This is a genomic window from Nocardia sp. CDC519 (assembly GCF_059509835.1).
On record NZ_CM183377.1, the window covers coordinates 2918198 to 2975868 of the forward strand.

A 57671-nucleotide genomic window follows, 5' to 3' on the forward strand; every position below is an offset into this window, starting at 1 on the left:
CCAGCCGTTTCGGTGCGGTGCCGCGCTGCCAGCGGTTGGCCAGATCGATCTTGATCAGTTCGATCAGCGAGACCCGCCGGATCGCGGGCGCGTCGGGGAGATAGTTGCGCAGCTCCGGCGGGCTGTCGCCTTCTTGCCACGCCTGGGCGAATCGTTCGACGACCTCGGCGACCTGGTTGCCACGCGATGCCTCCGGCGACCGGTCGGACTGGACGGTCACCCCGGAGGCAGGCGGGGCGGAGTGCGCCATGTGCGCATCGTAACGCCGTCAGCGGTGGCGCGTCGGCTTCTTTCCTGGTCGCGTCGGCGTGGTCGTGACCGGTGCGGTCCTCAGCCGAAGAGCTCGACCAGCTCGGTCTTGCCGAACATGGTCGCGGCCTCGCGCGCCGATGGGGTGCCCGCGTCCGGATCGGCGCCGGCCGCCAGCAGATCGCGCACGATCTCGTTCTCGCCCTTGAACACCACCCCGGCCAGCGGGGTCTGGCCGCGGTCGTTGGCGCGGTCGGGGTCGGCCCCGCGCGCCAACAGCACCCCGACCGCCGCGCGGTGACCGTGGTAGGCGGCGAGCATGAGCAAGGTGTCGCCGCGCTCGTTGGTGAGGTTCACCGGCACACCCGCATCGAGGTAGGCGGCCAGCTGATCGGCGGCGCCGGTGCGCGCAAGAGCGAAGACCGCGGTGGCCAGTTCGACCAGTTCGGGGTCGATCCCGGGATCGCCGGAATCGGGGGCAGAGCCGTTGTCGGCAGTCATCGTTCCATTACTACCAGCCGGGCGGCCACCGCCGGGCGTCACTGGATGATCGCGCAGCCCTCTCCGGCGGATATCGAGCAGACCAGCCAGGACAGCGCCATCAGGAGGGCTTCGACCGGGTTGGACGGGACGACGGTCGGATGAACCATGGCAGAACCTCTCAGGTGTCGGCACGAATCGCAGCGGCCCCCCACTGGTTACAGCGGCCGGGTCCCGGCACCCGTTACACCAGTGGCAGGGGTGTTGACGGCAGCCCGGCCCCCCGCGACCGCGCACGGGTCGTTACCGGGTTCGGCGGGTGTGCAGCGGCCATACTGAGGCGCAAAGCCCTGTCGGGTAGATGGGAGTGGCCATGAACACCTCCGAGAAGCGCTCGATCCTGCAGCGGATATCACCCACCCAGTGGCTGGCGCTGGTGCTGACGATCCTCGCCGTCATCTTCATCTTGCAGAACCGCGGCAAGGTGTCGATCGACATTCTGGCCATCACCATCACCTCACCCATGTGGGTGGCGCTACTGGCCATCTTCCTGGTCGGCTGGGCCGCCGGAGTGCTGACCATGCGCCGACGTCGCTGAGGCGGCGGCGATGTGGTCGACGATGGCGGCCAGCACCGCGTCGGGGGCCTCGATATGCGGCCAGTGCGCGATGGCGTCGGGCAGCATCACCACATCGGGATCCGGGATCACCTCGCGGTAGCGCTCGGCCATATGCCTGCCCGAATTCGGGTCGGCGGGACCGTTGATCAACCGCATCGGCACCGAGGTCGCGCGCATGGCGCGCACCCAGCGGTTGCGGTAGGTGAGCCGATCGCGCACGAACCGGCCGACCAGATGGGTGACGCGGGCGCCGTCGTTGTAGTTCATGATCTGGTCGAACTGCTCGAGCAGCCGCGGGCTCGGTTTGGTGGCCGGGCCGAACATCTCATCGATCGACCGGGCCAGCATCGGCTTGGACAGCAGCAGCTTGTGGAATCGGCCCGCCACGTCACCGAGCGGTGTCGAGAGCAGCTGCTGGACCAGGCGCGGACGGTAGGACTCGATGAAGAGCCCGCCGTTGAGCCAGGTCAGTGAGCGCAGCCGATAGGGCGTCATCGACTGCGTGGAACTTTCGTGCCGGGCCAGCATTTCCTGGGCCACCGACACCCCGAGATCGTGTGCGACGACATGGCACTCGGTGACGCCCACGTGCGCGAGCAGCGCTTCGTGCATATCGGCATGCGCCGGGACCGAGTAATCGGCGGCCACCGGCTTGGCGGAAAATCCCATACCGAGCATGTCGGGGGCGATCACGGTGTATCGCTCGGTGAGGCGATCCCACAGCGGGGCCCAGTCCCAGGAGTTGAACGGGTAGCCGTGGACAAGGAGCAGAAATGGTCCGCTGCCCGCGACCCGGTAGAACACGTCGAAGCCGAGGAAGTCGAAATACTGTCCGCCGTCTTTCCATTCGCGCAGTTCCGCGTCCATGACTCCACCCTCGTCGCCGGATGACGCGGCCGCCGCGCCGTGCACCTGCGATGCCGACCTGACGGCGGCGAGCGCCGATGTGCGCACCTTGCGCGCCGAGCTGAACCATACTGTGGTCGAACTGTCGGCGGGTGTCGACTCTGGGTGAACGAGGTGCGCAGTGGCGACGACAACGACCCCGGCGACGCAGGACACGGCGGACTCCGAGCAGCCGCAAGGGCCGGAGAAACGGCGTGGGTGGCTACGGCTCGAGTTCGGTGGCCTGGTGGGTGCGCTGGTTCTGATCTGGCTGTCGCTGACACCCTCGCTGCTGCCGCGCGACGCGCTGTTCCAGGGTGTGGTCACCGGGGCAGGCGCCGCTGTCGGCTACGGGCTCGGCGTGCTGGTGGCGGCGATCATTCGCTGGATGGTGCATCGTGAGCAACCGCGTCCCACCCGGGCGGTGACCTGGTGGATGCTGGCGGGCATCGCCGTGGTGGGCACGGTGCTCATGCTGATCTGGTTCGCGGGCTGGCAGCACGAATTGCGTAGCCTCATGGGCGTTTCCGGGCTGTCGTTCTGGTCGTATCCGATCATCCTGGTGGTCGCGGTGGTGGTGTTCGCTCTCCTGGTGGCGGTGGTGCGCGGGCTGATCGCGGTGACGACATGGGTGGCGCGACTGCTGACCACGGTGCTGCCCGCCCGCGTCGCGGTCGTGGCAGGCGGCGTGCTGGTGGCCCTCGCCCTGGTGGCCGTACTCGACGGCGTGGTCGCCAACGGCGCGATGTCGGTGCTCAACAACACCTTCGCCGCCGTCAACCAGGAGACCGACGCCGACAACCCGGCGACCACCGTGCCAGAGCGCTCCGGCGGCCCGGGCTCGCTGGTGACCTGGGATTCCCTGGGCAGGCAGGGCCGCATCTTCGTCGGGAACGGGCCGACGGTCGGGCAGCTCTCGGAGTTCAACGGCCGTCCGGCGATGATGCCCATCCGGGCCTACACCGGGCTCGCCTCGGCCGACACCGTGCGGGCCGAGGCGGAATTGGCCGTGGCCGAACTCGATCGCGCCGGCGGCTTCGACCGCGCCGTCATCGGTGTCGCCACCACCACCGGCACCGGCTGGCTCAATCCGTCCACCGCCTCGGCGCTCGAATATCTGTACAACGGCGACACCGCGCTGGTGAGCATGCAGTACTCGTATCTGCCGAGCTGGCTGTCGTTCCTGGTGGATCAGGAGCGGGCGCGGCAGGCCGGGCAGGCGCTGTTCGAGGCGGTCTACGCCCGGTGGTCGGCCATGCCGGAGGACGATCGACCGAAGCTGGTGGTGTTCGGCGAGAGCCTCGGCTCCTTCGGCGGTGAAGCGGCGTTCTCCGGCATCCAGGATCTGACCTCGCGCACCGACGGCGCGCTGTTCGTCGGTCCGACGTTCGACAACGTCATCTGGGCAGACCTGACCGCGCGCCGCGATCCCGGCACGCCGCAGGTGCTGCCGATCTTCCAGGACGGCCGCGCGGTGCGGTTCGTAGCCGGGCCCGATGACCTGGAACGACCCACCCCGGACTGGCCGGGGCCGCGAGTGGTGTACCTGCAGCACGGCTCCGACCCCATCACCTGGTGGACGCCGGGGCTTGCCCTGCACGAACCGGACTGGCTCCGTGAACCCCGGGCCGACGACGTCCTCGACAGCACCCGCTGGATCCCGATCCTCACCTTCCTCCAGGTGTCGGCCGATATGGCGGTCTCCACCAACGTGCCCGACGGGTACGGCCACACCTTCCACGCCGCCATCGCCGACTCGTGGGCCGCGATCCTGCCACCGCCGGGCTGGACACCGGCCGACACCGAACGCCTGCGCGCGGTGCTGACCGGCGCCAACTGACGACCGCTCCGATATCGATGCTCGCCGGCGAACGCCTCGACGACGAATGTTCGCCCGATGTCATCGCCGGCTTCACCGCACGGGTGAGTGGCTGTCGATCTGGCGCCCCCACCATGAACCATGGGCCTGTCGCGTCGGCAGCTGTTGCGGTTCGGTGGCGTGGCCTCGGCCGCCGCGCTGGCGGGAAGTTGCGCGGTCTCCGGCGCCCGGTTCCGGGCCCCACGCTGGACCGGTGACCCCTTCACTCTCGGCGTCGCCTCCGGCGAGCCGACCTCGGACGGGGTGGTGCTGTGGACTCGGCTGGCACCGGATCCATTCGCCGCCGACGGGCTCGGCGGCATGCCGGCGCATCCGGTGACCGTCGACTACGAAATCGCCGACGACGAGCACTTCCGGAAGGTGGTGCGGCGCGGCTCGGTGGTGGCCGATCGCGCGCTCGGGCACAGTGTGCACCCCGAGATCGGCGGTCTGGAACCGCAGCGCGGGTACTACTACCGCTTCCGCGCGGGGTCGGCGCTGTCACCGGTGGGCCGCACCCGCACCGCGCCCCGCCCGGGGACGGGGTCGCGGCTGCGTTTCGCCTACGCCTCCTGTCAGGCCTGGAACGACGGCCACTACACCGCTTACCGGCATCTGGCCGATGAGGACCTCGATCTGGTGGTGCATCTGGGCGATTACATCTACGAATATCCGCTGACGGGCCGCCGGCGCGGCATCCGGGTGCCCTCACCGCTGCGGCACGAGGCCCGCGATCTGGCCGGCTACCGCTTGCATTACGCATGGTTCAAATCCGATGAGCCGCTGCGCCGCGCCCATGCGGCCTTCCCGTGGCTGGTCACCATGGACGATCATGAGGTCGACGACGATTGGGCCGCCGACGCCGCCGCGTCGACGATCGACCTCGACGCACTGCGGACGGTATTCCTGCGCCGTCGCGCGGCGGCTTTCCAGGCGATGTACGAACATCAGCCGCTACGGTTGGCGCAGCTACCGTCGGGTCCGAATATGCGCCTGCACCGGCGCTACCGCTTCGGCGACCTCGCCGAGATCACGCTGCTCGACACACGCCAATACCGCACCCGGCAGGCCTGCGGCGGCGAGATCGTCAGCGAATGCGCCTCGGCCACCGGTGTCGACCGCACCATTCTCGGTGGCGCACAACGACAGTGGCTGCTCAACGGCTTCGCGCACTCGCCCGCACGCTGGCAGATTCTCGGCAATCAGGTGGTGATGGGCCGTACCGACCACGATCCCGGCCCGCGGACGGCGATCTCCACCGACGCATGGGACGGCTACGCGAGCGAACGCGCGGCGATACTCGGTGCCGCCGCCGACCGCTCGGTGCGCAACCTGGTGGTGCTCACCGGCGACCGGCACGAGAACTACGCCGCCGAGCTGCGCCGCGATCCCGGCGATGCCGAATCCGCGGTGGTGGCCGCCGAATTCACCGGAACCTCGATCTCCAGCGGTGGCGACGGTGTCGACCTGCCCGGCCGCGGCCGCGAGCTGCTGGCGGCCAATCCCGACCTGAAGTTCTACAACAGCCAACGCGGCTATGTCCGGGTGGAGGTGGATGAGCGGCTGTGGCGCACCGACTTCCGCGTGGTGCCCTATGTCGAACGGCCCGGCGCACCCATCCACACCAGGGCGAGTTTCGTGGTCGAGGATGGTATGCCCGGCGTACTGGAGGCGTCGCGGTGGGAACGGCCCGACACCGTCGTGCGGGCGGATCGGATCGAGCATGCCGCCGCACCACCGGTCGACTCGGATGACAACCGATGAACCCGGCGGTGTCGATAGCCCAGCAGGGCGGTCGGCCGCTGTCGGCCGGTGCCGGGCGCCGGCGCGGCACATGCTCGGCGAGGGATCGCGCTCAGAGCCGAAGGGTTTCCACCGCCGCCTCATGCAATGCCTGTCCATAACCGGGCCCGTACCCGGCCGCATGGACGGCCAGCGGATGCAATTGATGCAGCGGCACCCGTGCCTGCCATCCATCGGCCAACCGATGCCGCGACTGGTATCCCTCGATGAGCTGCTCCAGGTAGGGGCAACCGAACAGCGCCAGCATCGCCAGATCGGTTTCCCGGTGCCCGCCGTGCGCGGCCGGATCGATCAGCACGGCCCGCTCGCCGGTCCACACGACATTGCCGTTCCACAGATCGCCGTGGATCCGCGCGGGGGAGTCGCCGTCGTCGAAGCGTCCATCGGCCACCACGGCGCAGGCCCGCTAGATGACGGTGCGCTGGGTGCGGTCCACATGGCCCGCGTCATAGGCGATGGCCAGGAACGGCACTACCCGTTCGGTGGCGTAGAACTCGCCCCACCGGTCGTGTTCGACGCTGCTCATCGGCCGCTTGCCGATGAAGATCTGCCCGGTGAAACCAGCGGGCGGACAACCGAATCCAGCACCGTCGGTGCCCGCGTCATGCATCCGCGCCAGTGCCTCGCCGAGGCGGTGGGCACAGTCCGCCGATGCCCGCCCGTGCGGCAGCCGCGCCATCTCGATATGCCCGCTGTCCACCGAGAGCACCTGGACCACCGGCGCTCCCGCGGCCTCGAGCCAGCGCAGCCCCGCCGCCTCGGCCGGATAGAAGTCCGGATGCTTCCCGGTATCGGCCTTTCGAAAGGTGGTCACGCCGCCACCGTACGACCGCATACCGCGAGCCCGGAAACGCCCTCCTGACAACCAAGCGCTTGCTAGACTCGGCCGATGATCTCCACAGCGGTGTGGGGCACCGGAAACGTCGGCCGCGCGGCCATCCGCGCCGTCGCGGCGCATCCCGGGCTGGAACTCGCCGACGTCATCGTGCACAACCCGGCCAAGGCCGGCCGGGACGCGGGGGACCTGGCCGGTCTCGACCAGGAACTCGGCGTCGCCGCCACCACCGATGTCGCCGCCGTGCTGGCCTCGAAACCACGCGCGGTGGTGTACGCCGCCTCCGGTGACATCCGCCCCGACGACGCCCTGGCCGATATCGTTGCCGCCGTCGCCGCGGGCGCGGTGGTCGTCACTCCGGCCCTCTATGCCTTCTACGACGCCCGCAACGCACCCGCCGAGCAGCGTGCGAAGGTCCTCGCCGCGATCGAATCCGGCGGCGGTTCGCTCTTCGTCTCCGGGGTCGATCCCGGGTGGGGCAACGATGTGCTGCCGCTGCTGATGAGCGGGCTCGGCACCGTCGTCGACGGCATCCGCTGCCAGGAGATCTTCGACTACTCCAGCTACGACCAGCCCGATTCGGTGCGCTACCTGGTCGGCATGGGCCAGCCGATGGATTACGCACCGCCCATGGTGGCTCCCGGCGTGCCGACGATGGTGTGGGGCGGTCAGATTCGGCTCATGGCGCGCGCGCTCGGTGTCGAACTCGACGAGATCCGCGAAACCCTCGACCGCCGCGAACTCGAGACCACGATCGGCACGGCCTCGATGGGGGAGTTCGCGGCAGGCACCCAGGGCGCGCTGCGGTTCGAGGTGCAGGGCATCGTCGCGGGGGAGCCGGCGATCGTCATCGAACACATCACCCGCATCCACCCCGGCTGCGCACCCGACTGGCCGGTCCCGCCGAACGGGTCCGGCGCGCACCGGGTCATCGTGGAAGGCCGCCCGCGTCTCGAAGTCACCATCGAGGCCACCGATGAGGACGGCAACTACGCCGCAGGCGGCAATGCCACCGCGGTCGGGCGGCTCGTCGGCGCGATCGACTGGCTCACCGAGACGAGCCCCGGACTCTACGACGCGCTCGATGTCCCGCTGCGACCGGCGGTGGGCAGGCTGGGAAGGAACCGGACATGAGGATCGACATTCCGGAGGGCAAGGACCCGATCGGCTACGTCTGGGGCGAGATGGTGCCGGGAATCGGGGTCGCCGCATCGAATTTCTCGCTCGCGGTGTATTCCCACTCCACGCTCGGGCTGGCCGAATTCGAGGCCGCGCGATTGCGCATCGCGCAGCTCAACGGCTGTCTGTTCTGCCTGGACTGGCGCACCGAACGCGACGGCCAGAAGGTCGATCCCGGTTTCCTCGACGCCGTCGCCGATTGGCGTAACACCGACGCCTTCGACGAGCGCACCCGGCTGGCCGCCGAGTACGCCGAACGCTACGCCCTCGACCACCACAACCTCGACGACGAGTTCTGGGCCCGAATGTCGGCCTGCTACAGCCAGGCCGAGATCGTCGAGCTGAGTATGAGCATCGGGTCCTGGCTGGCCTTCGGCCGGCTCAATCACGTCCTCGGACTCGACGCGGTCTGCGTGCTGCCCGGCCATTCCGCAAGCGCGACACCATGACGCGCTGAGGTTTGCTCCCGGTACGCGCGGGGTACCGAATACTCGCCCCTCGCGACGGACCGGCTCGGCCGCCGCGGCGGGTCGCAACGTGCCGGATGAGCTGCGCAGACCGCGCCGACGCAGGTGTTGTGCGTCCTGGCGCCGCGTGCACGCTGTACGGTTGCTGCGGGAAGAGAACAACCGCCTACCAGCGGTCGTTCGCGATCTGAAAGGACTCCGATTCAATGTCGATCGGCGCCGACAGGAATTCCCGGGACACCGAAGCGACGGTGCACCGGGTTGCTGGCAGATCACCGGCGAAACCAGGACTCGACCGTCTCGTCTTCGGCGTCACGGCGATCGGGTCCTTGGCGTTCGTGGCATGGGGCATCATCGACCGGACCAGCTTGGCCACCGCGGCGGGAAACGCGCAGACCTGGGTGATCAGCAATACCGGCTGGCTGTTCGTGCTCATCGCGACGGTCTTCGTGGTCTATGTGATCTGGCTGGCCGCAAGCAGATACGGCAAGATCCCGCTCGGGGCCGACGGCGAGAAACCCGAATTCCGCACCGTCTCCTGGATCGCGATGATGTTCAGCGCCGGGATGGGCATCGGCTTGATGTTCTGGGGCGTGGCCGAACCGCTGTCGCATTTCGTGAGCCCGCCGCCGGGCACGGCCGAACCGGGTAGCCCGGAGGCCGCCGAGATCGCCATGGCCACCACCCTGTTCCACTGGACCCTGCATCCCTGGGCGATCTACGCCGTCGCCGGACTGGCCATCGCCTACAGCACCTTCCGCCGCGGTCGCTCGCAGTTGATCTCCTCGGTGTTCCGCCCGATTCTCGGCCGCAGAGCCGACGGCATCGGCGGCCAGGCGATCAACATGATGGCCATTTTCGCGACCCTGTTCGGATCGGCGGCGTCGCTGGGTCTCGGTGCGCTGCAGATCGGGGCCGGGATGGAGTTCAACGGCTGGATCGACGCCATCGGCAAGGTCGGTCTCGTCGCCATCATCTGCGGTCTGACCATCGCCTTCATCTTCTCGGCCGTGTCGGGCATCGATCGTGGCATCCAATGGCTGTCCAACATCAATATGGTGCTGGCGCTTGCGGTCGCGGCATTCGTGTTCATCGCCGGACCCACGCTGGTCATGCTCAACTTCCTGCCCGCCGCCATCGGCGACTACATCGCCATGCTGCCGACCATGGCCTCGCGGACCGGTGTCGCCGGCGGCGAAGCGATGGAGACCTGGTTATCGAGCTGGACCATCTTCTACTGGGCGTGGTGGATTTCCTGGACCCCCTTCGTCGGTATGTTCATCGCGCGAATCAGTCGTGGCCGCACCATCCGTCAGTTCGTCACCGGTGTGCTGCTGGTGCCGAGCGTGGTCAGCCTGATCTGGTTCGTCATCTTCGGCGGCGCGGGCATCCAGCAGCAGAGCCAGACCAACGATCTGACCGAGGCCGACGGTTCGGTGAACGAGAACTTCGCGCTGTTCCATCTGCTCGATCACTATCCGCTGGCGTCGTTCACCGCCGGACTGGTGATGGTGCTGGTGGCGATCTTCTTCGTCTCCGGCGCCGACGCGGCCTCCATCGTGATGGGCACGCTGTCGGAGAAGGGCAGCATCGAACCCTCGCGGCCCACGGTCATCTTCTGGGGTTCGGCGACCGGCGCGGTGGCGGCCATCATGCTCGTCATCGCCGATCCCGCGAATCTGGGCGGCGCGCTGACCGGGCTGCAAGCGCTCACCACGGTGGTCTCGCTGCCGTTCATGGTGGTGATGGGCTTCATGTGCGTCTCGCTGTATCGCGATCTGCGTGCCGACCCGATCATCCAGCGCGAGGATCTCGGCGTGCAGCTGGTGGTCGACGCGGTCGTGCAGGGCACCGAGCGCCACGACGGCGAATTCGAATTGGTCACCGAGGCCGTGGTGGCGGAGGAACCCGACGATTCACCGGAAGACCGCACGGCCAGCTGACTCTCGCGTTCTTCCGGCCCGGCGGCGTCTCACGCGTTGCCGGGCCGGAGCGCGTCACGCCAGGCGCGGTCGGCCAGCAACCGCATCCCGTTCAATCCGACGATCACCGTCGACCCCTCGTGGCCTGCGACGCCGAGCGGCAAAGGCAGGGTGCCGACCAGATCCCAGGTCACCAGCGCCACGATGAAGGTGGCGGCGATGGTCAGGTTCGCGATCACGATGCGCCGGGCCCGCCGCGACAGCGTGACGATGGCGGCGACGGTGCCGAGGTCGTCGCGGACGACGACGGCATCGGCGGCCTCGACCGCCAGATCGGATCCGGTGCGGCCCATGGCGATCCCGACGTGCGCGGAAGCGAGCGCGGGCGCGTCGTTGACGCCGTCGCCGACGACCGCGACGCGGCGACCGGCCCCGACGAGCTCGCGCACCGCCGCGACCTTCTCCTCGGGTAGCACACCGGCCCGGACATCGTCGATCCCGAGGGTTGCGGCCAGCGCGGCCGCGGCACGCGGGTTGTCGCCGGTGAGAAGCACCGGCGGGTGACCGCTCAGGGCGGTCAGATCGGCGACGGCCCTGGCCGCGGCCGGTCGCGGCCGGTCGGTTACCCCGAGCACGCCGGCCGGGTGGCCGTCGACCGTGACGACCACGGCGGTCGCACCGGCGGATTCCCATTCCTCGACAAGGGCTTTCGCGGTAGCCAGCGCAGTGCCGGATCCGGTGGACGCCGGCAGCATGTCGCCGGGGCGGCCCACCTCGATGACCCGGCCGTCGACGGTGGCGCGTACGCCACGGCCGGGGCGCGAATCGAATGCCGTGACGTCGGCGAGCGGCAGTGCGCGGTCTCTTGCGGCGGTGACGATGGCGGTGGCCAGGGGATGTTCGCTGTCGCGTTCGGCGGCGGCGGCCAGGGCGAGCATCGCGTCGGGGTCGAGTTCGCTGGTGACGGACTGGATCGCGGTGACCTCTGGGCGGCCCTCGGTCAGGGTGCCGGTCTTGTCGAAGGCGACGGTGTCCACCGTGCCGAGCCGTTCCATGACCACCGCCGATTTCACCAGCACGCCGTGGCGGCTCGCGTTCGCCATGGCGGCCAGCAGCGGCGGCATGGTCGCCAGCACGATCGCGCACGGTGACGCGACGATCATGAACGTCATCGCCCGCAGCAGGGCGGGCTGGAGCGCCGAGCCCGCGGCCAGCGGAATGAACAGCACGGCGAGCGTGGCGATCACGACGCCGGTAGAGTACCACTGCTCGACCCGCTCGATGAACAGTTGGGTGCCCGCCTTGGTTTCGGACGCCTCGCGCACCATGGCCGCGATGCGCGCGATCACCGTGTCGGCCGCCGCGCGCCGCACCCGCACCCGCAACGTGCCGGTGCCGTTGATGGCGCCGGCGAAGACCTCGTCTCCCGGCCCGGCCGGCACCGGAAGCGGTTCGCCGGTGATCGAGGCCTGATCGACCTCGCTGCGCCCGGATTCGACCACGCCGTCGCCGCCGATCCGTTCACCGGGCCGCACCAGGATCAGCTGCCCTGGTACGAGGGTGTGCGCGTCGACGATCCGTTCGTCGTCGCCGTCGACGAGAGTGGCGCGGTCGGGTGCGAGATCGAGCAGCCCGCGCACCGCCTCGGCCGTGCGGTGGGTCAGCACCGCCTCCAGTGCGCCGGAGGTCGCGAAGATCACGATCAGCAGTCCGCCGTCGACGATCTGCCCGATCGCCGCGGCACCGAGCGCGGCGACGATCATGAGCAGATCCACGTCGAGGGTTCGCTCACGCAGTGCACGTAACCCTTCCAGCGCAGGCTCCCAGCCACCGGTTACGTAGCAACCCGCCAGCAGCGACCATACGAGCCAATCCGGTGCACCGGCCCATTGCGCGCAGACGCCCGCGACGAACAGCGCGGTGGCCGCCAGGGCCCGGCGCACCTCGGGCAGCGTCCAGGCCGTCCGGCGATCAGCGCGCCGCGGGGAAGACGTGGCGGCGTTGCGCCGATCCAGTAGGGCGGGGGAAACCATCGGGGAGTGCTCCGTTCGAGATCGGCGCGGCGTAGGACTACAGGAATACATGTACATGTCTTCATGTAATCCCGCAAGGTACAGTGATCTCGTGGGACACGGAGTCGAGGGCAGAACAACGCCGCCCGCCCAGCTGGATGCCGATTCGGCGGCAACGGTGGCAGCGACTCTGCAGGCCTTGGCCACACCGAGCCGGCTACGGATCCTGACCAGGCTGCGGCACGGCCCGTGCTCGGTGGGGGATCTGGTGGACGCCGTCGAGATGGAACAGTCCGCGGTTTCCCATCAGCTGCGGCTGTTGCGTGCCATGGGTTTGGTCACCGGTTCGCGGCAGGGCAGAAGCGTCATCTACCGGCTCTACGACAGTCATGTGGCGATGCTGCTGGACGAAGCCGTCTATCACATCGAGCATCTCGGGCTCGGCATCGCCGACGACGAGACGGCCTGACCCGGACCGCTCGAGTCTGGATCGATTGTGGCGCAACCGAATTGTCGCAGCCGCGGTACGTGGTGGCGGAACCAGGAGGCCGCCACCACGCCTGGATCACTGAATGGCGAAGCGCAGCAGCGCCTGCTTATCGCCCTGCTTGATCTTGCCCTTGCGGTTGAGCACCTCGAGCTGCCAGCTCGCACCGGAACGGAACGCGCGCGCCACCGCGTTGGCATTGTCGGCGCCCAACAGCGACGGCCAGATATCGGCGACCTGCTGGGTGTCGCCGCCGGTCGCGTCATAGACCTTGAACGAGATATTGTTCGCCTTCTCGAAAGACGAGCCCTTCTTGAACGCGGCCGCGACGAACACGATCGAATCGATGCCGCCGGGCACATCGGCGAAGGTGACCTGAACGGTCTCGTCGTCGCCGGACGCGGCGCCGGTCTGCTCGTCACCGCTGTGCAGGACCGCACCATTGCCGAGCGGGTCGAGCGAATCCAGGCCGGCGAATCGCACCGGTTCTGCCCCCTGCATGAGAATCGCGATCAGATCCAGGTCGACGCCGCGCTTGCGCCGAGCCCACCCGAGCGCGCCGCCGCTGGCACCCGCGGACGGGTCCCAGCTCACCCCGACACTCAGTTTGGTGATGCCGCTCAGATCCGCGGCACCGTCTTCTTTCTTGAGCGTGATCATGGGCCTCAGCGTACCCACGAACGAGTCGGCAGGCAGGGCAGCGAGTTCCGCGACCATGATCGCGGAACCCGCTGTGACCGTGCGGCTCAGCGCTTGCGGCCGACCCCGCCGAGCATCACTCGTTCCTCGGGGTACGGTTCGCGGATCGCCGGGCCCATCGGCCACCACTGCTCGAGTTCGACCAGGCCCGGCTCGATCAGCTCGAGATCGTGGAAGTAGGCGGCGATCTCCTCCTTGGTGCGGTACCAGCCCGAACCGAGCCCCATCTCGGTGAACTGACGCTGCAGGCGCACGGCGAGCTCGGCGAGCTCGGAACCGTCGTTCGGGTTCCAGAAATGCGTGATGGCAACGTAGGAACCGGAGGGCAGCGCGTCGATGTACTGGCGCATGATGCCGACAGGATCGAGATCGTCGTCCACGTGATGCAGGATGCCGCACAGGATGAGACCGAGCGGCCGCTCGAGATCGAGGTGCCGGGTGACCTCCTCGTCTTTGAGCAACGTCTCGGGCTGCGTCAGATCCGCCGGAACGAAATGGGTGTACTCGTTCTGTTCGAGCAGTACCCGTCCGTGTGCGTTGCACACCGGATCGTTGTCGACGTAGACGACGGTCGCCTCCGGGTTCTGGCTCTGGGCGATCTCGTGCGTGTTGCCGACAGTCGGCAGGCCCGCGCCGATGTCGAGGAATTGGTCGATGCCGACCGTGCCCGCGAGATAGCGGGTGACCCGGTGCAGCCAGCGCCGGTTCATCTTCGACACGTCGCGCTGGCGGGGCGCGGCTTGCAGGATCATGTCGAACGCGGCGCGGTCGACGTCGTAGTTGTCTTTGCCACCCAGGCTCACGTCGTAGACGCGCGCGATGCTCGCTCGGGTGGTGTCCACGCCGACCGGAACGCGAACACCGGTCTGGGGAGCGGGTTGGGACATCGAGAACCTCTCTCTGCAATAACTGTGATACGGCTCACTCAGCGTAGGGGCCGCTGAGCGTCCCGGCAATGGGTCCGGTTGCATTCGGGCGGCACGGGATTCGCCGCCGAGGGTGCACCCGGAGGACGTGCGGTGCCGCGGGTCAGGCCGAGACGCGGTCGAGGCGTCGGCCGGGCAGCCAGCCGGCGCCGACGTGGGTGACCCGCCACCAGTCGACATGGACGAGCAGCGCTTCCACCGGGGTGGCGAAGAACGGCTCGATCATCGGTTCCTTTTGTACCAGCGCCTGGAACGTCTCGTCCCGGTCGGCGGGATCGCGCACCTCGACGGTGCCGAGGCCCTGGGCGAAGGGGTCGGTGAATCCGCCGCTGACCACCTTGATGCCGACATTGGGGTTGGCGCGCAGGGCCTCCAGCGTGCGGCCGCCCGATTCCAGGATCAGGGTGAGCCGGAACGGGTCGTCGTCGAGGTGGGTGAAGAACGCGCTCGAGCACCAGTTCACGCCGTCTTTGGATGTCGCGAGGTCGATGCTGGTGGTGGCGAGTATGCCGGCGAGCTTGTCCCGGACGTCCTGCTCGGTGATCTGTGCGTTGCCGGTGGTGGTGTCGGCGTCCGCTGACATGGCGGCCTCCTGTGATCGTGTGAATCGAATGCGAACAGTGGAACGGATGTGCGAGTTACGGTTTGCGGCCGACGCCGCCGATGATCAGGTACTCGTCCGGGACGCGCTCGCGCTCGTCGGGCCCCCAGGGCCACCAGTCGTCGAGCGGTACCAGTCCCGGTTCGAGCAGTTCCAGCCCGTCGAAGAACGGCATCAGTTCCTCGCGGGTGCGCCAGCGGCCGGTGCCGAGGCCTTCGTCGTGCAGGGCGCGTTCGGCGCGGCGGGCCAGCTGATGCAATTCGGCGTCTTCGCTGCCGGGATCGAAGAAGTGGCTGATCATGACGTAGGAGCCGGGCGCGAGCCGGTCGATGTACTGGGCCATGATGCCCGCCGGATCGCGATCGTCGTCGACGTGATGCAAAGTGCCGCATTGCATCATCAGCAGCGGCTTGCTCAGGTCGAGGTACTGGTTCACGGCCGGATGTCCGAGGACCTCATCGGGCTTGGTGAGATCGAGATCGAGGAAATGGGTGTACTCGTTGGCTTCGAGCAGTTCCTTGCCGCGGCGCACGCACACCGGGTCGTTGTCGACATAGACGACCATGACCTCCGCGCCCAGTTCCTGAGCGATCTCGTGGGTGTTCTTCTGCGTCGGTAGTCCGCTGCCGAGATCCAGGATCTGCGTCATGCCCACCTGACTGGTCAGGTAGCGGACCACCCGTTCGAGCCAGCGCCGGTTCGCCACGCCGACCGCATTCTGGTTCGGCACAACAGTCAGTAAGTGTTCGTAGACTCTACGATCGACCTCGAACCAGTCCGTACCGCCCAGTCCGTAGTCGTAGACGCGGGCAATGCTCGGCGTGTCAGGGTCGACACGCCCACCGAGATCCTCATCATCCATCGGCATCATGGGGCTCCTCTCCCATCGGCTCCCACGACTGTGACTCTACGCACCGCGCGTACGCCGCGCGCGGTATCGGGAAGAAGATATGCCGTTGTCCCGCTGGGACATCCACGCATAAAGGTCATTGGTGACGCGATCGGTCACCGCGCACCGGCGCGAGGTGCAACTCGACGACCGACCAGTCTGTGCCGAACGCGGGCACACGCGGCGCCCGGCCCCCGCGACGATGATCGCCGACGGGTAACGGGCTCCGGTGGTTTCGCTATAGGAGCGAGTAGGATCTGCAACCGACGCGGTGGAACCGGTGGGTGTGACCGGGCAGATCGCGGTCTAACCACTATCGGCCAGAGGCGGTCCATGACCAACGACCAGGACAACAGCGACAACGTGGAACTGCTTGTGGCAGAGCGTGGTCCGACCGTGATCCGGATCGCGCTCGGCAGCAGGTTGCGTCGGCTGCGGGAAAGTTGCGGTGTCAGCAGGGAAGCGGCCGGAGACGCCATTCGCGGATCACACGCCAAGATCAGCCGGCTCGAGCTGGGACGCACCGGGTTCAAGGAACGCGATATCCGCGATCTGCTCACCCTCTACGGCGTCACCGATGACGACAAGCGCGAGCCCTACCTCGATATGGCGCGCAAGGCCAACGACCCTGGATGGTGGCAGAGCTACAGCGATCTGCTACCCGCGTGGTTCGAGACCTACGTCGGGCTCGAACAGGCGGCCACCACGATCCGCACCTACGAGGCCCAGTTCATTCCCGGCTTGTTGCAGACCGCCGACTACGCCCGCTCGGTCATCATGCTCGGCAACGACGACGAGACCGAACGCCGGGTCGCGGTCCGCATGCGCAGGCAGAAGATCCTGCACCGCAGGGCGGCACCGACCCTGTGGGCGGTCATCGACGAGAACGCGCTGCGCAGACCGGTCGGCGGCATGAAGGTGCTGCGCGAGCAGATCCAACACCTGATCACCATCTCCGACATGCCCAACGTGCGCATCCAGGTGCTGCCGTACTCGGCCGGTGGGCATTCCGCGGCCGGCGGACCGTTCAGCATCCTGCGCTTCCCCGAGCCCGAATTGCCCGACATCGTCTACACCGAACAGCTGACCAGCTCGCTCTATATGGAGAAGCGCCACGATGTCGAGCTGTACATGTCGGTGATGAATCAGCTCAGCGTGCAGGCCCTCTCGCCGGCCGAGAGCCTGCAATTCCTGTCGCAGATCCTCGCCGAGTACGCCGCGCAGGACTGACCGGCGCGCAGGCGGCGCGGCTCCCGGGATCAGCCGCGTATCTCGGAGTGGTTGTCGACAGCCGGCTCGGCGCTCGCCCCGCCGCGCAGACGTGCCTCGAGCCCGTCGAGCACCGAGATCAGGCCGAAGTCGAAGGCCACCGCGCGGGCGACGGTCGGGTCGGTCGTCACGGTGTCGCGGTAATCGTCGATGAGATCGGGAAAGTCGGCGCCGTTGGCTTCCAGTACGGGCAGCACCGCCGCCGGGTCGATACTGGCATCGCCATAGGCGTTGTTCCAGGCGATAAGGGGCAGCACCTGGCCGAGAACGAACGAGAACAGCGTCCCGGTGGCGAGATAGACGTCGTTGCCCTGGAATCCCGCGCCGACGAAGGTGCGGCGCAATCGGTCGGTCAACCGCAGCGAATTGGGGCCGATGCTGGGTAGATGGCCCAACAGCTCGGCGGCCCACGAATGGTTCATCATGGTGTCGCGCAGGCTGTAGGCGAATCCGGTCGCCACCCCGCGCCATGACGTCTGCTCCGGTTCCGGAACCTGCACCTTTCCCCAGAACTCGTCGAGGACCAGCTCGAGCAGCTCGTCCTTGTTCGCCACATACCAGTAGAGGCTGGTCGCGCCCGCGCCGAGCCGAGCGCCGAGCTTGCGCATGCTCAAGGCGGCCATCCCCTCGGCATCGAGGAGGGTGAGCGCGGCCTCCACGATCTGTTCACGGCCGAGACCCGAGGACTTGGGCTGGCGGGGTTCGCGGCTCCACACCGACTCGAACTGCTTGGTCACGGCCTCATTCTATATTCGCTCGCACACCGTTCGATTATCTCGTACGCTGTGCGAGTGGAATCGAACGTTGTACGAGACCCGCGGCGCTGGTTGATCCTCGGGGTTCTCTGTCTGTCCTTGTTGGTGCTGATGATCGACGGCACGGTGTTGAACCTCGCGATTCCGTCGCTGATCCGGGAGCTGGGTGCCACCCCGTCGGATGTGCAGTGGATCCTGGACGCCTACGTGCTGGTTTTCGCCGGTCTGCTGCTCACCGCTGGCAGCCTCTCGGACCGGTTCGGGCGGCGCCGGATGCTCGTTCTCGGCCTTGCCGTCTTCGGGGTGGCCTCGCTGGCGGCGGTGCTGGCGACCGAACCCTGGCAGGTGATCGGGGCACGGGCGGCGATGGGCGTGGGCGGGTCGCTGCTGATGCCGTCGACGCTGTCGATCCTGATGACCACCTTCGACCAGGACGAACGGCGGCTGGCGATGGCCGCGTGGACGACGGTGTCGATGGTCGGCATCGTCGCGGGCCCGACGCTCGGCGGCCTTCTGCTCGAGCACTACTGGTGGGGTTCGGTGTTCCTGATCAACATTCCGGTGGCGATCCTGGCGATCGTGGCCGCGCTGGTGCTGATGCCGGAAACGACGGGGGAGCAGCGTCCGGTCGACCTGGTCGGGGTGCTGTTGTCGATCCTGGCGCTGGTGTCGGCGGTGTATGTGATCATCGAGCGCGAATGGAACCTGCCGGTGATCGGTCTGGCCGTGGTGGCCGCCGTCGCGTTCGTGGTGTGGGAGAGCCGGTCCGAGCATCCGATGCTACCGCTGGCGGTGTTCCGCAATCGCGATTTCACCGGCACCTGCCTGACCTTGTTGCTGATGGTCTTCGGTATGGGCGCGATCATGTTCATGCTCACCCAGTATCTGCAATTCGTGCTCGGCTACGGGCCGATGAAGGCCGGGCTGGCGCTGCTGCCGTACGCGGTGGCCGCTGCGGTGTGCAACGGGCTCGGCGCCACCCTCGGCAAGAAGTTGAGCAACAAGACCCTCATCGTGAGTGGTCTGCTGGTGATGGGCGTGGCGTTCGTGGTGCTGGCGACGGGCACCGGCTACGGCGCGGTGCTGATGAGCATGCTGATCATGGGCATCGGCGGTGGCCTCGCCGGACCGTCGGCCTACGCGGCCATCATGAGCGCCATCCCGCTCGAACACGCGGGTGTCGGGTCGGCCATGAACGACACCTTGCAGCAGGTGGGTATGGCGATCAGTATCGCGGTGCTCGGCAGCGTGCTCGCCGGGGTGTTCACCGCGAACATGCCGTCCGATGCGCCGGAGCCGGCCCGCGAATCCATCGGTGCCGCTTTCGAACTCGGCTACACCGAACCGGCGAAGCTGGCCTTCACCGAGGCGATGTCGACCGGGGCGTGGATCAGCGCGGGCTTCAGCGTCGCGGCCGCCGTGCTCGGCCTGGTGCTGCTGCGTGCCCGGCCACCGCAGGCGGTGGCACCGGAGCCGGTCGCGGTGCAGAGCTGAACGCTGGGCGGGTGCGTGCCGTCGCTGCCGCGCACCCGCCCACTGCGGCCCCGAATTCGGCTGCCGCGCACCCGCGCGCAGCGGTCGGGCGCTCAGGGCGAGGAGTATCCTCGGAGACCGGACCGTACCGGTAGGGACCTTCGGTCCCCCTGCGAAAGTGGATCTGCGGTCCCCGACGAAGGAGCCGCTGTGATGCCTGTGCCGCTGCGTGACAGCGCGATTCCCAAACATGAACAGCTGCGTGCCATCCTGCTGCACAAGTGCACCCGCGAACTGCAGCCGGGCGATCTGCTGACCAGTGAACGCAATCTGATGCAGGACTACGGCGTCAGCCGGATCACCGTGCGCGAGGCGATCGGCCAGCTGGTCAACGAAGGTCATCTGATACGGGTGCGCGGCAAGGGGACCTTCGTCGCGCATCGGCCCGTCCAGTCGCGGCTGCATCTGGCGTCGTTCACCGAGGAGATGCGCGCCCAGGGACACCACCCGACGACGGTGGTCCTGATCGCCGAGGAAGATGCGGTGCCCGAGGCTTCGGCGCGGGCACTCGGCCTGGGCGAGGGTGCGCGCGGCTATCACATCAAGCGGCTGCGCCTGGCCGACGGCGAACCGGTGAGCGTGGACGACGGCTGGTTCCATGCCGAGCTGCTGCCGGGGTTGATCGAGGTGGATCTGACCGCCTCCATTTATCAGACCTGCGCCGACCGCTACGGACGCCCGATCGAACGCGCCACCCAGACCGTCGACGCCACCGCCGCCGACGCGGGCATCGCCGCACTGCTCGGTGTGAAAAGGAATGCGCCGGTGCTGCATTTCGACCGCACATCGTTCAGCGCTGGGGCCGCGGTCGAGCACACGCAGAGCTGGTACCGCTCGGATCGCTACCGGTTGCAGATGGAGGTCGGACAGGAGCGCACCTGACCGTTCAGGGGGGTGCCGCACGGCAACCGGGTGCGACGGTGGCCGACCCGGGCCGCAGGCCTCCGCCGCGGTGCGTCAGCGCGGTTCGGGGGTCCAATCGAACAGCGTCGCACCGGTGTCCACCTGAGTCCCGAGGGTGCCGGGGTCGACGGAATCCCGCGCCGAATCCATCACCACGATCGGGCAGAGGGCCGAATATCCGGTGCCGTCGATCTCGGTCGGATCGAATCGCACGATCGGTGTGCCGGCGTCGACGTGATCGCCTTCCGCGGCGAGCAGGGCGAACCCGGCCCCCGCGAGCTTCACCGTGTCGATCCCCAGGTGCGTGAGCACTCCGGCACCGTCGGCACCGAGGACGATGAACGCGTGCGGATGCAGTTTCACGATCGTGCCCGCGATCGGCGCACGGACGTCGAGGGCGCCGCGATCACGGGCCGGGTCGATGGCCACACCCGAGCCGACCAGCTGACCGGCGAACACCGGATCGGGCACGTCGGCAAGGGCGAGGACCCGCCCGGGAAGTGGGGCCAGGACCCGTACCGTCACAGCAGGTCCTCGATGTCTTCGGCCAGCGTATCGGCCACCGGCCCCACCACGACCTGCACGACCGAACCGGACCTGAACACGCCGTGCGCGCCGGCCGCTGTGAGCGCCGCCTCGTCCACCAGGCTGCCGTCCTTGACCTCGGTGCGCAGCCGGGTGATGCAGGCTTCGATCTCGACGATATTGTCGGCGCCGCCGAGGCCGCTGATGATGGCGTCCGCTGTGGACATGTGTTCTCCCTCGTTGGCTTTCCCGTGCCGGCGCCGGGTGTTACCTGGATCATAAGGACCGATTGACATCGGGCCACTACCTGGTCAAACTGACAACTGGTTATGACCGGACATTACCCGTCGGACGCCCGGCCCGCCCCAGTTTCCGCCGGATCCGCGAGCGTGCCTCCGGTGGCTCCAGCACGGCGTAGCGCCGCGTTCCGGCGACGAAGAAGGTCGAGATGACGGTCGTAGACAGCCCGAACAAGGAATCGGCGGCACTCGCCGGTTGGCAGCGCCTCGGACGCAGTCTCATGTTGCCGATCGCGGTGCTGCCCGCCGCGGGCATCCTGTTGCGACTCGGCCAGGACGATCTGCTGGGCCGGTTCTCGGCACTCGACAGCGCCGCCAGCGTCGTCTCGGCCGCCGGGCAGGCCGTATTCACGTGGCTGCCATTGATTTTCGCGGTCGGTATCGCCATCGGATGGGCGCGGAAATCCGACGGCTCGACCGCGCTGGCCGCCGTCGTCGGCTACATGGTGGTCGACGGCGTCTTCGAGGCGATGTCACCGATCGTGCTCGAGGGGGAGACCGATCCGAAGGGCGGCCAGGCGATGATCGATTACGGCGTGCTCGCCGGCATCGTGATGGGTGTGCTCTCGGCGCTGCTGTGGCAGCGGTTCTATCGCACCAAGCTGCCCGACTACCTCGGGTTCTTCAACGGACGGCGGTTGGTGCCGATCCTCACCGCCGTCACCGGTCTGGCGATCGGCGTGCTCATGGCCTTCGCCTACCCGCTCTTCAATGCGGGGCTCACCTGGGTCGGCGAGACCGTCGCGGAGAACTCCGTGGTGGGCGGCGGGATCTACGGCACCGCCAACCGGTTGCTGATTCCGACCGGACTGCACCACATCCTCAATACGACCGTGTGGTTCTTGATCGGCGACTACGAGAACGCGCAGGGTCAGATCGTGCGCGGTGACCTCAACCGCTTCTTCGCCGGCGATCCGACCGCAGGCACCTTCATGACCGGCTTCTTCCCGATCATGATGTTCGCACTACCCGCGGCGGCCCTGGCCATCTGGCGCAACGCGCGCCCCTCGCAACGCAAGCTCGTCGGCGGGATCATGCTCTCCACCGCGCTGACGGCGTTCCTCACCGGGATCACCGAACCGCTGGAATTCTCCTTCATGTTCGTGGCGTGGCCGCTGTATGTGGTGCACGCGATCCTGACCGGTACCTCGCACGCGCTGGTCAACGCTCTCGGCATCCACGACGGCTTCACCTTCTCGGCAGGATTCATCGACTACGCCCTGAACTTCGGCAAGGCCACCGACGCCTGGCTGCTGATCCCCATCGGCCTCGGCTACGCGGTGCTCTACTACCTGCTGTTCAGCTTCGTGATCAAGAAATGGAACCTGCGCACCCCTGGCCGCGAAGCCGATACCGATGCCGAAATCCGCGGCGCAGGAACCGGATCGGATCAACGTCTGCCCGGTGCGACGCGCGAGCCACGCGCCACCGAGACCGATGCGCCGGCTGAAGGCGAGTCCGGCGCCGCGGACAGCGACACGCGCGGGGCGGAGGTCGGGACCGGCACCGCGCAGATCCGGACCGGCAGGAGCGAGACGGTGGAGCCTGCCGAGGACGCGCCGTCGGAGGCGCGGATCGACGCCGATAACCCGAGGAAGGGCGAAGATCGGTGATCATGACCGAACCCGCTGCCGGCGCCGGGACGACGACCGCCTGCCCCGTCATGGTGGCCGGAGCGCCCGTGTCGCGGTCATCGGCGGGAGCGTGCGGGCGGTGCTGAGCGTCGGTGGCGCGGCCCGTGGTGGCTCGCCGACCCTGTTGCGCGGGAGGGTGGTCGGCGCGGTGGCCGCAGCCGGGGGCAGCGATATCGCCGACGGCGTCGTCGCGATCGACGGTGCGCGGATCTCCTGGGTGGGGCCGGCGGCAGCGTATCCGGGTCGCACCCCGTTACCGCCGCCCGGCGACTCGATCCTGTTGCCCGGCCTGATCGATCTGCACTGTCACGGGGGCGCCGGTGCCGGATTCCCCGACTCCGATGCGGGCGGAGCGCGCCGTGCGGTGGCCCACCATCGTGCGCACGGAACCACCGCGCTGCTGGGCAGTCTGGTGTCCGCCCCGCCGGCGGATCTGCTGCGGCAGGCAGCGGTCCTGGCCGACTTGGTGGAGCGCGGCGAGTTGCTCGGCATTCATCTGGAGGGCCCGTTTCTGAGCCGGGCCCGGTGCGGCGCACAGGATCCGGCCGCGATCATTCCGGGCGACCCGGAACTGTTCGAGCGGATCTGTCTGGCCGCGCGCGGTACTGTCCGCTCGATGACCGTCGCCCCGGAAACGTCGAACTTCACCGGGCTGCTCGCCGCCATGCGCGAGCACCATGTGCTGCCGAGCCTCGGCCACACCGATGCCGACGCGGCCACCACCGCTGCCCGCATCGCCGACGCCGCCGGCGCGCCGCTGACCGCGACGCACCTGTTCAATGGGATGCCGCCACTGCACCATCGGGCGCCGGGACCGGCGGCCGCCTTCCTGGCCGCTGCCGCACGCGGCGAGCTCGTCGTCGAACTGATCGCCGACGGCGTGCACCTGGCCCCGGACACCGTCGCCATGGTCTTCGACACCGTCGGCCCCGACCGGATCGCTCTGGTCAGCGATGCGATGGCCGCGGCGGGGATGGGCGACGGTGATTACCGGCTCGGCCCATTGCGGGTGCGCGTGGAGCAGGCGGTGGCGCGGGTGGTCGTCGCCGAGGACGCCGCGGGCCCGATCGCCGGCGGCACCATGCGGCTGCTCGACGTGGTGCGCCACACCGTCGACGCGGCCGGTGTGCCACTGGCGGATGCCGTGGCTGCGGCCACCCGCACTCCGGCGACGGTGCTCGGCCTCGAGCACGAACGCGGCGTACTCGCCCCCGGCTACCGCGCCGACGTGATCGTCACCGACCCCACTGTGCGCGTGCGCCACGTCTACACCGCGGGCGTTCGGGCCGAGACGGAAGGAACCGCATGGAAATCGTGATCCGCGACGACGAACAGCAGGTCGCGACGACGGTTGCCGATATCGTCGAAGGCTATGTGCGCCGCGGTGCGGCGACCCTCGGTCTCGCCACCGGATCCTCGCCGCTGAGCAGCTACCGTGAACTCGTCCGGCGTCATCGCGAGCACGGCCTGGATTTCTCGGCGTGCACCGCCTTCCTGCTCGACGAATACGTCGGTCTGCCGAAAGATCATCCGCAGTCCTATTGCTCGGTGGTCCGCGCCGAGTTCACCGACCACGTGAACCTCGATCCGGCGCGCGTGTTCGGTCCGGACGGGGAAGCCGCCGATACCGGGGCCGAAGCGCAACGCTACGACGCCGCCATCGCCGCCTGCGGAGGCGTCGATGTGCAGCTGCTCGGCATCGGCACCGACGGCCATATCGGGTTCAACGAACCCAGCTCCGCGCTGACCTCACGCACCCGGGTCAAAACCCTGACCGCCCAGACCCGCCGCGATAACGCGCGCTTCTTCGACGGCGCCGACGCGGTGCCACGACATGTGCTGACCCAGGGGCTCGGCACGATCGGCGAGGCACGCCATCTGGTGATGATCGCCGTCGGCGCACGGAAGGCCGACGCCATCGCGGCCGCGGTGGAGGGCCCGCTGACCGCGTTCTGCCCGGCCTCGATCATGCAGTGGCATCGCCACGTCACGGTGGTCATCGACGAGGCCGCCGCGGGCGCGTTGCGTCTGGCCGATTACTACCGCTACGCCCTCGAACACAAGCCGAGCTGGCAGAGCTTCTGAGGAGCTCGGCGCGGGCCGCCGGACCGGAAGTGGCGGATGCAGCCCGGGCGCGGCACACTCGACGCCGTGAAACGCATGTCATTCGCAGGGCGCGGCCGTGATCGAGGTGATCGGCGGTGAACGCGCTCGCGCGGGGTGAGAACCGTCCGGCGCCGGCGGATCGGATGACGGTGACCGTGAGCTGCTCGACGCCGGTCGACGTCTCGGCGCTGCTGCTCGGCACGGACGGCAAGGTCCGTGCCGACGGCGACTTCGTCTTCTTCAATCAGCCCGTCGGCCCCGGCGTCGTCTACCGGCACGGCCGCGGCGCGGGCGATATGGTCGATGTGCAGACCAGTGCGCTGCCCGCCGACGTCGACCGCGTCGTCGTCACCGCCAGTCTGGACGGATCCGGCCCGGCCACCTTCGCTGCCGCCGGTTCGCTGGTCGCGACCATCGCCTCCGATGCGGGCACCCTCACGTTCCCGGTCTCCGGGCTGACCACCGAATCGGCCGTGGTGTGCGTGGAGATCTATCGCCGCGGTGGCGGCTGGAAGGTTCGCGCGGTCGGCCAGGGCTACGACAACGGCCTGGCGGGCATCGCGACCGCCTTCGGCGTGAACGTCGACGACGCGCCCGCCCCCGCGCCGGCTCCGAGCGCCGGCCCGCGGACCGACCAGACGATGGTCGCGCCGTCGCGCACCGACCCGACCGTGGTCGCGCAGCCGTATCCACCCGCGCCTGCCTACCCGCCCGCTGCGCCCTATCCGGGTGGTCAGCCGCCCACCGCGCACCCGCACCAGCCCGCGCCGCCCTACCCACCCGCGCCGTCGTATCTGCCGGCGCCCGCGTATCCCGCTGAGCCGCAGCCCTATTCGGCGCCTGCTCAGCAGCCGCCCACCGCCCATCCGGTTCCGTCCACGTTCTCGTCCCAGCAAGGAGCGCTGCCGATGCACAGCGATCTGTTCGATCCGCGCCACGCCGAGGTTTCCGGTGTCGGTATCCAGAAACAGGGCGGCAAGATGATCAAGGTCGCCGTCAACGGTGAGGTCATGGCGCGGGCCGGGTCGATGGTGGCCTACCAGGGGGAGTTGCAGTTCCAGGCGCTCGGTTCCGGCGGCATCGGACGCGCCATCCAGCAGCGACTCACCGGTGAAGGTGTGCCGCTGATGAAGGTGACGGGGCGCGGCGACCTGTTCCTGGCCAACAGCGCCGCCGACGTGCACACCATCGATCTCGACGGCACCGACGGCCTCACCATCAACGGCGCCAATGTGCTGGCCTTCGACTCGACCCTGACCTACAACATCGGCCGGGTGCAGGGCGCCGCGGGCGTGGCAAGCAACGCCGGACTGTTCAACTGCGTATTCACCGGACGCGGCCGGATCGCCATCACCAGTCACGGGGCGCCGGTGGTGCTCAACGTCGACCAGCCGACCTACGCCGACCCGCAGGCCGCGGTCGCGTGGTCGTCGAGCCTGCAGACCGGCATCAAACGCAACGATTCCTTCGGCCTCGGCCGGCTCATGGGCCGCAGCACCGGCGAGGGCACGACACTGGCGTTCTCCGGCCGCGGATTCGTCATCGTGCAGCCCTCGGAACTGCCGCCGGGCGGGCTGCTCGGCGGTACCGGCGGCGGCCAGGAAGCCGGGCACAGCGGTGGCATGTTCGGCGGGCTGCTCGGCTGACCGCCGGGCGCGTATGACCTCCGAGGTCATCGCCATCACGACCGGCCGCGATTAGCGTCGAGACCGTTGGCGGTTCGACGATGGGAGCGGTGATGGGCAGACGCGGTGAGCAGGTCGCGGTGACCGAGGGTGTGCTGCGGCACGGAATGCCCTACCTCGCGTTCGGCAGCGGGCAACCGCTAGTCTTCCTGCGCTGGTTCACTCCCGACCACGCCAACCCGACGGGGTGGATGCGCTCATCGGAACTGAAGAAGCTGTCCGGGTTGGCTCGCCATTTCCGGGCGTACGCCGTGGGCCGGGCGCCGGGAACGCCCGCCGGTGCCACCATGGCCGATCTCGCCGCCGAACACGCCGACGCGTTGCGCACCGAGTTCGGCGGGCCGGTCGATGTGCTCGGGGTGTCGTCCGGTGGTTCGATCGCCCTGCAACTGGCCGCCGACCATCCCGAGGTGGTGCGCACGCTGATCGTCGCGTCGGCGGCGTGCCGGCTGGATCCGGCGCTGCGGATCGGGCAGCGGCGCTACGCGGAGGCGGTGCTGGCGGGTAGGCGGGGGCTGCATCACCTGGCGGTGGTCAGCGTCGGGAATCCGGTGGGAGCGCGACTGGCCGGGGCCGCGATGTGGTTGCTGGATCCGATGATGCGTCCGGAGGTGCCCGCCGACACCTATCGCTTCCTGCTCGCCGAAGACGGATTCGATGTCACCGCACGCCTCGGCGAGATCACCGTGCCGACGTTGATCATCGGCGGTGAACGCGACGCCTCCTATAGCGCCGCGACCTTCCGGCGCACCGCCGACGGCATCCCCGGCGGGCGGCTCATCCTGTATCCGGGCACCAGTCACATGGGCGTGTTGACCCATCCGGATTTCGTCGACGACGTCGTCGATTTCGTCGACCGGAACCCGGCGCCCCGACAGCGGCGGTGACTGAGCACTCACCCTCGCGGTGACCGGGGCGGATCAGCAAACCTGAGAGAACTCATAGCTTTGCCACAGGCTACGACCAGGCGTGACCGGCATCCTGAACCGAGCAGACACTCTCGGTGATAGTGGAGGTGCACGATGGTCGAGCTCGAGGTCACAGGTACCACGGTGACGGTTCATGTGCTCGGAGCGCATCGCCTGCTGTCGCTGCGCGACCAGATCCGGTTCGATCTGGCCTCGGTCACCGCGGTAGCTCCCGCCGAAATCGACCGCCGCCCGCCCTGGGTCCGCGCGCCCGGCACCTTCTTCCCCGGCGTGATCGCGGCGGGCACCTTCCGCGGTAAGGGCCGCAAGGAGTTCTGGGACACCGCCTTCGACGGCCGCGGCGTCCGCATCGATCTCGCCGGCGCCGACTTCACCCGTCTGGTCGTCGATGTCGCGAACCCGGACGAGGTCCTGCGCCTGTTGGCGACAGCGGCCGCCGCCTGAGAAGGGTCACCCACCGCGTTCTCGCGGAGCGGCGGGCCTGCTGTACGACACCCGCCTGGCGTCCTGGTTCAGCGGCTTTGTTTCCCGATATCGGCCCGTCGCGCCATGTCTCCAGAACTAGCCAAATTTGGCTAATGCCGAATCCGGCGTTACGCTGGACTCTATTAGCCAAATTTGGCTAGTCATTTCAGGAGGTGTGCGGTGAAGCCTGTTCAGCTAATGGCCCTCGGTGCGCTACGCCGAAGGGGGCGCGCGCACGGATATCAGATTCGCGCGGATCTCGAGTCCTGGGGCGCGCACGAATGGTCGACAGCCACTTCGGGTTCGGTGTATCACGCGCTCAAGAGCATGGCCGCCAAGCAACTGCTGACCGTGCACGAGAGCGCGGCCTCGGAGGCCGGGGGACCGCCGCGGATCGAATACGAGCTGACCGCCGACGGCGAGCGTGAGTACTTCGCGCTGCTGCGCCGAGCCCTGTCGGACCGCGAGCCCGGCCTGGACGTGCTCGGCGCCGCCGTCGGCCTGATCGACGACCTGCCCCGCGGCGAAGCCCTGGAGATGCTGCACCGGCGCGCCGCCGCGATGGACGAGTGGCGCCGCAGCATCACCGAACACCTGCCACCCGATACCGACCTCGACAGCTGGGGGCCGGTAGGCGAGGTCATCGCCTTGTGGCTGTCGACGGCCGACGCCGGCGCCGGATGGACCCGGCGACTGATCCGCCGGCTGGAGAACGGCGATTTCACCATGGCCGGCGAGACGCCGGTGCGACCGAGCCGCTAGCGGCCCACGCCAATTCCCCTCATCGCGACAAGGACACATCATGGCCGATGAGATCACCGTGCCGCTGCTGCCCTGCCGGTCGATCGACGAGATGGCCGAGTTCTACACGATGCTCGGCTTCACCCGCACCTACTACCAGACCCGGCCGAACCCGTACGTGTCGCTCGCGCGCGAGGATATGCGGCTGACTTCTTCGGTATGCCGGATTTCGATCCCGCGGATTCCTACGGGACCTGCCTGGTGATCGTGCCCGATACCAGGGATCTGTTCGATGCCTTCGCCGCGGGTATGCGGGCGGTGCACGGCAAACTGCTGGTCTCCGGTATCCCGCGGATGACGCGGCCGCGCAAGCGCAAGAACGCCGACAACCATTCCGGCTTCACCGTCATCGATCCCGGCGGCAACTGGATCAGGATCGTCGCCGCACCCGAGGCCGAGCGGGCCGCCGGCGGGAAACTGTCGATGACCCTGGCCCGCGCGGTCGTCATGGGTGATTCCCATGGCAAACATGTGCGAGCGGCCCAGATCCTGGACGCGGCGCTGGAACGGGACAGGGCCACCGCGACGGCCGCAGAACTGGTCGAGGCCCTGGCCTACCGCGCCGAACTCGCGATCCGGGCCGACGACACCGCGGCAGCCGTCGCCGCGCTGACCCGGGCCCGGGCGATCCCGCTCACCGAGGCCGACCGCGGCGCGCTCACCGAATCGCTGGCCGCCCTCGACGACATCGAGCTCGGCCTGCGCGCTACCCCGCAGCCCTGACCGACGCCGGAACGGACCAACCGGTGTGCCGGACCGCCGATCGGGCGACCGACGATTCCGTAGTATCGGGGCATGACCGAGCGCAAGCCGCCCGATCTGACCTTCGAGTCCTGGATCGACAAACAGGTGCGTGAAGCCACCGAACGCGGTGAGTTCGCGAACCTGGCCGGTGCGGGTCGACCGATTCCCGGTGCGGGCACCGGAGTGGACGAGAACTGGTGGCTGCGCGACTATCTGCGCCGCGAGGGTGTCCGCGCGGACGGCATGCTGCCGGAATCGCTGGTGCTGCGCCGCGAGATCGAGCAGATCCGCGAGACCGTGCGGGAATTCGAGACCGAACGAGAGGTGCGTACGGCGGTCTCCGAACTGAACCAGCGCATCGTGCGCTGGATACGCATGCCCACCCCGCCGCATGTGCCGATCGCCCCGGTCGACGCCGACGCCGTGCTCGACCGGTGGCGGGCCGAACGCACGCCAACGCCACCGGCGCGGGCTCGCCGGATGGATGAATCCGGCCCACGAACGTCCGGCCGGCGGCGGTGGTGGCAGCGCCGGCGTTGAGTCACCGGCGAGGATGAAGCCGGGCGCTCATGGTTCGCGGCGTGAGCAGTTCCGGTTGTTCTCGGGCTGGACCTTCACCCGGTCTTGTCCAGCACGATGTCCAGGATGCCGGCAATGCCCTGTGGGTCGATCGACACCGTGGGATCGTCCAGATACTGCCGAAGCGCTTGGTGCACGGCGGTCGCCGCGGGATCGCGTTCGAGCGCCCATCGAGCGGCCGCGGCTTTGCCGATATGACGCGCCGTCTCGGCGAAATACCATATGCGGCAGGCGGTGAGCACCATCAGCGCGGCGCTCTCGGCGTCGTCGGGGCGGGTGCGCCACGTCCGCAGCCAGTAGCGGCCCCGCTCGAGGATCCACTCTGGCGGTACCGCGCCGATCACCGCCTGCGGCGGCTCGCCGACCAGGGCGACGCCGTCCTGCCGGGCCATCGACAGTTCGGCGGGCAGGTCGGGATCTGCCGCCACCGACGGCTGCACCTCGACACCGAGGCCGGACCCGTCATAGCGGCCCACGTGCAGTTGAGCGGGCGGCGTCCGAGTGGGTGCGCCGGCGACCTCGGAGAGCACGACGTGCAGATCGATGCCGCTCGCCGGCCCCTTATCGGCCCGGCGTACCGCCGTCTCCAATGCGGTGCGCATCGCCTCGGTCAGCTGGGTGTCGCTGACCACCAGCAGATCGATATCACTGCGATGCGGCCGGAACTCCCCGGTGGCCAGCGAGCCGTGCAGAATCACCGATCTGGCCGCGGCGCCGATGATGGTCGAGCATGATTCGGCGAGCCGGGTGGCGGCCGCACGGGCGAGGGTGGCATCGGGGAGCGTCACCAGGTCATGGCTACCAGAGCGAATCCGGCCGATCCAGCGGATTTCTCGCCGAGCACAGTGCATGCGCTTGCGCGTGCGACGGTGAATTGTTGTGTGCCGCAGTGAGCTACGTACTGGACGCGGGCGGGTGACCGCCGGCGACCATGCTGCTGCGCTCCCATCCGCGGGCGAACATGCGCATGAGCGCCGGATAGACCAGGACGTACCGGAACGGCAGGATCGCCGCCATGTAGGCGCGGCCGAAGAAGCCGTTGGGTTTGACCATGACCGCCATCTGACCGCGATAGCCGCCGTTGTCGTCGGGGACCCAGCCGATGTGCATGAGGGCGTGCACGGTCCGGTTGGCCATCTCGGCGGCCCATTCGTCGTCGGTGCGATAGACCGACTGGAAGGGCACCGAATCGAAGGCGGGACCGCGCGCCCCGTCGCGCAGGTCGGCGGGGAGGCGGTCGCGCAGGCTGGGGACGCGGGCGCCGACACCGGAATCGTCGCGGTCCCAGCCGAGCAGGGCGCCGAGCTTCCAGCGGATCGCGAACAGTACCCGATAGATCAGTGCTGGTGACTCGCCATGCGCACGGTCGGGCGCGGCGATCGTGCTGACCAGACGGTCGAAATCGCCGGGCCCGCCGGGAGTGGGCAGCGCCCACACGTCCTCGACGGTGAAATCGGGGGCCACCTCGTGGATCCGCCAGGGCCGGGCGGTGTGTGCGCTGCGCGGGAGCCGCATCGTCGAGTCTCCATCCTTCAGTGGCCGGATCCGCACGCGGCCGGTGCCGGCAAATCGGTGGGTCGGCAGCGATACTCAAATATACGGTGCCGTATACGTTGATCGTAGCGGTGCCGCCCACGTTGTCAACGGCGTCGGCGATACTGAGGCTATGGTCGCCGTCACCCGAACCCCGAGGACCAGCTGGATCGAGCAGGGCCTGCGTGCGCTCGCCTCCGGCGGGCCGGACGCCGTCCGCGTCGAGGCGCTCGCGCAGGCGCTCGGCGTCACCAAAGGCGGGTTCTACGGCCATTTCGCCGACCGCAACGCCCTGCTCGAAGAGATGCTCGACACCTGGGAGCACGAGGCCACCTTCGACGTCCGGGAGCGGGTCGAACGCGAGGGCGGCGACGCGCGCGCCAAAGCCAGGCGTGCCGGTGTGCTCACCTTCTCCGACGACCGGCTGCGCCCGATCGATCTCGCCGTGCGCGATTGGGCCAGGCGCGACGCCGGCGTGGCCGAGCGGCTGCGCCGCGTCGACAACTATCGCATCGGCTATCTGCGAGAACTGCTGAGCACCTTCTGTTCCGACCCCGACGAGGTCGAAGCCCGCAGCCTGTTGGCCTTCAGTCTGGCGGTCGGCACCTACATGATCGCCGCCGAACACGAGGGGCGCACCCGGGAGCAGGTCCTCGACCGCGCCTCGGCGTTCCTGCTGCGTACCGAGCACGACACCGACGCGACCGAGACCGGATAGCCCGGTCGGCTGGCTAGGCTCGGGGCATGGGGCTCAGCGAGATCGCGGCCGAACTGTACGGACTCGACCCGGGCGAATTCGTCGCGGCACGCAAGGACCGGGCCGCACAGGCCAAACGAGCGGGCGACAGCGATCTCGCTGCCGCGGTGGCCGAACTGCGCAAACCGACCGTCGCCGCGTGGACGGTGAATCTGCTGGCCCGCGCGGCTCCCGACGAGGTCGACGCGCTGCTGCGGCTCGGCGAGGCCCTGCGCGAGGCCCAGCGCGAATTGTCCGGCGCTGACCTGCGGGCACTGACCAGGCAACGCCAGCAGGTGGTCACCGCGCTGGCCCGGCGCGCGGGCGAGCTGGCCGCCGAGCACGACCGGCCCGTCGGCGAACCGGTGCTGCGTGAGGTCGCCACCACCTTGACCGCCGCCCTGGCCGATCCCGAAGTGGCCGACCAGGTTCGCGACGGCACCCTGGCCACAGCGGCCACCTACGAAGGATTCGGTGACGCGGCTCCCGCGCTGACCGCGGTGCCCGATGCGGACACCGGTACGGGCCGTCGGGACCGCGCTCGCACCGCAGCCCGCCACGGGGCGCGCGGACGACGCCGAGCCGACCGTGCGGCCGAGCAACGCAAGGCTGCCGAGAACGAGCTGGACGAGGCACGACGCACCGCCGAATCGGCTCGCGCGGAGCAGGATTCGGCCGAACGCGACGCGGCCGACGCCGAGCGGCGCCTGCGCGAGGCCGACGAACTGGTCACTCGTCTGCGCGCGGAACTGACCGCGGCCGAGGAGCAGCATCGTTTCGCCCGTACCGCCGAACGCGCGGCCCGCGAGGCTGCCCGCACGGCCGCCACCGAACTCGAGCGTGCCCGGCGGCGCGTCGAGCGAGCCGAGCAGGCACTCGCCGATCACGAATCCGGCGAGTGACTACCGCCGGCGGCGCGGCGGTGACTTGCGCCGGACTCAGTCGCCCTCGATGCCCGCCGCATGGGTGGGTAGCCGCCGCAGCCCTGCCGACACCTCCTGCACCAGGCCGGTGTAGCTCTCCACCAGTTGCGCGAGCCGGCGTTCGGCGTCGTCGACGCCGGGACGATGCGCTGAGCCCTTCGCCTTCAGATGCCGAACGTGCATATAGGCGGCCACGATCCGGTCCACCACGGTGCCGAGGGTTTCGGTGTGCAGCACCGTGCCCCTGCGATGTTGCGGCACATGGTTTTCGGTCCACACGTCGATCGCGTGGATCAGCGAGTCCCGCGTTGCCGCGGAATCGGCGTTGTCCTCCGGCGCGGTGTAGGGGTGCAGGGTCGCCAGGTACCGTGCGCAGCGGGTCACGGGATGGCGATCGGCCGAAGTGCCTGCGGCGTCGGTCTGGTCGAGGGCGTCGATGAGATCCTGTGCGGTCGGCAGGCGGCCGGTGTCGAAGCCGGCTGCCCAGGGGAGGTCGTTGTCGGTCGTTCCGGTGGTCGAGTGCTGTCGTCGCATCGCTGGCCCGCCTCCGCCTAGCGCCCTCCCGCACTCGGACCCGTTCGGCCGCGCGGTGTCGCGGCCGGTGCGCAGGGGCGTGATGTGGACCAGGGTGTCACGGTGGGAGCCTTTCGGTTCGCGGTGGCCGTCCACGGCGCAGGCCGCCTCAGCGGGCGGAAGCCAGTTCCGTTCGGCCGATCAATGTCGGGTGATCTCGGGGGAGTGGGACCTCGGCCCGCGTCGAGATGCCGCCGCGCGGTCGGCTGGGGGCCGGGTGACGCGACTCTCCGAGGGCAGTGGTCCCGGCGCGCGACGAGGAGGACGGCTGCCGGGCCGTAACCGGCTGCCGCGCGTCACCGTGGACGTTGGATGTGGATCGAGTTCTCGGAGAGTCTGTCCCACAGCAAGATTATCGTCGTCGCTGCCCGGTCCCGCTGCGCAATCAGCGAATTGCGATCGCACTTTTGCATCTCGACCCTGCTCGCGGCTGCTGGTGCCGTCGGGCGCCGCTACCCTGGGGTGCCATGGATACCGCCCCGGCCGCCCTGCTGGAGCCCGCCGAGCGGGTGCCGCCGGCCCGGGAAAGGGGCTCTACCTGGAAGTTTCCGGCGGCTCGTTGGCCTGCGGTGCTGAGCGCGGCGGCCGCGCTGGTCATCGCGCAACTGGTGGTGCGCGGATGGGTGGCCGGGTCGGGGTACTTCTATTGGGATGATCTGATCCTCGTCGGGCGCGCGGGCAGCAGGCCGCTGTGGTCGCCGGAGTTGTTGTTCTACGACCACGACGGGCACTTCATGCCGGCCGCGTTCGCCACCGCCTGGCTGGTCACCGCGATCGCGCCGCTGTCGTGGGCGGGTCCGGTGGTCACCATGCTCGTGATGCAGGCCGCGGCGTCGATCGCGGTGGTGCGGATGCTTGTGGTGCTGCTCGGTCCGCGGCGGATAGTGCTGGTGCCGTTGATCTTCTACCTGTTCTGTCCGGTGACGGTGCCCGCGTTTTCCTGGTGGGCGGCCGCCCTCAACGCCCTGCCCTTGCAGTTCGCGCTGGCCTGGGTGATCGCCGATGCGGTGCTGCTGGTGCGCACCGGCCGGCGCCGGTACGCGGTGAGCGGGGTGGCGGTGGTCGCGGTGGCCCTGTTGTTCTTCGAGAAGTCCGCGTTCGTGCCGTTCGTGGCGTTCGCCGTCGCGGTGCTGGCGCGCTATGTGGTGGGGGAGCGGGGTGCGGTGCGTGCGGTGATGCGCCGCGGCGCACCGCTGTGGATCGGTGCGGCGCTGGTGCTCGGCTGCTGGCTGGTCGCCTACCTCGCCGTCGTCGATATCGCGTACACCCGCACCGAATCGGGTGATGTTCCCGGCCTGCTGCGCGCTGTCACGTCGCGCGGACTGGTGCCGACGCTGATCGGCGGGCCGTGGAGCTGGGAGCGGTGGGTGCCGGCGGCGCCGTGGGCGACACCGTCCGCGGCGGTGGTCGCGGTGTCGTGGGCCGCGCTGGCGGCGTCGGTGGGGTGGTCGATCCGGGCGCGGCCGCGCACGATGGCGGTCTGGCTGCTGGTGGTGGGGTATCTCGCCGTGGCTCTGGTGCCGGTGGCGGTGGCGCGCGGTGGGCCCAACAGCGTCGACGAGCTCATGTCATCGCTGCGCTATCTGGCCGATACCGCGGTTGTGCTCACCGCGGCGGGCGCGCTGCTGGTGGCGGCGCGACCGCGCGAGCCCGGGCAGGTGGGCCGGCCGCCGGCCGCGGTGCTGGTGGGGCTGGTGGCGGCGTTCGTCGTGAGCAGCCTCTGCTCCACCGTCACGTACGTGCGGTCCTGGTCCGACGACACCACCGAGCGCTATCTCACGACCGTGGCCGCGGAACTCGGCGATCTGGACGCACCGCTGCTCGAGCAGGAGGTGCCGTGGACCGTGCTGAATCCGACGGCGTATCCGCAGAATCTGGCCAGTCGCGTGCTCTCGTCCATCGCCGGTCCCACCACCTTCGCCGACTCGACTCCGCGTCTGCGGATGATCACCGATACCGGCGATATCGTCGATGCCCAGGTCTGGTGGAACCGCGGCATCCGTCCCGGCCCCGCGCCGGGATGCGGCTACCGCGTACAGGGCGGTCAATCCGTGCGGTTGCCACTCGACGGTCCGATGCTCGCGCACGAATGGACCGTGCAGCTGAACTATCTTGCCGGTCGCGACGGCACCGTCGCCCTCGGGTTCGAATACGGTGACCAGGTCGCGGTTCCGGTGCGGAAGGGGCTGCACACCGTGTTCGTCCGCGTGATCGGCAGCGGTGCGGAGCTGCGGATCGCCGCGCGGACTCCCGGTCTCGAGCTGTGTATCGCCTCGGGCCCGGTCGGCGTGGCGTCCTACGACAACTGACCCGCGTGGGGACGGGTGGGTGTTCAGGGAGAGGTGACGGTGCCATCGCGGTGGCCGACGCCGAATCATCCGTCAGCGGCATCGATGGCATACAGGTTCGTGGTGCATCCAGATCCAGACTACGTGCGGATACGTTCATATGCGCATCAAACGATATAGCTAAGACGCGACTCCGTCCTACGTGAACGGCAGCGAGCATGGAAGTGGGAGGTGTTCCCATTTTTGGGAACATGGTTTACAGAATGTGGTACATCGAAAACGCTTCGGAGCGTGCAGGATTCGCTACCTTAAGCTATGTGATCTAACGAATCAACTCCCTGCCGAGCTGTTCTTCACCACAGCCTCCCGGGGAGTAAGTGGCCATCGAATCGGGTAACGTACTGGCGAGTAGCGTCCGTCAGCGCCGATGGGCAGAGTGCGAAATATTAAGGGACAGTGTTGGATCAGTCCGCCGGGATCGTCCTTCGGCCGGCAACCGCGGGTGATATCGATGAGATCATCCGAGTCGTCGCCGATGCCTTCGAGCACGACGATCCGATCGAGGAGTTCGTCTTCCCCTCGGAGGCCGTGCGGCGACGGAATGCGCCGCGGATGCTCAGAGTGATGGTGAAATACCGTTTCCTCCCCGCCGGTGGCGCGCAAGTCGCGGTGCGTGACGGTGCGATCGTCGGAGCGGTTCTCTGGTATCCGCCGGGATATCGGAAGAGCCGGTGGCGGGAAGCGGTATCCGGGCCGCAATTCCTGTGGGCCATGGGCTCGGCCACCACCCGCGGCATGGCCGTCGACGCCGCGCTGGAGCGGGTCGCACCGCGCGAGCCGCACTATTTCGTGGTCTACCTCGGCTGCGATCCCGCCGCCCAGGGGATGGGCGTCGGCACCGCGCTGATGGAATGGCTGTGCGAGCGAGCCGGCCGGGAAGGCGTGCCGGTGTGCGGCATCTGCAAAGACGAGAATGTCGGCTTCTACGAGGGGCTCGGCGGCCGCCGAATCGGTGAGACGACGATCGGTCGCGACGGCCCGCTGATGAATGTCGTGACGATACCGCCCGCGGGGGCGAAGGTCTGATCGACGCGCGCGTGCGCGGCTGACAGCACGGCGGGCGAGGGGTTCGCCTGCGTAAACAAGGGGGTTTTCCAGGGGTTTGTTTCGATGTGGGTGAGGAGTTTTCGTGTCTGATATCGCTATTGTCGGAATCGGTTGCCGTTATGCGGGTGGCATCGATTCGCCGGAATCCTTCTGGGATTTCCTCGTCGGCAAGGGCGACGGCGTTGTCGATATTCCGGCCGAACGCTGGGATTACCGCCGCTACTACGACCCGGACCGCCGCACACCCGGCCGCATGTACACCAAACGTGCCGCTTTCATGACCGGTGACCCCTGGCAGTTCGATCCGGACTTTTTCGGTATCTCCCCGCGTGAGGCCGCGGCCATGGATCCGCAGCAGCGGCTCATTCTGGAAGTCGCGTGGGAGGCGCTCGACGACGCGGGTATCGCGGGCACCATCGCTGGTGCGCCCATCGGCGTCTACATCGGCGCGTTCACCATGGATCAGCTGGCGGTCTCGATGGCAGGCGAGGCCCTGCCGTTCGTCGACATGCACACCGCCGTCGGCGCGTCCTACACGATGCTGTCCAATCGCATCGCCTACGCCCTGAACATGGTAGGCCCGGCGGTCACCGTGGATACCGCGTGCTCGTCGTCGCTGATCGCGGTGCACCTGGCCTGCCAGGCACTCGACAGCGGCGATTGCGAGGTCGCGATGGCCGGCGGTGTCACCATGCTGTTGCAGCCCGAACCGTTCGTGTCGATGTGCAAGGGCGGCTTCCTCGCCGCCGACGGCCGGTCCAAACCCTTCGACGCCTCGGCCGACGGCTACGGGCGCGGCGAGGGCTCGGGCATGGTCGTGCTGAAGAAGCTCGAGGCCGCCGAACGCGACGGCGACCGCATCTACGCCGTCATCAAGGCCACCGGCGCCAACCAGGACGGCCGCACCACCGCGATCACCGTGCCCAATGCCGATCTGCAGGAGGAACTGGCCAAGAAGGTCACCCGCCGTGCCGGCCTGGCACCGCACGAGATCACCTACGTGGAGGCGCACGGCACCGGCACGCCGGTCGGTGATCCGCTGGAACTCCAGGCGATCGGACGCGCCTACGGCAAGGTCGAGGGCCGCACCGCTCCGCTCGGCGTCGGCTCGGTGAAGGCGCAGCTCGGACACACCGAGGCGGCCTCGGGTGTCGCGAGCATCATCAAATCGGCGCTGGCGATCTCGCATCGCACGATCGCACCGCAGGGCTGGCTGGACCAGCCCAACCCCGATATCCCGTTCGACGAGCTGAATGTGAAGATCCAGCTGGAGGCCGAACCGGTCGGCGCCGAGATCGAGCGAATGACCGTGGCCGTCAACGGTTTCGGCTACGGCGGCACCAACGCGCACGCGATCTTGCAGGAATACCGCCCCGCCGCCACCACCGCCGAGCGGGAGCCCGAGCATTTCGGTGTGCTGCCGATCTCGGCGCGCAGCGAGCAGGCCGCCCGCGATCTGGCCAAGGGATTCGCCGAGCGCATCGCCGACGGCGCCGACCCGGGCCACCTCGCCGAGGCGGCGTGGACGCGGCGCCAGCACCACGCCTACCGCACCGCCCTGACCTTCGGTGACGACACCGAACTGGTGCGCGCACTGGTCGATTTCGCCTCCGGCGCGGGCCGCGGCGCCACGAAGGTGATTCCGCGCAAGACCGCCGAGCCGGTCTTCGTCTTCACCGGCATGGGTCCACAGTGGTGGGCCATGGGCCGGGAGCTGTTGCAGACTCCAGGAGCGTTCGCCGAGGAGGCGGCCCGGATCGACGCGGTCTTCCAGGAGATCTCCGGCTGGTCGATCATCGAGGAACTGCTGCGCCCGGAGGAGGAGTCGAAGGTCACCAGCACCGCGGTGGCCCAGCCGGCCAACTTCCTGGTGCAGGTGTCGCTGTTCGCGCTGCTGGCCGACCTCGGTGTGCGTCCGGCGGCAGTGGTCGGCCACAGTGTCGGCGAGGTGTCGGCGGCCTACGTCACCGGCATGTTGTCGCTGCACGACGCGCTGCTGGTGAGCTACCACCGGGCACGCCTGCAGGCGAGCACCGCGGGGACCGGCGGCATGTTGGCCGTCGGCTTGGGGCCCGCGGCCGCCGCCGAACTCATCGCCGGTGACGACCGTGTCGATATCGCCGCGATCAACAGCCCGAACGCCGTCACCCTCGCCGGTGCGGTCGAGCGCCTGGACGAGATCGCCGAACAGCTCACCGAGCAGGGCACGTTCGCCAAACGGCTGCATGTGGAGGTCCCCTACCACAGCTATCTGATGGAGCCGATCCTCGACGAGCTGCGTACGGTGCTGGCCGATCTGCGGCTGTCGGATCCGGTGCTGCCGCTGTATTCGACCGTGACCGGCGAGCCGGTCACCAGCGGGGAGTGGGATGCGCGGTACTGGTGCGCGAATGTCCGTCAGCCGGTGCGTTTCGCCGACGCCGTCACCGCGCTGGTGGGCGCGGGCAGCCGGGTGTTCCTCGAGGTCGGTCCGCATCCGGTGCTCGGCGCCAATATCCGCGAGATCCTGATCGGTGCGGGCGAGACCGGCACCAGCATCGCCACCCTCAGCCGCAAGCAGTCCGACTCCGAGAGCATCCGCCAGACCATCGGCGGCCTGTACACCGCGGGCGTGCTCGATATCGGTGCGCTGTTCGCGGGCCGCCCGGCGACCCCGCACATCGATCTGCCGCGCTATCCCTGGCAGCGCACCCTGCTGCACAACGAGCTGCCCGGCCTCACTCAGCGCAAGTACGGCACCCCTGGTGGCTACCCGATGCTCGGCGATCCCGATCTGATGGATCCCGCGACCTGGACGGTCCAGTTGAGCCTGGCCGCGCTGCCGTGGCTGGACGACCATGTGGTGGGCGGCGCGCGCATCCTGCCCGGCGCGGCCTACCTCGACGCCGCGCTGAGTGCCGCGGCGCTGCGGCACGAGGCGGCGACGGTCGCCGTCGAAGACGTCCGTTTCGTGGCGCCGCTGATCATCGCCGACGGCGCGGCGCCGGTGGTCGAGTTCACGGTGGAGGAATCCACCCAGCGGTTCACCATCCGCTCGCGCGGTGCCGCCGAATCGGCCTGGACCATCAACGCGCTCGGGCGTCTGGTCGCGGGCACATTCGAACCGTCGAAGGTGGAACTACCCGACGCGGCCGGCATGCTCGAGATCGATCCCGCCGCCTTCTACGCCGGTCTCGCCGAACGCGGACTGGCCTACGGGCCTGCCTTCCAGCGCGCCACCTCGGTGCGGATCGCCGACTCCACCGTGCTGGCCACCCTGGACGGCAGCATCGCCCGCGACTCCGGCCATCTCGCGCACCCGTGCGTGGTGGACGCGGCCTTGCAGAGTGTGGCGGCGCTGCTGGCCGGAACCGCGAATTCGCAGGACGGCGCCATGGTTCCGGTGGGCGTCGACGGCGTACGCGCCTTCGCCAGGATCCCGGACCAGGTGATCGTGGTCGCCCGACTCGACACCGACGGCGAACCCACCGCCGATATCGATCTGCTCGACGCCGAGCACAACCTGGTGATGCGCATCGCCGGGATGCGCTTCGGGTCGATCACACCGGGACGCAGTGCGCTGCAACGGATGACCGACTTCTTCTACGAAGACCGCTGGGAGATGCGCGATCCGGTGGATCGCAGCGGGCTGCCCGCGCCGGAAACCGCGTTCACCCTCGTCATCGAACTGGGTTCACAGGTGAGCGAGCGGGCACGCCAGGTGGCGGGCACCGCGGTGCGTTCCGAGATCGTCACCGTCGGCGATCCGGCGCGCGCGGATCTGGAGAACGCGATGCTCGAGCGGGTACGCGCGGCGGCGGCCGTCGACGGGGTCGAGCGCGTGCACGTGGTGATCGTGGCCGGCTCGGAATACTCCGACATGGACAATCTGTGGACGCTGCGCAGGCTCGCGGTGATGCTCGAGGGCTTCCTCGAGGACTGGCTCGACCAGCGCAAGGCCGAGGTGTCGATCATCGGTGACGGGTCCATCCACCTCACCCTCGTCACCGAACACGCCTTCGCCCATCCGCAGGACGCGGTGCCGCCGAACCCGAGCCATGCCGCGCTGGCCGGTGCCCGCCGGGTGCTGCTGAACGAACAGCCGCGGCTGCGCTGGCGGCTGGTCGACGTCGACGCCGAGACCGGTGACGCGGAGTTGGCCGCCGAGCTCGCCATCGGCGGCGCCTTCACCTACGACCACTCCGATGAGGTCTTCCTGCGCAACGGCCTGCGCTGGGTGACGGTGGTCGAGGCCTCACTACCCGGCCGGCTCGAAGCCATGGACGAGGCGGTGCCGCTGGCGGACCCGGAGGCCAACTTCACCCTGGAATTGCCGAAATCGCGGGTGCTGTCCCGGTTGGGCTGGCGGCGCTGCGATCGGCGCGAGCCCGGGCCGAACGAGGTCGAGATCCGGATCCGGGCGGTCGGACTCAATTACAAGGACCCGCTGAAGGTGATCGGTGTGCTCACCGAGCGCGAACTGGCGGGCACCTTCTTCGGCACCACGCCGGGTATGGAAGGCATCGGCACCGTGGTCCGGGTCGGGTCGCAGGTGCAGCATGTGGCCGTGGGCGATCAGGTCAGCCTCGGATCCAAGGGCATGATCAGCCGCTTCCACACCACCGACGCCGATCTGGTGCGCAGACTGGCCCCGGATGTGAATCCGGCGCACTGCACCAACGCGACCGCCTTCGCCACCGCCGAGCATTCGCTGCTGGAGCTGGCGCGGGTGCAGCCGGGGGAGACGGTGCTGGTGCACGGCGCCGCCGGCGGTGTCGGTGCGGCCGCGGTGCAGATCGCCAAGGCGCACGGCGCGCGGGTGATCGGCACGGCGAGCACCGATGAGCGGCGCGCCTACGTGCTGTCGCAGGGCGCCGACCATGTGCTGAACTCGCGGGCGCTGAACTTCGTCGACGATGTGCTCGGCCTGACCGATGGTCGCGGCGCCGATGTGATCATCTCCTCGGCACCCGGTGAGATCCTGCGCCAGAACTTCAAGGCCATCGCGGAATTCGGGCGCATCGTCGAGGTCGGCAAGGCCGACATCTACACCGGCGGCATGCTCGACCTGCGCCATTTCGACAAGAACGTCTCCTACCACTCGATGGACCTGGACCGGATGCTGGCGCTGCGCCGCCACGCCACCGTCGAACTGGTGCAGCGCAGCTACACCACCATCGCGGCCGGCACCTATCGGCCGCTGCCGTACGAGTCCTACGGGACGGCCGAGGTGGCCAAGGCGTTCGAGGAGGTCGCGCGGTCGAGCAAGATCGGCCGAGTGGCGCTGAACCTGGAAGACGAGGCGCCGCTGGTGCGTCCGCAGATCCCCGAGGTGGTCATCGACCCGGCGGGCCAGTACCTGATCACCGGTGGTTTCGGTGCCTTCGGCCTGGCCATGGGACGGTGGCTGGTGGGTAAGGGCGCCACCCGGTTGACGCTGCTCGGGCGCAGTGGTGCCACCACCGAGGCGGCCAGGCAGCAGCTGGCGATCTGGCAGGACAAGGGCGTGCAGGTCAGCACCGAACGCGTCGACGTCACCGACCCGGAGGCCATCGCCGCCGTCATCGCGCGGGCGCACACCCCTGAGCACCCGTTGCGCGGGGTCTTCCACACCGCCGGTGTGGTGGACGACAAGCGCATCTCGGTGATGGATCGTGACAGCCTCGCCTCGGTGTTCCGGCCCAAGGTCGACGGTGTGCGCGCGCTGCTGCACGGGCTCACCGCCGCGGGCGCCGAACTGGATCTGTTCATCCTCTTCTCCTCCGGCAGCGCGATCTTCGGTGGCGTGGGCCAATATGCCTACACCGCGGCGAATCTCAGCCTGCAGGCCGTGGCGGATGTGGTGGTGCGCAAGGGCGGCAAGGCACTGGCCGTGGGCTGGGGGCACATGTCCGGTGGCGGTATGGCCGCCGCGGACGAGAACCTGGCGCGCTACCTGCGCAATACCGGCTTCGACTCCATCGACATGGACGAGGGCACCGAGTATCTGGAAGAAGCGCTCACACTGGGCCTGCACCACTACGGTGCGATCTTCCCGATCGACTGGGGCAAGGTCGACGCCACCGCGCCGTTCTTCGGGATGACCGGCCGGGTGGAGGCTCAGATCGCCGCCGCGGCCAAGGACGATTCGGCCGCCGCGCAGCTGGCCGCCGCGCTGCGCGAGCTCGACGAGGGCAAACGCAACGAGGTGGTCGCGCACATGCTCGCCGAACAGCTCGCCTCGGTGATGGGTGTGGCAGCCGAATCCATCGACCTGACGGTGCCGGTGCCCGAGCTCGGTCTCGACTCGCTGATGGCGGTGGAGTTCGGCGCGCTGATCACCAAATCGCTCGGCGTCGACATGGCCTCGCTGCAGATGGGCCGCACCTTCACCCTGGAACAGGCCGGCGCGAAGGTGGCCGCGTACCTGGTCGAGGGCAGCCCGACGGCGCCGGCCGCGATCACCGCGCCGGCGCAGGCAGAGCTGAAGGCGGAGGTGAACGCATGACCGAGTCGGCCCGCGAGCTGGCCCGAAAACTGCTGTCCGGCACCGGGTCCGCACCAGGCTCCGCGTCCGGTCCGGTCGCCGCGCGTCCCGCCCCGGCCCGGCCCGCCGCGACGGGTGGCGTGTCCGCCCCGCGAAAGCGCCGCGGCCCCGGCCGGCAGTTCGCCGATCATCCCGAGGTGGCGGCCATGGTGGCGCGCCGGTCGGCCATCGCCGGACTCTACGAGCAGACCGGCATGCCCAACCCGCTGTTCCTGCCGCGCACCGGCGCCAACGACGCCACCATGCGTGTCGGCGACCGGGAGCTGGTGAACTTCAGCGCCTACAACTACTTGGGGCTGGCCAACCATCCCCGGGTGGTCGCCGGGGCCAAGGCCGCGCTGGACCGCTACGGCGCCTCGGCGTCGGCCAGCCGCATCCTGGCCGGTGAGATCGCGCTCTACGGCGAACTCGAACAGCGGCTGGCGGACTGGTACGGCGTCGGCGACGCCATGATCACCACCAGCGGCTACCTCACCAATGCCGGTGTGCTCGGGTTCCTGATGGGCGACGGTGACGTCGCGGTCTGTGACGCCCTGATCCACGGCAGTGTCATCTCCGGCACCCAGTGGGCCGGCTGCCGCCGGATCACCTTCCGCCACAACGACCCCGAAGCGCTGCGGTCGGTGCTGCGGATGTCGCGCTCCGGGTTCGACCGGGCGCTGGTGGTGGTGGAAGGCCACTACAGCATGGACGGCACCGTCGGCCGGGTGAACGAGATGGCCGATATCGCACGCGAATACGACTGCGCGGTCATGGTGGACGAGGCGCATTCGCTCGGTGTGTTCGGCGCGCGCGGACGCGGCATCCGGGAGCATTACTCGATGGCCGGTGCGGATGTCGACATCTGGATGGGCACGCTGTCCAAGGCGCTGGGCAGCGTCGGTGGCTTCATCGCGGGCGACGCCGACCTCATCGGTGCGATGAAAGCCGCCGCACCCGGGGTCGCGATGCTCACCGGCGGTCCGGCGCCCTCGGCGGTCGGCGCCGCCCTCGCGGCCCTCGACGTGCTCGACGACGAGCCGGGGCGGCTGACCAGGCTGTGGTCGAATGCGAAGCGGTTCACCGCATTACTGACCGAACGCGGCATCGATCTGGGTGATTCGCAGGGGACGCCGATCTGTCCGGTGATCGTGCCCGGCGAGATCCGCTCCGGGTTCGTCGCCTCCTCGCTGTTGCAGCGCGGGGTGTACGCGGGCAATATCTCCGCGCCCGCGGTCCCGGCGGGGCAGGAGCGGCTGCGCTTTTTCGTCACCTCCGAACACACCGACGAGCAGCTCGCCGGCACCGCGGATCTGCTGGCCGAGGCGATCGCCGCGGCCGAGCACGTGCCGGATCCCACAGCACCGAGCGAGAGGACGGCCCGATGACCGAGCGGATCGAGTTGGGGTGGTCGCGGCCGGGCAGTCCGCGACTGCGTAACCCCTTGCCGTGGCGGTTCAGCCCGCCCAACGCCGAGATCGTGGTGCCGGTGCTGCACCACCTCACCATTCTCGGTCCATGGACCATGCTGGTGAACAACATTCACCTGCTGGCCATCGCGCATCCGATCCTGCCCATCGCCGACTGGGAACTCATCGCGCTGCGCGGCAGCTGGAACTGCGGCGGCCGATTCGAATGGCAGAACCACGTGCTCACCGCCAAGGTGCTGCGCAAGGACGCCGATTACCTGGTCGCGATCAAGGACGGTCCGTCGGCGCCGCTGTGGAACGACCGGCAGGCCGCCATCCTCACCGCCGTCGACGAACTGCACGAGGATCAGCTCATCACCGAGGCGACCAAAGAGCGGTTGCTGCGCCACCTGTCGCCGCGCCAGTACCGGGAGTTGTACTCGGTGGGCGCGATGTACGAGGTGCTGGCCATGGTCAACAACTTCTGCCCGCCCGGGGAGTTGTTCGATCTCGAACCGCGCGCCGCCCGCCGCTCGCCCGCCCGGCCGCGCCGCCCGCGCAAAGATCGCCCGCTGGCCCCGGCGCCCGCCGAGATCACCACCGCCACCCCGCCGTCGCGCCCGCACATCTGGGTGCCGCACGATCCGGAGATCACCGCGGAGTTCGCGCTGAACCATCCGTGGACGGCGGCGATCGTTCGCCGCATCGACGGTGTGGCCGCACGGCGGATGAAGCTCGCGGCCGCCGAACGGGAACTGGCCGTCCAGCGCATGCTGTGGCGCGTAGGCCCGATCGGTGAATGGTCTATGCGCTCGGCCGCTCACCCGGAAACAGCGGCCCTCGTCGCGGCGGGGCCGGACGGCCCGGATGCGAGCCCGGCCCAGTCCGCGCTCATGCGCGCGATCGACGAACTGGACACCGAGTACTTCATCAGCGATGACACCTGGGCGCGGTTGCGTCGCCATTTCTCGGTGAAGCAGCTGCTCGAGCTCGTGCCGCTGGTGGGCAACTACCGGGTGTACGCCGCGATCATGAACAACCGCGGCTGACCCGCTCACCGGTCCGGAATACCGTTTCGACCTCGTCGAGCGGTATAAATGCTGCATGGGAGACCAGCTCACCGAAGCCGATGGGGCCGACGCGCCGTCGATGGCGCGTACCTCTCTGCTGCGTGAGCTGCCTGCCACCCAGCGCGGTCTGCGCACGCGTGCGGCGCTGGTCGCGGCGGCGCGGGAGGTGTTCGAACGCAATGGCTACCTCGAAACCCGGCTGATCGATATCACCCAGGCCGCCAACTGCTCCTCGGGCACCTTCTACACCTATTTCGCGAGCAAGGAAGAGATCTTCGCGGCGGTGCTCGAGGTGGCGCAGGAGGACATGATGCACCCCGGCATGCCGCACGTGCCGGAGGACGACGACCCCGCCGCCATCGTCGAGGCGAGCAACCGCGCCTATTTCGAGGCCTACCAGCGCAATGCCAAGCTGATGGCGCTACTGGAACAGGTCGCGAACATCGATTCCGAGTTCGCCGAATTGCGGCAGCGTCGCGCCGACGCGTTCATCCAGCGCAATGCCCGCAGCATCGCCGATCTGCAACGACGCGGGCTGGCCGACGCCGATCTCGACCCGCTGCTCGCCTCACGGGCGCTGTCGGGCATGGTCAGCAGGCTGGCGTTCGGCCATTTCGTCACCATGGCCGAGCAGGGCGCCGACGCGTCGATCGATGAGCTGACCTTCACCGCGACGCGGCTGTGGGTCAACGCCCTGCGCCTTCCCGCCAAGCAGTAGGACCGAGCAGTAAGGTCAGGCCTCGGCCGGGCCGGCGATGCGGGCCAATTTGTCCGACAGGCGCCCCAGATAGGACACGACATCGGCCTCCGGCTTGTCGGGCAGGCCGTACAGCACATCGGTCACACCGGATTCGGCCCATTCGGCCAGTCGCCCGGCATCCGGTTTGATATCGAGGGCCACCACGCGCGGCTGCCCCGTGCGGCCGGAATCGATCCAGATCTTGCGCAGCAGGGCGAGCCGGTCGGAGATATCGGTTTCGCCGGGCGTGGTGATCCAGCCGTCGGCCGACTGCGCGATCCAGCGGAAGGTGCGTTCGGTGCCCGCCGCGCCGATGAGCACCGGCACCGAGCCGCGCACCGGTTTCGGCCAGGCCCAGCTCGCGCCGAAATCCACGTAGTCGCCGTGGTATTCGGCCTCCTCCTGCGACCACAGCGCGCGCATCGCCGCCAAGTATTCGCGCAGTACGGTGCGCCGCTTGTTCGGCGGGACGTGGTGATCGGTGAGTTCGTCGGTGTTCCAGCCGAATCCGGCGCCGAGGACCACGCGGCCGCCGGACAGGTGATCGAGGGACGCGATCGTCTTGGCCAGGGTGATCGGATCGTGCTCGACCGGCAGCGCCACCGCCGTGGACAGTTCGATCCGCTCGGTGACCGCCGCGGCCATCGCCAGGGCAACCCACGGATCGAGGGTACGCATATAGCGGTCGTCGGGCAGGGATTCATCGCCCGTCTGTGGGTGGGCGGCCTCGCGCTTGACCGGGATGTGGGTGTGTTCGGGCACGTAGAACGAGTGGAATCCGGTGTCCTCGGCAGCCTTGGCCGCGGCGGCCGGTGTGATGCCGCGATCGCTGGTGAACAACACGATGCCGAAACGCAAGGCCTCGCCGAGGGAACCAGAGCCGGTCATTTGTGCACTCCTTCGGGTCCGCCGAGGTGCGTCGGCGCGGGGGCTCCGTCACCGGCGGGGCGCGGAGTCGACGTCCAGGTGCTCCTAAGTGTCTGGACAGGTGTTCGGAATACTAGCCAACGCGGGTGACTCCAGCAAGAACGTGTTTCAGTTTTGCGGGGCGGCGGCGCTAGGCGAGCCTGCATTCGATCGCGAGGTGCCCCTGTGGTGTCGGCCGCACGCCTGCCACCCTCAACCCCGCAGTGCCCGCGAGTGCGGTGTAGGCCTCGATGCTGCGTTCGCGGCCGCCGGAGATCAGCAGCATGCGCAGGTTCATCTCGGCGAACGACGCCGGATCGCCGGCGGAGTCGTAGCCTTCGACGATCACCACGCGCCCGTCGGGGCCTGCCGCCTCGGCGCACCGGCGCAGGATGGCGGCGGCCTGCTCATCGTCCCAATCGTGGATCACCCGGCACAGCACATAGACGTCGCCGCCGGTGGGTAGCGGGTCGAAGAAGCTCTGCGCCGCGAAGTCGCAGCGATCGTCCAGCCCGCGGGCGGCGAGGTGCTGCCTGCCACGTTCGATGGTCTCGGGCAGATCGACCAGGGTGCCACGGGCCTCGGGGTGCGCCTCGAGCACCCGGGCCAGCAGGGTTCCGGTGCCGCCGCCGACGTCGACGATATGCCGGGCGCCGGACCAGTCGTAGTCCGCGGCCTCCCCGGCGACGCGGTCGACCCCGGTCTGCATCGCGGCGTCGAATGCGGCGCTCATCGCTGGATCGTTGTCCAGGTACTCCCAGAACGGTGCCCCGAAGACCTGCTCCCATGCGGGTTTTCCGGTGCGCACCGTGTGCAGCAGCCGGGTGAACACCAGGTCCATCTGCCCGAAGAAGCCGTCGAGGTCGAGGTAGTCGCGCATCCGCGCCGGATGATCCGAACGCAGGAGCGCGGCGATCTCGTTGTCGCCGAAGGTTCCCGGGCTCGGCTCGGTGAACACGCCGTGGCAGACCAGATGCCGCAGCAGCCTGCCGAGGGCGTCGGCGTCGGTGTTCGAGCGCTGCGCGAGCTCCTCGACCGGTTGCGGACCCGCCGCGACGAAGTCGGCCAGTCGCAGCGTCGCGGCGACCCGCAACGCCATCGGGGTCACCAGATCCATCAGCGGCCCGAGTGCCGTCCACGCGTCAGGGACGGATGTGTCGCCGGTGGTTGCCATGAGCCCTCCCGCGGTCGTCGATCCGAGCCTTCGAGGTCTGCCGTGTCGGCCGGCCACCAGTGTGGCAACGGGGTTGCGGGGAGGCAACCACCCGGCCGACCGCCGCCCCCTCACGCCGGCAGATCGACAGCGACGGCGGCGTACGGCGTCGTCGCCGTCGCCGGGGTGGTGAAACGCGCGTTCGGCAGGTACAGCCGGTTTCCGAAAGCCGCGACGGTCGTCGGCACATCCCAGCGCCCATCGGTGAGCCGTCGCTGGACTCGGCCGGTGGTCCCGGCAGGGTCGAGCGCGATGACGGCAACCGTGTTCAGCCGGTTCTGCACGACGAACACGGTGTTCCCGTGCCGGAGCAATCCGTCGCCGCCGGGCAGTGTGTGCGCGCCCAGGTCGATCCGGCGCGTGGCTCCCGAGGCCGGATCGACCCGGAAAAGGTGCCCGGTCGCCGACTGCACGACGATCAGCGCCGAACCATCGGGCGTACGCACGATGCCGTTGGCATTGATGGCCCCGTCCAGGTAGCCGATGTCACCGGTCAGCGGGAGCCGCAGCACCGAATTTTCGCTGGGCAGCGCACCGTCGGAGCCGATCGGCAAGTGGTGCAGCACCGGCGCCCGGGAATCGGTGAACCACGCACCGGTCGGCGTCAGCACGACATCGTTGACGAAGCTTCCGGGTGCTGTACCGAGCCGGTAGGTCGCGAGCACCGCACCGGTGTCGGCATCCACCACCCGGGCCGTGCCCGCGGTGCCGCCGGCGACGAACAGCCGGCCCCACGCGTCGAGGGCCAGGCCGAGCGCGGGTGTCCCCGGCCCAGGACTGAAGATCGTGCCACGCCCGGTCGTCAGATCGACGCGATAGAGGGAACCGTCGGCGCGCGAGCCGAAATAGCCCACCGGCAGCGCACCGATCGCGATCCCTTCGGGTAAGAAGCCGGCGGGCAGGGCGATCGTGGTGGGAAACGTCCCGGGCTGCGCCGGCGCCGGAACGGGCAGCAGCGCCGTCGCGATCAGGCAGGCCGACAGCAGTGCCGGGTAATAGACCCTGTTCATGTTCCTCCGTCGATGGTCCGGACATCCGCGATCGGGCGACATCGCCATAGGAGCGCGCCCACGACGACGTACCCCGCACGCCGGGCATGCCGTCGCCGGACGAGGCGCGACGATCTAGTAGCCGACAGTGAAATGCTGGGCACCGCACCGGGTTTCGAGTTCATCGACCACTGCGACCGCGAAGTCCTCGGCCGAGATCCGGGACGTGCCGTCGGCCGCGACGAGCAGGTCGGTGCCGCCACGGCGGTATCGCCCCGTGCGGACACCCGGTTCGAGCAGTGCCGGCGGGCTCAGATAGGTCCAGTCCGCCGGGTGCGCGCGGCAGGCCTCCAGCTGCGCAACGCTGGCGGCGGCGATGGGGCGGATGTGGGCCGGGACGTAGCCGGTGTCGTCGAGCACGAGCCGGTCCGGATGTCCGGGGACACGCAGCGGCGCGGCACCGCCGACGACGAGGATGCGAGTGCCCGCCCGGCCGGCGGCGTCGAGCAACGCCGTCGTCGTCGCCGCAACGGTGTCTTCGTGGCCGGGTGCGGGACGGGTCGCCGCGACGACGGCGTCGGCGCCTGCGAAGAAGCCGCTCATCCGGTCCGGATCCCGCGCCTCGCCCGCGACGGTCACCACGCCGGCGGGCAGGGCGGCCCGCCGCGGGGTACGGAAGACGGCGACGACGTCGTGGCCGCGGCGCGCGGCTTCGCCGACGACCCGGGAACCGACCATGCCCGCGGCTCCGACAACAGTGAACTTCATCGAGGTGTCCCTTTCCGAGGTGAAACATCATGAACAGGTGCGGGCAGCTGGCCCGCGACGATGGCGGCCAGCGCGAGCGCGAAACCGGTGAGCTGGATCGGCCCGAGGGTCTGGCCGAGCAGGAGCGCCCCGAGGATCGCCGCCACCAGCGGCGACAACAGCACCAGCACCGCCACCGATGCGACCGGCAGGGTGGCGATGCCGCGGAACCACACGACATAGGCGAACAGTCCGCCCACCAAGCCCATCCAGAGGTAGCCGAGGCTCGCGTCCGCATCGATCGCGGGCGGCGCACCCTCCAGCAGGAAGGTGAGCGGTAGCAGGAACAGCCCGCCGGCGGTGAGCAGCCAACCGGCGAAGGTGGTCGGGCCGGCCTCGGCTGGGCGTCCCCACCGTTTGGTCAGCGTCAGGGCCAGTGCCATCGACGCGGCACTCCCCACCCCGGCCACCACGCCGACGCCGTCGAGGCCCGCGTCCGGGCCGATCACCACCAGGCCGACGCCGAGCACGCCGATCAACCCCCACCCCAGCCGCCAGGCCGATAGGCGCTCGCGCAGCACCGGAACGGCCAGCACCGCGACGGCCAGCGGCTGCGCGGCCGCCAACGTCGCCGCCACCCCGCCCGGGAGATGTTCGGCCGACAGAAACAGCAGCGGGAACGGCATACCGATGTAGAGCACGCCGAGCACGGTCGCCTTCCACCACCACGCGCCGCGCGGCAGCATCCTGGTGAACGCCAGCGCGATCAGGCCTGCCGGCAAGGCGCGCAGCAGCCCAGCGAACACCGGGTGGCCCGGCGGAAGCAGTTCGGTGGTGACGACGTAGGTGGTGCCCCAGGTGATCGGCGTGAGCGCCGTCATTGCGGTGAGCGGCAGATTCCCGTATCCGGACCCGGCGGCGGGTCCGGCGGAAACCAGTTCCGCTGCTGAACTTTTCATGCTCACCATCTCACCCGGATCCGAACGATGAATCCAACACATGTTTGTCACCGCAACGATCGTGATTCACGATTGATTGATGGAGTTGCAACAGATGCGGTATGTGCTGGCCGTCGCCGAGACGAACAGCTTCACCCGTGCCGCCGAACGCTGCCTGGTCGTGCAATCCGCCCTCAGCCACCAGATCGCCCGCCTGGAACGCGAACTCGGCGCGCGGCTGTTCGACCGCACCAGCCGCCGGGTGCGGCTGACCCCGGCCGGTGCGGCGTTCCTGCCCGCCGCCCGGCAGTGCCTGGACGCCGCTGAACGCGCCGCCGCCGAGGTGGCCGCGGCGGTCGGAGAGATCCGCGGCCGCCTGGCCGTCGGATTGATCCCCTCGGTTGCCGCGGTGGATGTGCCCGCGGCGTTACGCGAATTCCGTCGCCGTTACCCGCACGTGCGGATCAATCTGCGGGTGGGCGCCAGCGAGGGCCTCGCCGAACGGGTCGAGCAGGGTGCGCTCGACGTGGCGTTTCTCGGGCTGCCGCCCACGTCGCGTCCCCGTGGTGTGGCCGCGCACGAACTGGCTCGCGACCGGCTCGTGGCCGTCGTCGCACCCGAACATCCGCTGGCCGGCGCGGATTCGGTCGACTTGCGCGGGCTGTCGGCGGAGACGTTCGTCGATCTGCCGCCGGGCACCGCCGGTCGGGCCCAATCCGATCTCGCCTTCGCCGCCGCGGGCCTGGACCGTGACGTCGCCTTCGAGGTCACCTCCGCCGAATACATCGCCCGCCTGGTGAGCCAGGACCTGTGCATCGCCATGCTGCCCGCGCTGTGGGTGCCGCAGCTGACCGGTGTGGTCACCATCGAGATCACCGATGCGCCGACCCGCGTGGAGTACGTCATCTGGAGCCGGACCACTCGCACACCGGCCGCGGGCGCCTTCCTCGACATCCTCGGCATCCCCGCCGAGCCTGCCGTCATCGACGGCTCGGCCCCGCGAAAAATGGGATGACTTGACCTCGAGCGTGGTTTAGCTTGTTTGCTGTTCTCCGAGCCCGAAACGGCTCGGCGACGCCGACGAGGGCGCCGCCGACGCCGGATCGGCGCGCGAGCGATGAATCGATCCGATGGATTCCGTCTGATCTGGTGTGGCGCCGCGCGAGGTCGACGATGACCTGCCATCGGCCACACGTCACCGAGCTCACGATTACCGGAGGTACCCCGATGCCCGACGCACACACCGAACGCCGGACAGGAGGGCAGCGGACTCCGGCGGTGATCCGGCTGCTGGTACTCGCGACGTTCGTGGTGATCCTGAACGAGACCATCATGATCAACGCGATCCCGCGGTTGATGACCGATCTCGAGATCACCGAACGCTCCGCGCAGTGGGTCTCCACCGCTTTCATGCTCACCATGGCCGCCGTCATCCCGGTGACCGGCTGGTTCCTGCAACGGGTCACCACCCGGCGCGCCTACGCGATCGCCATGGGAGTGTTCCTCGCGGGTACGGCCCTGTCGGCGGTCGCCCCGAACTTCCCGGTGCTGCTGATCGGCCGCGTCATCCAGGCCGGTGGCACCGCGGTGATGATGCCGCTGCTGATGACCACCCTGATGACGGTGGTGCCCGAACGTGACCGCGGCCGCGTGATGGGCAATGTCACCCTGGCCATTTCGGTCGCACCCGCCATGGGCCCGGTGCTGTCGGGGCTGGTGTTGCAGGTCGGTTCCTGGCGCTGGTTGTTCGTGCTGGTGCTGCCCATCGCGGGCCTGGTCACCTGGCAGGGGCTGCGGCGCCTGGAGAATGTGGGTGAGCCGGAGGCCGGCGCGATCGATTGGTCCAGCGTGGTGTTCGCCGCGCTCGGCTTCGGCAGCCTGGTGTACGGGCTGAGCCGCTTCGAGACCGGCAGCGTCACCACCCCGGCGCTCATCGTGGCCGCGGGTATCGCGCTGATCGGTGTGTTCGCCTGGCGGCAGCTGCGGCTGCAGCGCACCGGAACCCCGCTACTGGATCTGCGCATCCTGCTGTCGGGCACCTACAGCAAGGCGCTGATCTTCATGTCGATCGCGTTCCTGGCCATGCTCGGCTCGATGATCCTGCTGCCGCTGTATCTGCAGAACCTGCGGGGGCTGAGCCCGCTGAGCACCGGCCTGCTGGTGATGCCCGGCGGCATGGCGATGGGCCTGCTCGGTCCGACCATCGGCCGGCTGTTCGACCGCTTCGGCGGACGGGTGCTGGTGGTTCCCGCGGCCATCGGGGTCACGGTGTCGCTGGCCGGATTCACCCAGATCTCGATGAGCACGCCGTACTGGCAGCTGCTCGGCCTGCACATCCTGTTGATGGTGTCGCTGGCCGCGGCGTTCACCCCGGTCTTCACCCTCGGCCTCGGCGCGCTGCCGCAGCATCTGTACTCGCACGGCAGTTCCATGCTCGGCACCCTGCAGCAGGTGGCCGCGGCGCTCGGCACCGCGCTGGTGGTGACCGTGATGTCCACCCGCAGCACCTCGCTGATCGACCAGGGCGTCGACGCGACGACCGCTCACCTGGACGGCATGAAGCTGGCGTTCGGCGTCTCCGCCGCGCTGGCGGCGATCGTGATCGTGGTGGCGGTACTGCTGCCCAATCGTGCGAGTGCGCCGGAGGAGCCCGCCGAACCCGGTGCGCCGCAGGCGCCCGACACTCCGGAACTGGAGCTGGTGAAGGGCTGATCCACCGGTTCGCAGCCGCACCACCGCGAGCCCTCTCGGGCTGGAAAACCCGGCCCGAGAGGGCTCGCCGCATGAGGACCTCACGACACCCGATCGCTCGCAACCCCCGGGCAGCGGTCGGCCGCGCCCCGTGCGAACGAGCGCCGGATTCCACGAACACCGCCCGCACCCCGCGTTAAAGTAGAACACGTTCTTATTCTGGCGACGGAACGGATGCTGCGATGGGGTTTCTTCGTCCCAACCTCCCGGTGGTCGATTACGACGAATGGAGCAAGGGCACGAGGTCGGAGAAGATCCGGCCGATGGCCAGGCACTGGGCGGAGGTCGGTTTCGGTACACCGGTGGCGCTGCATCTGTTCTACGTCGTCAAGATCGCGCTCTACATCCTCGCCGCGTGGTTGATCGTGCTGAGCACCAGCGGGATCGACGGCTTCACCGAGGTCGGTACGTGGTGGACCGAACCGATCGTGTTCCAGAAGGTCGTCCTGTTCACCATGCTGTTCGAGGTGGTCGGGCTCGGCTGCGGCTTCGGACCGCTCAACAACCGATTCTTCCCGCCCATGGGGTCGATCCTGTATTGGCTGCGCCCCGGCACCATTCGCCTGCCGCCCTGGCCTGGCCGGGTGCCGCTCACGGCGGGCACCGCACGCACTCCGGTCGATGCGCTGCTCTACGCGGCGCTGCTGGTGCTGCTGGTGGTCGCGCTGTGCTCCGACGGCACCGGGCCGATCCCGGAACTCGACAGCGCCGTCGGTGTGCTGCCGACCTGGCAGATCGTGGCGATCCTCGCCGTGCTCGGCGTACTCGGGCTGCGGGACAAGGTCATCTTCCTCGCCGCGCGCGGCGAGGTGTACGGATCGTTCACGGTGGTGTTCCTGTTCGGTGGCGTGGACATGATCGTCGCGGCGAAGATCATCTTCGTCGTCATCTGGATCGGCGCGGCGATCTCCAAGCTGAACAAGCACTTCCCGTTCGTGGTGTCGACCATGATGTCCAACAATCCGGTGCTGCGGCCCAAGGCCGTCAAACGGATGTTCTTCGAACGGTTTCCCGACGACCTGCGCCCCGGCCGCCCCTCGCGGGTCCTGGCGCACGGCGGCACGGCCGTGGAACTATGTGTGCCGCTGGTGTTGTTCTTCAGCCACGGCGGCCCGCTCACGACCGTGGCCGCCATCGTGATGATCTGCTTCCACCTGACGATCCTGGTGGCCATCCCGATGGGTGTGCCGCTGGAGTGGAACGTCTTCATGATCTTCGGAATACTCACCCTGTTCGTCGGCCACGCCGATCTCGGTCTGGCGCAAGTGGATTCCCCGGCGTTGATGGCAGCCGTGTTCGTCGTGCTCATGGGCATCGTGATCCTCGGCAACCTGTTCCCGGCCAAGATCTCGTTCCTGCCGGGGATGCGGTATTACGCCGGGAACTGGGACACCACCCTGTGGTGCATCAAGCCCTCGGCCGAGGCGAAGATCCGCTCCGGCATCATCGCGGTCGCGGCCATGCCCGCCGCTCAGCTCGAGCGGTACTACGGCAGCAAGGAGGCCGCCCAGATCCCGCTGTATCTGGGGTACGCGTTCCGCTCGTTCAACACGCACGGCCGGGCCTTGTTCACCCTGGCCCATCGTGCGATGGCCGGCCACGACGAAGCCGAGTACACGATCACCGACGGTGAACGCATCTGCTCCACCGCACTCGGCTGGAACTTCGGCGACGGTCACCTGCACAACGAACAGCTGATCGAGGCCCTGCATCAGCGCTGCGGATTCGAGCCGGGCGAAGTGCGGGTGGTGCTGCTCGACGCCCAGCCCATCCACACCCAGACCCAGCGCTACCGCCTCGTCGACGCCGCCACCGGCGAATTCGAGCGCGGCACAGTGCGAGTGGTCGACATGGTGACCAGGCAGCCGTGGGATGATCAGCTGCCCGTGTACCCGGACGCCGTCGAGGAGACGAGCCGGTCCACGCAGTGATCGCGACCCCGATGCCGGCTGATCAGGTAGTCAGGACCGTTGTCGAGTCGAGCAGGTACTGCGACAGCCCGCTCTCGAGGCAACGCCCGGCCGCCGGGGCCCGGATCCGCTCGGCCTCATCGACATCCCCGGTCGCGCTGAGTACAGCGCTCAGCAGTAACGTCGCCCCCAGTGCGGCCAGCGGACGGCGGCCGGGATCGATAGCGGCGGCGAGCGCGCGTGCCCGCGCGGCGGCTTCGTCACCGCGATCTCGCAGCAGCAGCAACCGGATCGCCGAATACTCGTCCAATTCGGCTGTGACAGTGGCTATTCCGTCGCCACAGTCGAGCGATCGGGGCCGCAGCAACTGGCGGGCCGACGTCTCCGGGACGCCGAATCCGAGCCGGATGCGCTCAGTGCGTAGCCGGGCCGCCAGACGCGCCAGCCCCAGCAGTTCGGCCTGCCGCATCCCCTCCGCGAGCCGCAAGACCGCGGCATCGAGGTCACCGTGCGCGGCTTCGACCCGGGCAGCGGTGGCATAGGTCGCGATCATCACATCGACCAGACCGCCGCCCTCGGCGGCCAATTCGCGGAAGTCGGGCAGCAAGCGCAGGGCACCGTCGAGGTCGCCGCTGTAGTAGCGCAGTTCGCTGAGCAGCGCGCCGGCGATCCTGGCCGCATGCGAGCGCGGGCCCATCGTCTCGACCGCCAACTCGAAGGCCGCATCGAACGACGCGAACGCGGCGGGTATATCGAGTTGCTCGCGCGCGGCGATCGCGGTGGCGCAGCGGCCGTACACTCGCACGAACGGGCCGGTCGCTTCGTGATACGGCCTAACCCAGAGCTGGCGCCGCCGGGCCGCGTCGAACTCGAAACGGTAGATCGAGGCGAAGGAGTCGATATTGCCCGCCACTCCGGTGACTCGCGGCGGGAAATCATCGGGCCGCGACAGCACATCGGCGAGCAAGCCGTCGATCTTGTTGAGACGGTCGTTGAAAATCTCGGCGACACTGTCGATCACGGCGGCTTCCGCGCGCAGGTCGGCGATCTCGGACTCGCTCGCCGACGTCTGGTCCAGGGCGGCGGTGAACCGTGCGAGCGAGACCGCGGCCGGCGTGCTCGGGCGCCGTAGCACCAGATTCACCCAGGCGATCCACAGCTGAATGCGCGGCCGGGACGCGATCGCGGACGCCGGGAGCTTGCCGAGAATGCCGAGC

General features: G+C 68.9%; 49 protein-coding genes and 3 pseudogenes (2 of these 52 running past the window's edge). 31 read left to right on the top strand and 21 right to left on the bottom strand.

Features of this window, described 5'->3' with window-relative positions:
• Together AC5W7N_RS13135 and AC5W7N_RS13140 are read right to left on the bottom strand one after the other, a co-directional pair.
• Positions 1-250, bottom strand: the 5' end (the start) of a protein-coding gene (locus AC5W7N_RS13135; RefSeq protein ID WP_495923837.1) for a protein kinase domain-containing protein. It extends 2000 nt beyond the left edge of the window; the window shows 250 of its 2250 coding nt (coding positions 1-250); it begins with the start codon at positions 248-250; the stop codon falls past the left edge of the window.
• A gap of 80 nt (positions 251-330) precedes the next feature.
• On the bottom strand, positions 331-750 hold the full coding sequence (locus AC5W7N_RS13140) for an ankyrin repeat domain-containing protein (protein WP_194992637.1): 420 nt from the start codon (positions 748-750) through the stop codon (positions 331-333).
• Positions 751-1102: 352 nt separating this feature from the next.
• On the opposite strand from AC5W7N_RS13140, the gene AC5W7N_RS13145 reads away from it, so the two are divergent.
• Positions 1103-1327, top strand: coding sequence for a LapA family protein (locus tag AC5W7N_RS13145; RefSeq protein ID WP_228807108.1), 225 nt, complete (start codon positions 1103-1105; stop codon positions 1325-1327).
• Here AC5W7N_RS13145 and AC5W7N_RS13150 read toward each other — a convergent pair.
• A complete protein-coding gene (locus AC5W7N_RS13150; protein ID WP_194992636.1) occupies positions 1265-2215 on the bottom strand; it encodes an alpha/beta fold hydrolase in 951 nt (316 codons plus the stop codon). The genes AC5W7N_RS13145 and AC5W7N_RS13150 overlap by 63 nt on opposite strands.
• On the opposite strand from AC5W7N_RS13150, the gene AC5W7N_RS13155 reads away from it, so the two are divergent.
• The 3 genes from AC5W7N_RS13155 (at position 2214) to AC5W7N_RS13165 (ending at position 5855) form a co-directional block, all read left to right on the top strand.
• Positions 2214-2363: a hypothetical protein gene (locus tag AC5W7N_RS13155; protein WP_194992635.1), complete on the top strand. Its 150-nt coding sequence runs from the start codon at positions 2214-2216 to the stop codon at positions 2361-2363. The genes AC5W7N_RS13150 and AC5W7N_RS13155 overlap by 2 nt on opposite strands.
• 12 nt (positions 2364-2375) lie before the next feature.
• Positions 2376-4073 (top strand): alpha/beta hydrolase, encoded by a 1698-nt coding sequence (locus tag AC5W7N_RS13160; RefSeq protein ID WP_195019515.1) that lies wholly within the window; start codon positions 2376-2378, stop codon positions 4071-4073.
• Between the two features lie 120 nt (positions 4074-4193).
• A complete protein-coding gene (locus AC5W7N_RS13165) occupies positions 4194-5855 on the top strand; it encodes an alkaline phosphatase D family protein (RefSeq protein WP_195019514.1) in 1662 nt (553 codons plus the stop codon).
• Between the two features lie 91 nt (positions 5856-5946).
• Here the strand turns inward: AC5W7N_RS13165 and AC5W7N_RS13170 are convergent.
• A pseudogene (locus AC5W7N_RS13170) lies at positions 5947-6729 on the bottom strand (fructosamine kinase family protein).
• Between the two features lie 54 nt (positions 6730-6783).
• On the opposite strand from AC5W7N_RS13170, the gene AC5W7N_RS13175 reads away from it, so the two are divergent.
• The 3 genes from AC5W7N_RS13175 to AC5W7N_RS13185 all read left to right on the top strand — a co-directional run bounded on the left by AC5W7N_RS13175 (position 6784) and on the right by AC5W7N_RS13185 (position 10318).
• On the top strand, positions 6784-7863 hold the full coding sequence (locus tag AC5W7N_RS13175) for an NAD(P)H-dependent amine dehydrogenase family protein (protein ID WP_194991565.1): 1080 nt from the start codon (positions 6784-6786) through the stop codon (positions 7861-7863).
• Positions 7860-8357 carry a carboxymuconolactone decarboxylase family protein gene (locus AC5W7N_RS13180; protein ID WP_194991564.1) on the top strand — a complete coding sequence of 166 codons (498 nt, stop codon included), beginning with the start codon at positions 7860-7862 and terminating at the stop codon, positions 8355-8357. The genes AC5W7N_RS13175 and AC5W7N_RS13180 overlap by 4 nt, the downstream gene beginning before the upstream one ends.
• 224 nt (positions 8358-8581) lie before the next feature.
• Positions 8582-10318, top strand: a complete 1737-nt coding sequence (locus tag AC5W7N_RS13185; protein WP_163810859.1) for a BCCT family transporter — start codon at positions 8582-8584, stop codon at positions 10316-10318.
• A 29-nt stretch (positions 10319-10347) separates the two neighbouring features.
• Here the strand turns inward: AC5W7N_RS13185 and AC5W7N_RS13190 are convergent, their stop codons facing one another.
• Positions 10348-12330, bottom strand: coding sequence for a heavy metal translocating P-type ATPase (locus AC5W7N_RS13190; RefSeq protein ID WP_495923842.1), 1983 nt, complete (start codon positions 12328-12330; stop codon positions 10348-10350).
• Positions 12331-12421: 91 nt separating this feature from the next.
• Here AC5W7N_RS13190 and AC5W7N_RS13195 point away from each other — a divergent pair, with 91 nt between their 5' ends.
• Positions 12422-12778: an ArsR/SmtB family transcription factor gene (locus tag AC5W7N_RS13195; protein WP_163810863.1), complete on the top strand. Its 357-nt coding sequence runs from the start codon at positions 12422-12424 to the stop codon at positions 12776-12778.
• A gap of 96 nt (positions 12779-12874) precedes the next feature.
• On the opposite strand, the gene AC5W7N_RS13200 is transcribed toward AC5W7N_RS13195, so the two are convergent.
• The 4 genes from AC5W7N_RS13200 to AC5W7N_RS13215 form a co-directional block, all read right to left on the bottom strand.
• On the bottom strand, positions 12875-13456 hold the full coding sequence (locus tag AC5W7N_RS13200) for a TerD family protein (RefSeq protein WP_036537046.1): 582 nt from the start codon (positions 13454-13456) through the stop codon (positions 12875-12877).
• Between the two features lie 86 nt (positions 13457-13542).
• Complete coding sequence (locus tag AC5W7N_RS13205; RefSeq protein WP_194991901.1) at positions 13543-14382, bottom strand: SAM-dependent methyltransferase; 840 nt, start codon at positions 14380-14382, stop codon at positions 13543-13545.
• 142 nt (positions 14383-14524) lie between these two features.
• Positions 14525-15004, bottom strand: a complete 480-nt coding sequence (locus AC5W7N_RS13210; protein WP_163810868.1) for a pyridoxamine 5'-phosphate oxidase family protein — start codon at positions 15002-15004, stop codon at positions 14525-14527.
• Between the two features lie 55 nt (positions 15005-15059).
• Positions 15060-15890 carry an SAM-dependent methyltransferase gene (locus AC5W7N_RS13215; protein WP_163810870.1) on the bottom strand — a complete coding sequence of 277 codons (831 nt, stop codon included), beginning with the start codon at positions 15888-15890 and terminating at the stop codon, positions 15060-15062.
• 354 nt (positions 15891-16244) lie between these two features.
• Between AC5W7N_RS13215 and AC5W7N_RS13220 the strand changes: the two genes are divergently transcribed.
• Positions 16245-17141 (top strand): Sco1979 family transcriptional regulator, encoded by an 897-nt coding sequence (locus AC5W7N_RS13220; RefSeq protein ID WP_495923845.1) that lies wholly within the window; start codon positions 16245-16247, stop codon positions 17139-17141.
• Positions 17142-17170: 29 nt separating this feature from the next.
• Here the strand turns inward: AC5W7N_RS13220 and AC5W7N_RS13225 are convergent, their stop codons facing one another.
• Complete coding sequence (locus AC5W7N_RS13225) at positions 17171-17917, bottom strand: TetR/AcrR family transcriptional regulator (protein ID WP_495923847.1); 747 nt, start codon at positions 17915-17917, stop codon at positions 17171-17173.
• 54 nt (positions 17918-17971) lie between these two features.
• On the opposite strand from AC5W7N_RS13225, the gene AC5W7N_RS13230 reads away from it, so the two are divergent.
• Positions 17972-19429 (top strand): MFS transporter, encoded by a 1458-nt coding sequence (locus AC5W7N_RS13230; RefSeq protein WP_194991898.1) that lies wholly within the window; start codon positions 17972-17974, stop codon positions 19427-19429.
• A 189-nt stretch (positions 19430-19618) separates the two neighbouring features.
• Positions 19619-20350 carry a GntR family transcriptional regulator gene (locus AC5W7N_RS13235; RefSeq protein WP_495923849.1) on the top strand — a complete coding sequence of 244 codons (732 nt, stop codon included), beginning with the start codon at positions 19619-19621 and terminating at the stop codon, positions 20348-20350.
• Positions 20351-20425: 75 nt separating this feature from the next.
• On the opposite strand, the gene AC5W7N_RS13240 is transcribed toward AC5W7N_RS13235, so the two are convergent.
• Both AC5W7N_RS13240 and AC5W7N_RS13245 read right to left on the bottom strand, forming a co-directional pair.
• On the bottom strand, positions 20426-20896 hold the full coding sequence (locus tag AC5W7N_RS13240; RefSeq protein ID WP_163810878.1) for a PTS sugar transporter subunit IIA: 471 nt from the start codon (positions 20894-20896) through the stop codon (positions 20426-20428).
• Complete coding sequence (locus AC5W7N_RS13245; protein WP_495923851.1) at positions 20893-21123, bottom strand: PTS sugar transporter subunit IIB; 231 nt, start codon at positions 21121-21123, stop codon at positions 20893-20895. Before AC5W7N_RS13245 ends, AC5W7N_RS13240 begins: the two co-directional genes overlap by 4 nt.
• A gap of 221 nt (positions 21124-21344) precedes the next feature.
• On the opposite strand from AC5W7N_RS13245, the pseudogene AC5W7N_RS13250 reads away from it, so the two are divergent.
• From AC5W7N_RS13250 to AC5W7N_RS13290, 9 genes and pseudogenes are all read left to right on the top strand, one after another.
• Positions 21345-22574: pseudogene (locus AC5W7N_RS13250) on the top strand (PTS transporter subunit EIIC); the annotation flags it as partial.
• Positions 22575-22911: 337 nt separating this feature from the next.
• A complete protein-coding gene (locus tag AC5W7N_RS13255) occupies positions 22912-24147 on the top strand; it encodes an N-acetylglucosamine-6-phosphate deacetylase (RefSeq protein ID WP_495924109.1) in 1236 nt (411 codons plus the stop codon).
• Complete coding sequence (gene nagB / locus AC5W7N_RS13260) at positions 24135-24914, top strand: glucosamine-6-phosphate deaminase (RefSeq protein ID WP_495923852.1); 780 nt, start codon at positions 24135-24137, stop codon at positions 24912-24914. Before AC5W7N_RS13255 ends, nagB begins: the two co-directional genes overlap by 13 nt.
• Positions 24915-25030: 116 nt before the next feature.
• Positions 25031-26581, top strand: coding sequence for an AIM24 family protein (locus AC5W7N_RS13265; RefSeq protein ID WP_495923854.1), 1551 nt, complete (start codon positions 25031-25033; stop codon positions 26579-26581).
• 92 nt (positions 26582-26673) lie between these two features.
• On the top strand, positions 26674-27507 hold the full coding sequence (locus tag AC5W7N_RS13270) for an alpha/beta fold hydrolase (RefSeq protein ID WP_495923856.1): 834 nt from the start codon (positions 26674-26676) through the stop codon (positions 27505-27507).
• A gap of 135 nt (positions 27508-27642) precedes the next feature.
• Complete coding sequence (locus tag AC5W7N_RS13275) at positions 27643-27993, top strand: hypothetical protein (protein ID WP_163810890.1); 351 nt, start codon at positions 27643-27645, stop codon at positions 27991-27993.
• A gap of 201 nt (positions 27994-28194) precedes the next feature.
• Positions 28195-28776 (top strand): PadR family transcriptional regulator, encoded by a 582-nt coding sequence (locus AC5W7N_RS13280; protein ID WP_495923857.1) that lies wholly within the window; start codon positions 28195-28197, stop codon positions 28774-28776.
• 109 nt (positions 28777-28885) lie between these two features.
• A pseudogene (locus AC5W7N_RS13285) lies at positions 28886-29538 on the top strand (DUF8817 family protein).
• Between the two features lie 72 nt (positions 29539-29610).
• Complete coding sequence (locus AC5W7N_RS13290) at positions 29611-30099, top strand: DnaJ family domain-containing protein (RefSeq protein WP_194992606.1); 489 nt, start codon at positions 29611-29613, stop codon at positions 30097-30099.
• A 74-nt stretch (positions 30100-30173) separates the two neighbouring features.
• Here AC5W7N_RS13290 and AC5W7N_RS13295 read toward each other — a convergent pair whose 3' ends face one another.
• On the bottom strand, positions 30174-30926 hold the full coding sequence (locus tag AC5W7N_RS13295; protein WP_194992605.1) for an aminoglycoside adenylyltransferase domain-containing protein: 753 nt from the start codon (positions 30924-30926) through the stop codon (positions 30174-30176).
• A 106-nt stretch (positions 30927-31032) separates the two neighbouring features.
• Entirely contained in the window at positions 31033-31653 is a 621-nt protein-coding gene (locus AC5W7N_RS13300) for a DUF2867 domain-containing protein (protein ID WP_163810897.1), read from the bottom strand.
• 151 nt (positions 31654-31804) lie between these two features.
• On the opposite strand from AC5W7N_RS13300, the gene AC5W7N_RS13305 reads away from it, so the two are divergent.
• The gene (locus AC5W7N_RS13305) at positions 31805-32389 is read left to right on the top strand and encodes a TetR/AcrR family transcriptional regulator (RefSeq protein ID WP_163810899.1); all 585 of its coding nucleotides are present in this window, start codon (positions 31805-31807) and stop codon (positions 32387-32389) included.
• A 26-nt stretch (positions 32390-32415) separates the two neighbouring features.
• On the top strand, positions 32416-33309 hold the full coding sequence (locus AC5W7N_RS13310) for a hypothetical protein (protein WP_280212735.1): 894 nt from the start codon (positions 32416-32418) through the stop codon (positions 33307-33309).
• 36 nt (positions 33310-33345) lie between these two features.
• Here the strand turns inward: AC5W7N_RS13310 and AC5W7N_RS13315 are convergent, their stop codons facing one another.
• Complete coding sequence (locus tag AC5W7N_RS13315; RefSeq protein WP_195007088.1) at positions 33346-33864, bottom strand: DUF4254 domain-containing protein; 519 nt, start codon at positions 33862-33864, stop codon at positions 33346-33348.
• A 506-nt stretch (positions 33865-34370) separates the two neighbouring features.
• Here AC5W7N_RS13315 and AC5W7N_RS13320 point away from each other — a divergent pair.
• The 6 genes from AC5W7N_RS13320 to AC5W7N_RS13345 all read left to right on the top strand — a co-directional run bounded on the left by AC5W7N_RS13320 (position 34371) and on the right by AC5W7N_RS13345 (position 46979).
• A complete protein-coding gene (locus AC5W7N_RS13320; RefSeq protein WP_495923860.1) occupies positions 34371-36212 on the top strand; it encodes a hypothetical protein in 1842 nt (613 codons plus the stop codon).
• Between the two features lie 435 nt (positions 36213-36647).
• Positions 36648-37277, top strand: coding sequence for a GNAT family N-acetyltransferase (locus tag AC5W7N_RS13325; RefSeq protein WP_280499556.1), 630 nt, complete (start codon positions 36648-36650; stop codon positions 37275-37277).
• 103 nt (positions 37278-37380) lie between these two features.
• The gene (locus tag AC5W7N_RS13330) at positions 37381-43764 is read left to right on the top strand and encodes a type I polyketide synthase (RefSeq protein WP_195019497.1); all 6384 of its coding nucleotides are present in this window, start codon (positions 37381-37383) and stop codon (positions 43762-43764) included.
• Positions 43761-45170, top strand: coding sequence for an aminotransferase class I/II-fold pyridoxal phosphate-dependent enzyme (locus AC5W7N_RS13335; protein ID WP_495923862.1), 1410 nt, complete (start codon positions 43761-43763; stop codon positions 45168-45170). Before AC5W7N_RS13330 ends, AC5W7N_RS13335 begins: the two co-directional genes overlap by 4 nt.
• Entirely contained in the window at positions 45167-46240 is a 1074-nt protein-coding gene (locus AC5W7N_RS13340; protein ID WP_495923863.1) for a carboxymuconolactone decarboxylase family protein, read from the top strand. Before AC5W7N_RS13335 ends, AC5W7N_RS13340 begins: the two co-directional genes overlap by 4 nt.
• 55 nt (positions 46241-46295) lie before the next feature.
• Positions 46296-46979, top strand: coding sequence for a TetR/AcrR family transcriptional regulator (locus tag AC5W7N_RS13345; protein WP_194991058.1), 684 nt, complete (start codon positions 46296-46298; stop codon positions 46977-46979).
• A 15-nt stretch (positions 46980-46994) separates the two neighbouring features.
• Here the strand turns inward: AC5W7N_RS13345 and AC5W7N_RS13350 are convergent, their stop codons facing one another.
• The 5 genes from AC5W7N_RS13350 to AC5W7N_RS13370 form a co-directional block, all read right to left on the bottom strand.
• Positions 46995-47858, bottom strand: coding sequence for an LLM class F420-dependent oxidoreductase (locus AC5W7N_RS13350; RefSeq protein WP_495924110.1), 864 nt, complete (start codon positions 47856-47858; stop codon positions 46995-46997).
• Between the two features lie 199 nt (positions 47859-48057).
• A complete protein-coding gene (locus tag AC5W7N_RS13355; protein WP_495923865.1) occupies positions 48058-49080 on the bottom strand; it encodes a methyltransferase in 1023 nt (340 codons plus the stop codon).
• Positions 49081-49190: 110 nt separating this feature from the next.
• Positions 49191-50129, bottom strand: coding sequence for an SMP-30/gluconolactonase/LRE family protein (locus tag AC5W7N_RS13360; protein WP_495923867.1), 939 nt, complete (start codon positions 50127-50129; stop codon positions 49191-49193).
• A gap of 114 nt (positions 50130-50243) precedes the next feature.
• Positions 50244-50876, bottom strand: a complete 633-nt coding sequence (locus tag AC5W7N_RS13365; RefSeq protein ID WP_194991055.1) for an NAD(P)-dependent oxidoreductase — start codon at positions 50874-50876, stop codon at positions 50244-50246.
• Entirely contained in the window at positions 50873-51814 is a 942-nt protein-coding gene (locus AC5W7N_RS13370; protein WP_495923869.1) for an EamA family transporter, read from the bottom strand. Before AC5W7N_RS13370 ends, AC5W7N_RS13365 begins: the two co-directional genes overlap by 4 nt.
• Positions 51815-51893: 79 nt before the next feature.
• Between AC5W7N_RS13370 and AC5W7N_RS13375 the strand changes: the two genes are divergently transcribed.
• The 3 genes from AC5W7N_RS13375 to AC5W7N_RS13385 all read left to right on the top strand — a co-directional run bounded on the left by AC5W7N_RS13375 (position 51894) and on the right by AC5W7N_RS13385 (position 56475).
• The gene (locus AC5W7N_RS13375; protein WP_163810917.1) at positions 51894-52808 is read left to right on the top strand and encodes a LysR family transcriptional regulator; all 915 of its coding nucleotides are present in this window, start codon (positions 51894-51896) and stop codon (positions 52806-52808) included.
• 212 nt (positions 52809-53020) lie between these two features.
• Positions 53021-54505, top strand: coding sequence for an MDR family MFS transporter (locus AC5W7N_RS13380; protein ID WP_195007090.1), 1485 nt, complete (start codon positions 53021-53023; stop codon positions 54503-54505).
• A gap of 221 nt (positions 54506-54726) precedes the next feature.
• Positions 54727-56475 carry a DUF3556 domain-containing protein gene (locus AC5W7N_RS13385; protein ID WP_495923872.1) on the top strand — a complete coding sequence of 583 codons (1749 nt, stop codon included), beginning with the start codon at positions 54727-54729 and terminating at the stop codon, positions 56473-56475.
• 22 nt (positions 56476-56497) lie between these two features.
• Here the strand turns inward: AC5W7N_RS13385 and AC5W7N_RS13390 are convergent, their stop codons facing one another.
• Positions 56498-57671, bottom strand: partial view of a protein kinase domain-containing protein gene (locus AC5W7N_RS13390; RefSeq protein ID WP_495923874.1) — the final stretch only. Its footprint extends 2141 nt past the window's final position; only the last 1174 of its 3315 coding nucleotides appear in the window; its start codon lies off the right edge, out of view; the stop codon is at positions 56498-56500.

Excerpts from the sequence above, each read along its gene's own strand:
- AC5W7N_RS13140 (WP_194992637.1), bottom strand. The coding sequence starts at position 750 with ATGACTGCCGACAACGGCTCTGCCCCCGATTCCGGCGATCCCGGGATC.
- AC5W7N_RS13145 (WP_228807108.1), top strand. The coding sequence starts at position 1,103 with ATGAACACCTCCGAGAAGCGCTCGATCCTGCAGCGGATATCACCCACC.
- AC5W7N_RS13155 (WP_194992635.1), top strand. The coding sequence starts at position 2,214 with ATGACTCCACCCTCGTCGCCGGATGACGCGGCCGCCGCGCCGTGCACC.
- AC5W7N_RS13150 (WP_194992636.1), bottom strand. The coding sequence starts at position 2,215 with ATGGACGCGGAACTGCGCGAATGGAAAGACGGCGGACAGTATTTCGAC.
- AC5W7N_RS13165 (WP_195019514.1), top strand. The coding sequence starts at position 4,194 with ATGGGCCTGTCGCGTCGGCAGCTGTTGCGGTTCGGTGGCGTGGCCTCG.
- AC5W7N_RS13175 (WP_194991565.1), top strand. The coding sequence starts at position 6,784 with ATGATCTCCACAGCGGTGTGGGGCACCGGAAACGTCGGCCGCGCGGCC.
- AC5W7N_RS13180 (WP_194991564.1), top strand. The coding sequence starts at position 7,860 with ATGAGGATCGACATTCCGGAGGGCAAGGACCCGATCGGCTACGTCTGG.
- AC5W7N_RS13185 (WP_163810859.1), top strand. The coding sequence starts at position 8,582 with ATGTCGATCGGCGCCGACAGGAATTCCCGGGACACCGAAGCGACGGTG.
- AC5W7N_RS13190 (WP_495923842.1), bottom strand. The coding sequence starts at position 12,330 with ATGGTTTCCCCCGCCCTACTGGATCGGCGCAACGCCGCCACGTCTTCC.
- AC5W7N_RS13200 (WP_036537046.1), bottom strand. The coding sequence starts at position 13,456 with ATGATCACGCTCAAGAAAGAAGACGGTGCCGCGGATCTGAGCGGCATC.
- AC5W7N_RS13205 (WP_194991901.1), bottom strand. The coding sequence starts at position 14,382 with ATGTCCCAACCCGCTCCCCAGACCGGTGTTCGCGTTCCGGTCGGCGTG.
- AC5W7N_RS13210 (WP_163810868.1), bottom strand. The coding sequence starts at position 15,004 with ATGTCAGCGGACGCCGACACCACCACCGGCAACGCACAGATCACCGAG.
- AC5W7N_RS13215 (WP_163810870.1), bottom strand. The coding sequence starts at position 15,890 with ATGCCGATGGATGATGAGGATCTCGGTGGGCGTGTCGACCCTGACACG.
- AC5W7N_RS13220 (WP_495923845.1), top strand. The coding sequence starts at position 16,245 with ATGACCAACGACCAGGACAACAGCGACAACGTGGAACTGCTTGTGGCA.
- AC5W7N_RS13245 (WP_495923851.1), bottom strand. The coding sequence starts at position 21,123 with ATGTCCACAGCGGACGCCATCATCAGCGGCCTCGGCGGCGCCGACAAT.
- nagB (WP_495923852.1), top strand. The coding sequence starts at position 24,135 with ATGGAAATCGTGATCCGCGACGACGAACAGCAGGTCGCGACGACGGTT.
- AC5W7N_RS13270 (WP_495923856.1), top strand. The coding sequence starts at position 26,674 with ATGGGCAGACGCGGTGAGCAGGTCGCGGTGACCGAGGGTGTGCTGCGG.
- AC5W7N_RS13275 (WP_163810890.1), top strand. The coding sequence starts at position 27,643 with ATGGTCGAGCTCGAGGTCACAGGTACCACGGTGACGGTTCATGTGCTC.
- AC5W7N_RS13290 (WP_194992606.1), top strand. The coding sequence starts at position 29,611 with ATGACCGAGCGCAAGCCGCCCGATCTGACCTTCGAGTCCTGGATCGAC.
- AC5W7N_RS13300 (WP_163810897.1), bottom strand. The coding sequence starts at position 31,653 with ATGCGGCTCCCGCGCAGCGCACACACCGCCCGGCCCTGGCGGATCCAC.
- AC5W7N_RS13305 (WP_163810899.1), top strand. The coding sequence starts at position 31,805 with ATGGTCGCCGTCACCCGAACCCCGAGGACCAGCTGGATCGAGCAGGGC.
- AC5W7N_RS13310 (WP_280212735.1), top strand. The coding sequence starts at position 32,416 with ATGGGGCTCAGCGAGATCGCGGCCGAACTGTACGGACTCGACCCGGGC.
- AC5W7N_RS13315 (WP_195007088.1), bottom strand. The coding sequence starts at position 33,864 with ATGCGACGACAGCACTCGACCACCGGAACGACCGACAACGACCTCCCC.
- AC5W7N_RS13320 (WP_495923860.1), top strand. The coding sequence starts at position 34,371 with ATGGATACCGCCCCGGCCGCCCTGCTGGAGCCCGCCGAGCGGGTGCCG.
- AC5W7N_RS13335 (WP_495923862.1), top strand. The coding sequence starts at position 43,761 with ATGACCGAGTCGGCCCGCGAGCTGGCCCGAAAACTGCTGTCCGGCACC.
- AC5W7N_RS13340 (WP_495923863.1), top strand. The coding sequence starts at position 45,167 with ATGACCGAGCGGATCGAGTTGGGGTGGTCGCGGCCGGGCAGTCCGCGA.
- AC5W7N_RS13345 (WP_194991058.1), top strand. The coding sequence starts at position 46,296 with ATGGGAGACCAGCTCACCGAAGCCGATGGGGCCGACGCGCCGTCGATG.
- AC5W7N_RS13355 (WP_495923865.1), bottom strand. The coding sequence starts at position 49,080 with ATGGCAACCACCGGCGACACATCCGTCCCTGACGCGTGGACGGCACTC.
- AC5W7N_RS13360 (WP_495923867.1), bottom strand. The coding sequence starts at position 50,129 with ATGAACAGGGTCTATTACCCGGCACTGCTGTCGGCCTGCCTGATCGCG.
- AC5W7N_RS13365 (WP_194991055.1), bottom strand. The coding sequence starts at position 50,876 with ATGAAGTTCACTGTTGTCGGAGCCGCGGGCATGGTCGGTTCCCGGGTC.
- AC5W7N_RS13370 (WP_495923869.1), bottom strand. The coding sequence starts at position 51,814 with ATGAAAAGTTCAGCAGCGGAACTGGTTTCCGCCGGACCCGCCGCCGGG.
- AC5W7N_RS13375 (WP_163810917.1), top strand. The coding sequence starts at position 51,894 with ATGGAGTTGCAACAGATGCGGTATGTGCTGGCCGTCGCCGAGACGAAC.
- AC5W7N_RS13380 (WP_195007090.1), top strand. The coding sequence starts at position 53,021 with ATGCCCGACGCACACACCGAACGCCGGACAGGAGGGCAGCGGACTCCG.
- AC5W7N_RS13385 (WP_495923872.1), top strand. The coding sequence starts at position 54,727 with ATGGGGTTTCTTCGTCCCAACCTCCCGGTGGTCGATTACGACGAATGG.